This is a genomic window from Verrucosispora sp. WMMD1129 (assembly GCF_029581255.1).
GTDB classification, from domain to species: domain Bacteria; phylum Actinomycetota; class Actinomycetes; order Mycobacteriales; family Micromonosporaceae; genus Micromonospora; species Micromonospora sediminimaris.
Map to the genome: position 1 here is coordinate 3,147,068 of NZ_CP120741.1, position 55,596 is coordinate 3,202,663.

At 71.9% G+C, this 55,596-nt stretch carries 58 protein-coding genes and 3 tRNA genes (2 of these 61 only partly in view); 37 read left to right on the forward strand and 24 right to left on the reverse strand.

From position 1 onward, the window contains the following. The 8 genes in view from O7624_RS14605 to O7624_RS14640 are tightly spaced (at most 36 nt apart) and all read left to right on the forward strand, a layout consistent with a single transcriptional unit that may run on beyond the window. Positions 1-1,475 carry the 3' portion of a CpaF/VirB11 family protein gene (locus O7624_RS14605; RefSeq protein WP_093403877.1) on the forward strand. 58 nt of this gene lie to the left of the window's left edge, so only the last 1,475 of its 1,533 coding nucleotides appear in the window; its start codon lies beyond the left edge, outside the window; the stop codon is at positions 1,473-1,475. A 4-nt stretch (positions 1,476-1,479) separates the two neighbouring features. Then, positions 1,480-2,382 (forward strand): type II secretion system F family protein, encoded by a 903-nt coding sequence (locus tag O7624_RS14610; protein WP_282240402.1) that lies wholly within the window; start codon positions 1,480-1,482, stop codon positions 2,380-2,382. After that, positions 2,379-3,242 (forward strand): type II secretion system F family protein, encoded by an 864-nt coding sequence (locus O7624_RS14615; RefSeq protein WP_282240403.1) that lies wholly within the window; start codon positions 2,379-2,381, stop codon positions 3,240-3,242. Before O7624_RS14610 ends, O7624_RS14615 begins: the two co-directional genes overlap by 4 nt. A gap of 28 nt (positions 3,243-3,270) precedes the next feature. After that, entirely contained in the window at positions 3,271-3,474 is a 204-nt protein-coding gene (locus tag O7624_RS14620) for a hypothetical protein (protein WP_282240404.1), read from the forward strand. A gap of 36 nt (positions 3,475-3,510) precedes the next feature. After that, positions 3,511-3,924 carry a TadE family protein gene (locus O7624_RS14625; protein WP_282240634.1) on the forward strand — a complete coding sequence of 138 codons (414 nt, stop codon included), beginning with the start codon at positions 3,511-3,513 and terminating at the stop codon, positions 3,922-3,924. Continuing rightward, positions 3,906-4,373: a pilus assembly protein gene (locus O7624_RS14630; RefSeq protein ID WP_282240635.1), complete on the forward strand. Its 468-nt coding sequence runs from the start codon at positions 3,906-3,908 to the stop codon at positions 4,371-4,373. The genes O7624_RS14625 and O7624_RS14630 overlap by 19 nt, the downstream gene beginning before the upstream one ends. Next, positions 4,370-4,795: a pilus assembly protein TadG-related protein gene (locus O7624_RS14635; RefSeq protein ID WP_282240405.1), complete on the forward strand. Its 426-nt coding sequence runs from the start codon at positions 4,370-4,372 to the stop codon at positions 4,793-4,795. The genes O7624_RS14630 and O7624_RS14635 overlap by 4 nt, the downstream gene beginning before the upstream one ends. 15 nt (positions 4,796-4,810) lie before the next feature. Continuing rightward, positions 4,811-5,992 (forward strand): LysM peptidoglycan-binding domain-containing protein, encoded by a 1,182-nt coding sequence (locus tag O7624_RS14640; protein ID WP_282240406.1) that lies wholly within the window; start codon positions 4,811-4,813, stop codon positions 5,990-5,992. A gap of 102 nt (positions 5,993-6,094) precedes the next feature. Here the strand turns inward: O7624_RS14640 and O7624_RS14645 are convergent, their stop codons facing one another. Beyond that, a complete protein-coding gene (locus O7624_RS14645; protein WP_282240407.1) occupies positions 6,095-6,946 on the reverse strand; it encodes a Rieske (2Fe-2S) protein in 852 nt (283 codons plus the stop codon). 86 nt (positions 6,947-7,032) lie between these two features. On the opposite strand from O7624_RS14645, the gene O7624_RS14650 reads away from it, so the two are divergent. Next, a complete protein-coding gene (locus tag O7624_RS14650; RefSeq protein WP_282240408.1) occupies positions 7,033-7,797 on the forward strand; it encodes a crotonase/enoyl-CoA hydratase family protein in 765 nt (254 codons plus the stop codon). A 46-nt stretch (positions 7,798-7,843) separates the two neighbouring features. Here O7624_RS14650 and O7624_RS14655 read toward each other — a convergent pair whose 3' ends face one another. Next, on the reverse strand, positions 7,844-9,322 hold the full coding sequence (locus O7624_RS14655) for an FAD-dependent oxidoreductase (protein WP_282240409.1): 1,479 nt from the start codon (positions 9,320-9,322) through the stop codon (positions 7,844-7,846). Between the two features lie 128 nt (positions 9,323-9,450). On the opposite strand from O7624_RS14655, the gene O7624_RS14660 reads away from it, so the two are divergent. After that, entirely contained in the window at positions 9,451-10,263 is an 813-nt protein-coding gene (locus O7624_RS14660) for a hypothetical protein (protein WP_282240410.1), read from the forward strand. Here the strand turns inward: O7624_RS14660 and O7624_RS14665 are convergent. Next, positions 10,260-11,582: a deoxyribodipyrimidine photo-lyase gene (locus O7624_RS14665; RefSeq protein ID WP_282240411.1), complete on the reverse strand. Its 1,323-nt coding sequence runs from the start codon at positions 11,580-11,582 to the stop codon at positions 10,260-10,262. The genes O7624_RS14660 and O7624_RS14665 overlap by 4 nt on opposite strands. Beyond that, positions 11,579-12,490: a phytoene/squalene synthase family protein gene (locus O7624_RS14670; RefSeq protein WP_093403857.1), complete on the reverse strand. Its 912-nt coding sequence runs from the start codon at positions 12,488-12,490 to the stop codon at positions 11,579-11,581. The genes O7624_RS14665 and O7624_RS14670 overlap by 4 nt, the downstream gene beginning before the upstream one ends. Positions 12,491-12,555: 65 nt before the next feature. On the opposite strand from O7624_RS14670, the gene O7624_RS14675 reads away from it, so the two are divergent. The 8 genes from O7624_RS14675 to O7624_RS14710 all read left to right on the forward strand — a co-directional run bounded on the left by O7624_RS14675 (position 12,556) and on the right by O7624_RS14710 (position 18,168). Next, positions 12,556-13,710: a polyprenyl synthetase family protein gene (locus O7624_RS14675; protein ID WP_282240412.1), complete on the forward strand. Its 1,155-nt coding sequence runs from the start codon at positions 12,556-12,558 to the stop codon at positions 13,708-13,710. 30 nt (positions 13,711-13,740) lie between these two features. After that, complete coding sequence (crtI, locus tag O7624_RS14680) at positions 13,741-15,222, forward strand: phytoene desaturase family protein (RefSeq protein ID WP_282240413.1); 1,482 nt, start codon at positions 13,741-13,743, stop codon at positions 15,220-15,222. A gap of 55 nt (positions 15,223-15,277) precedes the next feature. Beyond that, on the forward strand, positions 15,278-15,868 hold the full coding sequence (gene idi, locus O7624_RS14685) for an isopentenyl-diphosphate Delta-isomerase (RefSeq protein ID WP_282240414.1): 591 nt from the start codon (positions 15,278-15,280) through the stop codon (positions 15,866-15,868). Continuing rightward, positions 15,858-16,796 (forward strand): MerR family transcriptional regulator, encoded by a 939-nt coding sequence (locus O7624_RS14690; protein WP_282240415.1) that lies wholly within the window; start codon positions 15,858-15,860, stop codon positions 16,794-16,796. Before idi ends, O7624_RS14690 begins: the two co-directional genes overlap by 11 nt. Before the next feature lie 78 nt (positions 16,797-16,874). Beyond that, positions 16,875-17,657: a polysaccharide deacetylase family protein gene (locus tag O7624_RS14695; RefSeq protein WP_282240416.1), complete on the forward strand. Its 783-nt coding sequence runs from the start codon at positions 16,875-16,877 to the stop codon at positions 17,655-17,657. 154 nt (positions 17,658-17,811) lie between these two features. Continuing rightward, positions 17,812-17,884 (forward strand) — tRNA-Glu (locus tag O7624_RS14700). A 33-nt stretch (positions 17,885-17,917) separates the two neighbouring features. Then, positions 17,918-17,991 (forward strand) — tRNA-Asp (locus O7624_RS14705). Between the two features lie 103 nt (positions 17,992-18,094). After that, positions 18,095-18,168 (forward strand) — tRNA-Phe (locus O7624_RS14710). Between the two features lie 85 nt (positions 18,169-18,253). Here the strand turns inward: O7624_RS14710 and O7624_RS14715 are convergent. Next, positions 18,254-18,580 carry a hypothetical protein gene (locus O7624_RS14715; RefSeq protein ID WP_093403849.1) on the reverse strand — a complete coding sequence of 109 codons (327 nt, stop codon included), beginning with the start codon at positions 18,578-18,580 and terminating at the stop codon, positions 18,254-18,256. A 79-nt stretch (positions 18,581-18,659) separates the two neighbouring features. On the opposite strand from O7624_RS14715, the gene O7624_RS14720 reads away from it, so the two are divergent. From O7624_RS14720 to O7624_RS14730, 3 genes are read left to right on the forward strand one after another with little or no spacing between them, the layout of a single operon-like run. Continuing rightward, positions 18,660-19,016: a hypothetical protein gene (locus O7624_RS14720; RefSeq protein ID WP_093403847.1), complete on the forward strand. Its 357-nt coding sequence runs from the start codon at positions 18,660-18,662 to the stop codon at positions 19,014-19,016. Then, positions 19,013-19,504 (forward strand): MerR family transcriptional regulator, encoded by a 492-nt coding sequence (locus O7624_RS14725; protein ID WP_282240417.1) that lies wholly within the window; start codon positions 19,013-19,015, stop codon positions 19,502-19,504. The genes O7624_RS14720 and O7624_RS14725 overlap by 4 nt, the downstream gene beginning before the upstream one ends. Then, complete coding sequence (locus tag O7624_RS14730) at positions 19,501-20,187, forward strand: cation transporter (RefSeq protein ID WP_282240418.1); 687 nt, start codon at positions 19,501-19,503, stop codon at positions 20,185-20,187. The genes O7624_RS14725 and O7624_RS14730 overlap by 4 nt, the downstream gene beginning before the upstream one ends. 371 nt (positions 20,188-20,558) lie before the next feature. Here the strand turns inward: O7624_RS14730 and O7624_RS14735 are convergent, their stop codons facing one another. Beyond that, positions 20,559-21,623 (reverse strand): hypothetical protein, encoded by a 1,065-nt coding sequence (locus tag O7624_RS14735; RefSeq protein WP_282240419.1) that lies wholly within the window; start codon positions 21,621-21,623, stop codon positions 20,559-20,561. A 196-nt stretch (positions 21,624-21,819) separates the two neighbouring features. On the opposite strand from O7624_RS14735, the gene O7624_RS14740 reads away from it, so the two are divergent. Continuing rightward, on the forward strand, positions 21,820-22,332 hold the full coding sequence (locus O7624_RS14740) for an SRPBCC family protein (RefSeq protein WP_093403841.1): 513 nt from the start codon (positions 21,820-21,822) through the stop codon (positions 22,330-22,332). A 34-nt stretch (positions 22,333-22,366) separates the two neighbouring features. On the opposite strand, the gene O7624_RS14745 is transcribed toward O7624_RS14740, so the two are convergent. Further along, positions 22,367-22,756, reverse strand: coding sequence for a hypothetical protein (locus tag O7624_RS14745; protein ID WP_093404173.1), 390 nt, complete (start codon positions 22,754-22,756; stop codon positions 22,367-22,369). A gap of 154 nt (positions 22,757-22,910) precedes the next feature. Between O7624_RS14745 and O7624_RS14750 the strand changes: the two genes are divergently transcribed. Next, positions 22,911-24,269 carry an ABC transporter substrate-binding protein gene (locus tag O7624_RS14750; RefSeq protein ID WP_282240420.1) on the forward strand — a complete coding sequence of 453 codons (1,359 nt, stop codon included), beginning with the start codon at positions 22,911-22,913 and terminating at the stop codon, positions 24,267-24,269. Positions 24,270-24,329: 60 nt separating this feature from the next. Here the strand turns inward: O7624_RS14750 and O7624_RS14755 are convergent, their stop codons facing one another. Then, a complete protein-coding gene (locus O7624_RS14755) occupies positions 24,330-25,073 on the reverse strand; it encodes an enoyl-CoA hydratase/isomerase family protein (RefSeq protein ID WP_282240421.1) in 744 nt (247 codons plus the stop codon). Next, a complete protein-coding gene (locus tag O7624_RS14760) occupies positions 25,070-26,011 on the reverse strand; it encodes a 3-hydroxyacyl-CoA dehydrogenase family protein (RefSeq protein ID WP_282240422.1) in 942 nt (313 codons plus the stop codon). The genes O7624_RS14755 and O7624_RS14760 overlap by 4 nt, the downstream gene beginning before the upstream one ends. Positions 26,012-26,204: 193 nt before the next feature. Here O7624_RS14760 and O7624_RS14765 point away from each other — a divergent pair, with 193 nt between their 5' ends. Next, positions 26,205-26,501, forward strand: a complete 297-nt coding sequence (locus O7624_RS14765; protein ID WP_093403834.1) for a hypothetical protein — start codon at positions 26,205-26,207, stop codon at positions 26,499-26,501. Positions 26,502-26,577: 76 nt separating this feature from the next. Here the strand turns inward: O7624_RS14765 and O7624_RS14770 are convergent, their stop codons facing one another. Beyond that, on the reverse strand, positions 26,578-27,357 hold the full coding sequence (locus O7624_RS14770; RefSeq protein WP_282240423.1) for a methyltransferase domain-containing protein: 780 nt from the start codon (positions 27,355-27,357) through the stop codon (positions 26,578-26,580). 54 nt (positions 27,358-27,411) lie between these two features. On the opposite strand from O7624_RS14770, the gene O7624_RS14775 reads away from it, so the two are divergent. Beyond that, positions 27,412-27,792, forward strand: a complete 381-nt coding sequence (locus O7624_RS14775; RefSeq protein ID WP_093403831.1) for a PPOX class F420-dependent oxidoreductase — start codon at positions 27,412-27,414, stop codon at positions 27,790-27,792. Positions 27,793-27,893: 101 nt separating this feature from the next. Here O7624_RS14775 and O7624_RS14780 read toward each other — a convergent pair whose 3' ends face one another. Next, positions 27,894-28,103, reverse strand: a complete 210-nt coding sequence (locus tag O7624_RS14780; RefSeq protein WP_007073996.1) for a BldC family transcriptional regulator — start codon at positions 28,101-28,103, stop codon at positions 27,894-27,896. Positions 28,104-28,355: 252 nt separating this feature from the next. Beyond that, positions 28,356-29,195 carry a hypothetical protein gene (locus O7624_RS14785; protein WP_093404172.1) on the reverse strand — a complete coding sequence of 280 codons (840 nt, stop codon included), beginning with the start codon at positions 29,193-29,195 and terminating at the stop codon, positions 28,356-28,358. A 272-nt stretch (positions 29,196-29,467) separates the two neighbouring features. Here O7624_RS14785 and O7624_RS14790 point away from each other — a divergent pair, with 272 nt between their 5' ends. Both O7624_RS14790 and O7624_RS14795 read left to right on the forward strand, forming a co-directional pair. Next, positions 29,468-30,550, forward strand: coding sequence for a Glu/Leu/Phe/Val dehydrogenase dimerization domain-containing protein (locus tag O7624_RS14790; protein WP_093403830.1), 1,083 nt, complete (start codon positions 29,468-29,470; stop codon positions 30,548-30,550). A 348-nt stretch (positions 30,551-30,898) separates the two neighbouring features. Further along, positions 30,899-31,111 carry a DUF3073 domain-containing protein gene (locus tag O7624_RS14795; protein WP_093403828.1) on the forward strand — a complete coding sequence of 71 codons (213 nt, stop codon included), beginning with the start codon at positions 30,899-30,901 and terminating at the stop codon, positions 31,109-31,111. Positions 31,112-31,257: 146 nt separating this feature from the next. On the opposite strand, the gene amcA is transcribed toward O7624_RS14795, so the two are convergent. From amcA to O7624_RS14820, 5 genes are all read right to left on the reverse strand, one after another. Further along, the gene (gene amcA, locus O7624_RS14800) at positions 31,258-31,494 is read right to left on the reverse strand and encodes a multiple cyclophane-containing RiPP AmcA (protein ID WP_093403827.1); all 237 of its coding nucleotides are present in this window, start codon (positions 31,492-31,494) and stop codon (positions 31,258-31,260) included. After that, positions 31,463-32,566 (reverse strand): cyclophane-forming radical SAM peptide maturase AmcB, encoded by a 1,104-nt coding sequence (gene amcB, locus O7624_RS14805; RefSeq protein WP_348774989.1) that lies wholly within the window; start codon positions 32,564-32,566, stop codon positions 31,463-31,465. The genes amcA and amcB overlap by 32 nt, the downstream gene beginning before the upstream one ends. Positions 32,567-32,743: 177 nt before the next feature. Further along, positions 32,744-33,898: a phosphoribosylformylglycinamidine cyclo-ligase gene (gene purM, locus O7624_RS14810; protein WP_093403824.1), complete on the reverse strand. Its 1,155-nt coding sequence runs from the start codon at positions 33,896-33,898 to the stop codon at positions 32,744-32,746. Between the two features lie 64 nt (positions 33,899-33,962). After that, positions 33,963-35,525, reverse strand: coding sequence for an amidophosphoribosyltransferase (gene purF, locus O7624_RS14815; protein WP_282240425.1), 1,563 nt, complete (start codon positions 35,523-35,525; stop codon positions 33,963-33,965). A 161-nt stretch (positions 35,526-35,686) separates the two neighbouring features. Next, a complete protein-coding gene (locus O7624_RS14820; RefSeq protein WP_282240426.1) occupies positions 35,687-36,049 on the reverse strand; it encodes a sterol carrier family protein in 363 nt (120 codons plus the stop codon). Positions 36,050-36,151: 102 nt separating this feature from the next. Here O7624_RS14820 and O7624_RS14825 point away from each other — a divergent pair, with 102 nt between their 5' ends. After that, positions 36,152-38,392 carry a carboxypeptidase-like regulatory domain-containing protein gene (locus O7624_RS14825; protein WP_282240427.1) on the forward strand — a complete coding sequence of 747 codons (2,241 nt, stop codon included), beginning with the start codon at positions 36,152-36,154 and terminating at the stop codon, positions 38,390-38,392. A 138-nt stretch (positions 38,393-38,530) separates the two neighbouring features. Here O7624_RS14825 and O7624_RS14830 read toward each other — a convergent pair whose 3' ends face one another. From O7624_RS14830 to purS, 4 genes are all read right to left on the reverse strand, one after another. After that, entirely contained in the window at positions 38,531-39,286 is a 756-nt protein-coding gene (locus O7624_RS14830) for a 2-phosphosulfolactate phosphatase (RefSeq protein WP_282240428.1), read from the reverse strand. 4 nt (positions 39,287-39,290) lie between these two features. Beyond that, positions 39,291-42,170 (reverse strand): phosphoribosylformylglycinamidine synthase subunit PurL, encoded by a 2,880-nt coding sequence (purL, locus tag O7624_RS14835; protein WP_282240429.1) that lies wholly within the window; start codon positions 42,168-42,170, stop codon positions 39,291-39,293. Between the two features lie 67 nt (positions 42,171-42,237). Then, a complete protein-coding gene (gene purQ, locus O7624_RS14840) occupies positions 42,238-42,921 on the reverse strand; it encodes a phosphoribosylformylglycinamidine synthase subunit PurQ (protein WP_282240430.1) in 684 nt (227 codons plus the stop codon). Next, positions 42,918-43,181 (reverse strand): phosphoribosylformylglycinamidine synthase subunit PurS, encoded by a 264-nt coding sequence (gene purS / locus O7624_RS14845; RefSeq protein ID WP_210830351.1) that lies wholly within the window; start codon positions 43,179-43,181, stop codon positions 42,918-42,920. Before purS ends, purQ begins: the two co-directional genes overlap by 4 nt. Before the next feature lie 447 nt (positions 43,182-43,628). Here purS and O7624_RS14850 point away from each other — a divergent pair, with 447 nt between their 5' ends. Then, complete coding sequence (locus O7624_RS14850) at positions 43,629-44,309, forward strand: trypsin-like serine protease (RefSeq protein WP_282240431.1); 681 nt, start codon at positions 43,629-43,631, stop codon at positions 44,307-44,309. A gap of 24 nt (positions 44,310-44,333) precedes the next feature. Next, entirely contained in the window at positions 44,334-44,897 is a 564-nt protein-coding gene (locus tag O7624_RS14855; protein WP_282240636.1) for a YbjQ family protein, read from the forward strand. A gap of 118 nt (positions 44,898-45,015) precedes the next feature. Here the strand turns inward: O7624_RS14855 and purB are convergent, their stop codons facing one another. Then, on the reverse strand, positions 45,016-46,440 hold the full coding sequence (gene purB / locus O7624_RS14860; protein WP_282240432.1) for an adenylosuccinate lyase: 1,425 nt from the start codon (positions 46,438-46,440) through the stop codon (positions 45,016-45,018). Between the two features lie 81 nt (positions 46,441-46,521). Beyond that, positions 46,522-47,466, reverse strand: a complete 945-nt coding sequence (locus tag O7624_RS14865) for a LysR family transcriptional regulator (RefSeq protein WP_282240433.1) — start codon at positions 47,464-47,466, stop codon at positions 46,522-46,524. A 151-nt stretch (positions 47,467-47,617) separates the two neighbouring features. Between O7624_RS14865 and O7624_RS14870 the strand changes: the two genes are divergently transcribed. Continuing rightward, positions 47,618-47,971 carry a DoxX family protein gene (locus O7624_RS14870; protein WP_282240434.1) on the forward strand — a complete coding sequence of 118 codons (354 nt, stop codon included), beginning with the start codon at positions 47,618-47,620 and terminating at the stop codon, positions 47,969-47,971. Between the two features lie 128 nt (positions 47,972-48,099). Here the strand turns inward: O7624_RS14870 and O7624_RS14875 are convergent, their stop codons facing one another. Next, on the reverse strand, positions 48,100-49,392 hold the full coding sequence (locus O7624_RS14875) for an acetyl-CoA C-acetyltransferase (RefSeq protein ID WP_282240435.1): 1,293 nt from the start codon (positions 49,390-49,392) through the stop codon (positions 48,100-48,102). Positions 49,393-49,446: 54 nt separating this feature from the next. Between O7624_RS14875 and O7624_RS14880 the strand changes: the two genes are divergently transcribed. The 6 genes from O7624_RS14880 to O7624_RS14905 all read left to right on the forward strand — a co-directional run. Then, positions 49,447-50,820, forward strand: a complete 1,374-nt coding sequence (locus O7624_RS14880) for a 3-oxoacyl-ACP reductase (protein WP_282240436.1) — start codon at positions 49,447-49,449, stop codon at positions 50,818-50,820. Positions 50,821-51,062: 242 nt separating this feature from the next. Then, positions 51,063-51,893, forward strand: coding sequence for a MaoC/PaaZ C-terminal domain-containing protein (locus O7624_RS14885; protein ID WP_282240637.1), 831 nt, complete (start codon positions 51,063-51,065; stop codon positions 51,891-51,893). An 84-nt stretch (positions 51,894-51,977) separates the two neighbouring features. Further along, positions 51,978-52,730, forward strand: a complete 753-nt coding sequence (locus O7624_RS14890) for an NUDIX domain-containing protein (protein WP_093403809.1) — start codon at positions 51,978-51,980, stop codon at positions 52,728-52,730. Continuing rightward, positions 52,727-53,701, forward strand: a complete 975-nt coding sequence (locus O7624_RS14895; protein ID WP_282240437.1) for a serine/threonine protein kinase — start codon at positions 52,727-52,729, stop codon at positions 53,699-53,701. The genes O7624_RS14890 and O7624_RS14895 overlap by 4 nt, the downstream gene beginning before the upstream one ends. Positions 53,702-53,711: 10 nt before the next feature. Further along, on the forward strand, positions 53,712-54,671 hold the full coding sequence (locus O7624_RS14900) for a hypothetical protein (RefSeq protein ID WP_093403806.1): 960 nt from the start codon (positions 53,712-53,714) through the stop codon (positions 54,669-54,671). A 119-nt stretch (positions 54,672-54,790) separates the two neighbouring features. Then, positions 54,791-55,596, forward strand: partial view of an adenylosuccinate synthetase gene (locus O7624_RS14905; RefSeq protein ID WP_282240638.1) — the 5' portion only. The gene runs 484 nt beyond the window's last position; only the first 806 of its 1,290 coding nucleotides appear in the window; it begins with the start codon at positions 54,791-54,793; the stop codon falls past the right edge of the window.

The following is a 55,596-nucleotide window of genomic DNA, read 5'->3' on the forward strand; positions in this document are numbered from 1 at the left end:
CCGCCCCGCCGCTGCCCCCGGTCAACGGTTGGCACCAACCACCGAACGGGTCGGTACCAGTCGCGACACCGCCAGCGGCGCCGCCGCCCCGGCCACGGGTGGATTTCCAGGTGGTGCGCGAGCTGCGCCGGCAGCTCAGCGAACGGCTCACCCGATGGCAGCGTGGCCGCGAGTTCAGTGTCGCCGAGGAGGACACCGAGCGCGCCCGGCTCGCGGTCGAGCTGGTCGCCGAGTACGCCGACGCGGTGCGCCGCGCCGGCACGCCGATGGCCGCGGGCGAGGAGCGGCTGCTGCTCGACCAGGTGACCGCCGAACTGGCCGGCCTCGGTCGACTTCAGACCCTGCTTGTCGACGACACCATCGAGGAGGTGCACATCCTCGGCTGTGACCAGGTGCGGATCACTCGGCACGGTGGTGGGGTCGACTGGGCCGACCCGATCGCGGACAGCGACGACGAGTTGGTGGAGATCCTCCAGGCGGCGGCCCGCCGGGCCGGCGCGACGGAACGCTCCCTGTCCACCTCGAAGCCCACCCTGGACCTGCAACTGCCCGACGGCAGCCGACTGGCCGCGGTGTTCCTGGTCAGTCACCGCCCGTACGCGGTGATCCGCAAGCACAACACCCTCGACGTGACCCTGGACGACCTGGCCGGTGGCCGGGGCGACCTGGACGAAATGATCGACCCGCTGCTGCGCGACTTCCTCCGGGCGTCGATGCGGGCCGGGTTGAACATCATGGTCGCCGGGCTGGCCGGCGCCGGTAAGACCACCGTGATCCGGGCGATGATGAGCGAGATCCCGCCGGACGAGCCGTACGTGCTGCTGGAGGAGAGTCGGGAGCTGCTACCGGCCCGCCGCGGCGATCGCCACCGGGCGGTGATGAGCTTCGAGGCCCGGGAGGGGCACGGCGAACGCGGGCCGGACGGTCGACCGGCCGGGGAGGTGAGCATCGCCGACCTGATCCCGGTCTCGCTGCGGATGGGCGTGCTGCGGATCATCGTCGGTGAGGTGCGGTCCCGGGAGATCGTGCCGATGCTCCAGGCGATGACCACCAGCCGGGGATCGATGTGCACGATCCACGCGCGTACCCCGGCCGGGGTGAGCGAGCGGATCATCGAGTTGGCGCTCGCCCACGGCCGCGAGATGACCGTCGACCAGGCCCGCCGGATGGCCGGCAACGCACTCGACCTGATCGTCTACGTCACCGTCGACGACGAGACCGGCATCGGCGGGCGCAAGCACCGCTTCGTCTCGCACGTCGAGGAGGTACTGGGCGTCGGTGAGAGCAGCCGGATCACCACCACGCAGGTCTTCGGTCCCGGCCCCGACGGCCGGGCAGTTCCCCGGCACCTGCCGGAACGGGTCCGGGACCAGTTGCTGCGGGTGGGCTACGACGCCCGGTTGCTGAGCCGCTGGATCGAGGCCGGCCAGGGCGCCTGGCGTCGGCCCCGGCAGACCCGACTCGGTCGGCGGTGAGTCGGTGCGTACGAACATCGAGCTGATCGCCCTGGTCTCGGGCGCGGCCTGTGTGGCCGGTCTGGTGCTGGCCGTCGTCGCGCTCGTCGGCACCCGCCGACCGCCCGGCCGGGCACCCGGCGCGGGCCCGGGGCTCGGGCGACTCTGGCGCGGCTCCGGCACCACCGCCCGTGAGCAGCGCGCACACCAGACGCTGCTGCTCGGCGCGCTGGTCGCCGGCGCGCTGGCCTTCCTGCTGACCGGCCTGCCCGTGGTCGGCCTGCTGGTCGCGGTGGCGGTGCCGGGCACCCCGTGGCTGTTCTCCGTCGGCCGGGCCGAGCAGCGGGCCATCGCCCGGATCGAGGCGGTCGGCGAATGGACCCGCCGGCTCAAGGACGTCTCCGCCACCGGGCAGGGACTCCAGCAGGCGATCATCGGCACGGTCACCACCGCGCCGGAGGAGATTCAGGAGGAGGTACGCCTGCTCGCCGCCCGGCTCCAGGCCGGCTGGCTGGCCCGCTCCGCCCTGCTGGCCTTCGCCGACGAGATCGGCGACCCGGTCTGTGACCAGGTGGTGGCGGCGCTCATCCTGCACCTCACCGACCGGGGTGAGCGCCTCGGCGACGTGCTCGGCTCGATCGCCTCGGCCGCCGCGGCCGAGGTCGCGACCCGACGGGAGATCGAGGCCAAGCGCACCCAACCCCGGTTCGCGGTCCGCTTCCTCACCGGGATGACGCTGGCCACCATCGCGTACGGACTACTCAACCGCGAATACGTCCAGCCCTATGACACCCCGTTCGGGCAGGTGGTGATGGCGGTGCTCGGTGCCGCCTTCGTGGCGCTGCTGGCCTGGGTGCGCTCGATGAGCCAACCGCCCCGACCGGCCCGCTTCCTGCCGGCCCCCGACCCGATCGAGGTGGTGGCGTGAACCTGCATCTCACCCTGGCGGTGGTGGCCGGTGCCACGCTCGGGTTGGGCGTGTTCCTGGTGGTCCGTGAACTGGTTCCGGCGACACCCGCGCTCGGGCCGGCGCTGCGCCGGCTGCACCAGCCGCCGGGGACCGTCCACACCGGCCCCGTCGACCGGCGTCTGGAGTGGCTCACCGGGCTGGCCCGCTGGCTGCGCCCGCCACACCGGCAACTGGCCCTGCTCGACCGCACCCCCGAGCAGTACGCCCTCTCCCTGCTGCTGTCCGCCCTGATCGGACTCTGCGCTCCGGCACTGCTCAGCGCCACCCTGCTCAGTGTCGGCGTCTCACTGCCGCTGGCCGTGCCGGTGCTGGGCAGCCTCGGCCTGGCGCTGCTCTGCGCGCTGGTGGCGCACCGCTCGGTGCTGGCCAAGGCCGACGCCGCGCGCGACGAGTTCCGCCAGGCGGTCTGCACCTACCTCGACCTGGTCGCGTTGCAGTTGTCCGCGGCGCACGGTCCGGTGCAGTCGCTGGAGCGGGCCGCCGCGATCTGCGAGGGCTGGGTCTTCGACCGGATATCCGAGGCGCTGCGGATGGCCCAGATGCAGATGCACTCGCCCTGGGACGAGCTACGCGATCTCGCCGACCGGATCGGCATCCCGGAGTTGGGCGACGTCGGCGCGATCATGCGTTCCTCCGGCAGTGAAGGCGCCCAGGTGCACGAGACCCTGCGCAGCCGGGCCGACTCACTGCGCGACCAGATCCGCACCGACAACCTGGCTCGGGCCGAGGGGGTTACCAGCCGGCTCGACATTCCCGGCGCGCTGCTGGTCTTCGTCCTGCTCGGCTTCGCCATCTATCCGTTCCTGGCCCGCCTCTAGGCCGACCCCTGAGTAAAGGAGCCCCCGAATGTCCGTCCTCACCTATCTACACGTCGCGCTGCGGGCGCGCCTGGCTGAGCTGCGCGGTGACCGTGGCGACAGCCCGGTGCCGACCGCTGTGATCATCTTCGGCCTGGTGGCCGTGGCGATGGCGGTGACCGCCGCCGCCCTCGGCGCGGCCAACGACTGGATGGACAACATCCCGAAGCACCAGGACCCGTCGGGCGGCTGAGCGGTGTTCCGTCGCCTCTGCGCCGGCTGGTGCCGGGTGGTCGCCGCCACCCGGCACCGAGTGCTGCCCGGCGACGGCGAGCGGGGCGGCAACCCGGTCGAGCTGGCGGTGGCGCTGCCGGCGGTCCTGCTGATGCTGTTCGCCTCGATCCAAGTCGCCGCCGTCTTCGTCGCCCGGTCGACCGCGCTCAACGCGGCCCAGAGCGGGGTCAACGCGGCGCGGCTCTTCGACGCGCCGGCCGGCGCAGGCGAGGAGCGCGCGGCCCGGTTTCTCCAGGCCGCCGGGGACTGGCTGGTCGACTGGGACGAGCCAGGGCCGAGTTGCCTCGTCACGCAGACCGATGTGACCTGCACGGTGACCGGCAAGGCCCTCTCGGTGGTGCCGGGGGTCACCTTCTCCGTCCGGCAGACGGCACACGGGACGGCGGAACGCTGGACGGAGCCGTCATGAGCCGGGGTTCCGTGTCGATCGAGGTGGCGGTGCTGGCACCGGCCTTCGTCGCGATGATGGTGCTCGGTGGGGTCGCCGGGCGTACCGCCGTGGCCAGCGCGGCGGTGGAGGCCGCCGCACACGACGCGGCCCGGGCCGCCTCGATCTCCCGGGACGCCTCCGCTGCCCGCGACGCGGCCCGGGAGGCTGCCCGTCAGCAGCTCGACTGGCGGGGTGTGGCCTGCACCAGCGCCCCGCAGGTGACCTTCGGCGGCTCGGTCGGCGGGCGCTCGGCCACCTTCGACCAGGCGTTCCGCAGCGCCGTCGGGCAGGAGGCCACGGTCACCGTCGAGATCGCCTGCACCGTCTCCTACGCCGACATCAGACTTCCGGCGTTGACGATGCCGAACGGGCAGCGGATCACCGCCTCGTTCACCTCGCCGCTGGACCGCTACCGGAGCCGGGAATGACCGCCGGTCGCGGTGACTCCGGTCGGGTGAGCATCTTCCTCGCCGTGGCCCTGATCGGGGTGCTCGCCATCATCGGCATGGCGTTCGACGGCGCCGGTCAGCTCCGAACCCTGCAACGCGCCGAGAACCTGGCCGCCGAGGCGGCCCGCGCCGGGGGGCAGGCCATCGACCGGGCGACCGCCATCGAGGGTGGGCCCAAGCGGATCGACCAGCCCCAAGCCCGCAACGCCGTCCGCGACTATCTCACCGCCGCCGGGACCAACGATTACACGGTGACCTTTCCGGTGATCGACGGCGAGACCCTGATCCGGGTACGCGTCCGGATCCGCTACGACCGGGCGATGCTCGGCCTGTTCGGCTTCTCCAACACCGTCACCGTCTCCGGTGAGGCGACCGCACGGGCGCTGACCGGGGCTCCCTAGGGAAGGAAGGTAGCCATGGCCGCATCGGGTGGCACCGCCGCACGGCGGGTCGGTCGGGTGCTGACCGGGTTCGGTGCGCTGATCGCGCTGATCGGCCTGCTGGTCGGTGGACCGATCGCGCTGCTGGCCTTCGCCGGCAACCCGCTCCCCGACCACGTGCCCACGCTCGCGGAGATCGGCACCACGCTGACCAGCCGCGACGACGGGCAACTCTTCCTGCGGGCGCTGGCCGTCGCCGGCTGGTTCGGCTGGGCCACCTTCGCCCTGTCGGTGCTCGTGGAGCTGGGCGCGCAGGCACTGGACCGGCCCGCACCCCGGCTGCCCGGCATGGGCCGGCAGCAGCGGGCCGCCGCCGCGCTGGTCGGATCGGTAGCGCTGATCCTCGCCGCCAGTCCGGCCGCCACGGCCGCCACCACGGCGTACGGCGCGACGGCGTACGGCGCGACGGCGTACGGCGGAGGCCCCGCTGCCGCCGTCGCGTTCACTCCGGCTCCCGCGATGGCGGCCCCGGCGGCAGCCGGACCGGCGACCACAGCCCCGGCGACCGGGGCCGGCACCTCGACGGACGCTTCCGTGTACCGGGTCGCCAAGGGCGATTACCTGGGCGGGGTCGCCGACCGTTATCTCGACGACTTCGACGACTACCACCGGTTGGCCGCCCTCAACAAGCTGCGTGACCCGGATCAGATCCACCCCGGCCAGCTCATCAAACTTCCTGCCGAGGCGCGTGACCAGGGTTCCCGGTCACACGCCACCGGCCGGCTGGTCGCACCGAAGCCCCGGCCCGCCCCCGGCTCGGAGCGCACCGAGCAGAACCGCCCAACGCCGGCCAAGCCTGGCGACTCGGTGGAACGGCCCGGTGAGGCTGTGGAACTGCCCGGTGACCCGACCAAGCGACCGGGATCGGCCACCACCGCACCGACCAGTCCCGAAGGGCGGCAGCCGGAGCCGGCCGAGACGCCTCAGGAGCAGGCACCGGTGGTGACAGTGGGTGCCGCCCGGGCCGGCGAGCCCGACCGGGTGAACCGTCCACTCGCCGTCTCCGCCGTGCTGGCCGTGGCCAGCATCGTCGGCGCGCAGATCGGTGCGGTGCTCGGCCTACGCCGCCGGCCGGCCATGTCCCGCGCCGGCACCCGCCACCACCCGCCCGCCACCATCCCTCGTGAGCTGCCCGTAGGCCGGCACCGCAAGGACTGACGCCCGAGCCGTCGTGAGGCGTGGCAGTCGAAGTAGCCGACACGCCGATCGCGGACTACCAGCACTGCCACAGATCCAGCCGCTCGGGATCTCGTTCCCGGGTCAGGGCAGTCGGGTCTCCAGACGGCCGTCGACGATCCGGGTCGGTAGGACCTGCTGGTCGTTGGGGGAAGGGCCGTGCACCACCTCGCCGCCGTTGAGCCGGAAGGTGCTGCCGTGCCACGGGCACACCACGCACGCGTGCCCATCGATCTCTTGTACCTCGCCCTCGCCGAGCGGGCCGCTCTGGTGCGGGCAACGCTCCAACATGACTGTCACGTCGTCGCCGTGCCGGTAGAGGATCACCGATACGTCGTCGAGCTTGCGGGTGACGAGTTCCCGCTGCGGCAGGCTGGTCATCTCCGCGACCGGATGCCAGCCCTCGCTGATCAGGTGCAGATCGGAGACGCTCACGTTCACCTGGGCACCCTGCTTGTAGGCCAGGTGCCCGCCAAGGTACGCCCCGGCACCGGCGGCGCTGAGGCCGAGCCAGCCGAGGGTACGCCCGAGTCCGTGCCGGCCCGACAGGCGCGCGGCCAGCGAGGCGCCGTAGAGCGTCAGCCCGACGGAGTTCGACGCGGCGTGCACCAGGCCGACCCGACGCTGATCACGGGAGAGCCCCGCCCAGTCGTTGAGCCCGGCGACCGCCGCCGGCAGGGCGCTCAGCGTGCCGACCGCGGTCAGGGTGGTCGCCGCCCTCCGCTGACCGGGCATCAGGTCCAGCACCGCCGCGCTGATCCACGCGCCGACCGGCAACTGCACCATCGCCGGGTGCAACGGGTGGCCCAGCCAGACCCCGTGCAACAGGTCGCGGACCCGCTGCGGGCGCAGCACACTCTGCACGGTCTGCTGCAACCGGTCACCGAACCGGTCGAGGCCGGCGGCTTGCTCGATCTTCGTCAACAACGCTCGCACGAGTAACGACTTCCCGTCGTACGCCGTTGCAAACCGGTCGCCGGGGACGAATGGCCAGCCGGGCGACGGCGGGGCATGCTGACCGGATGACGGTACGGGTGGAACGGAACGGCCCGGTGACGACGGTGATCCTGGACCGGCCGGCGGTCCGCAACGCGGTCGACGGGCCGACCGCCCGGGCGCTCGCCGACGCGTTCCGCGCCTTCGACGCGGATCCGGCGGCGGCGGTGGCGGTGCTCTGGGGCGCCGGCGGCACGTTCTGCTCGGGTGCCGACCTGACGGCCATCGGTACACCGAGCGGCAACCGGGTCGAGCCGGACGGGGACGGTCCGATGGGTCCGACGCGGATGATCCTGGGCAAGCCGGTGATCGCTGCGATCTCCGGGTACGCGGTGGCCGGCGGGCTGGAACTGGCGCTCTGGTGCGATCTGCGGATCGCCGAGTCCGACGCGGTGCTGGGCGTCTTCTGCCGACGGTGGGGAGTGCCGCTGATCGACGGTGGGACGGTCCGGCTGCCCCGGCTCATCGGCGAGAGCCGGGCCATGGACCTGATCCTCACCGGGCGTGCCGTGCCCGCCGAGGAGGCGTACGCGATGGGGTTGGTCAACCGCGTGGTCGGCCCGGGCGAGTCCCGGGCGGCGGCCGAGCAGTTGGCCGCCGAGATCGCCCGCCACCCACAGACCTGCCTGCGCAACGACCGCGCCTCGGTCCTTGCCGCCGCCGCCCAGCCCGAGCCCGACGCCCTGGCCACCGAACTGGCCTACGGCCTGCACTCCCTCGCCACCGACGCGGCGTCCGGCGCCGCCCGCTTCACCGCCGGCGCCGGCCGCCACGGCACCCCCGCCTCCTGACCTGCCGACCCTGCGGCGGGTAGCGGTGGAGACGTGCGTTGACGGGTCACTGTCCGAGATTGCGCAGCGCGTCGGAGATCGCCCGGTGGAAGGTCGGGTACGCGTAGATCATGTGCCGGAGTTGGCTCAACGGGACGGCCGCGTGCACGGCCACGACCAGGCCGGACAGCACCTCGCCGCCGGCCGGTCCGGCCGAGGTGGCCCCGATCAACACTCCCTGGTCAGCGTCGGCGATGAGCTTGATGAAGCCATCCTCGTCGGTCTTGTGGATCCAGCCACGGGTGGACGACGACAGCCGGGTGAAGCCGACCTGCACGTTGATTCCGCGATCACGGGCCTGCTGCTCGGTGAGGCCGACCGCACCGATCTCCGGATCGGTGAAGGTGACCCGGGGCAGCGCCCGGTAGTCGGCGCGGGGCACCGATCCCGCCGAACCGCTCGATCCGGTGGCGGCCAGCGAGCTGGCCACGCCGACCGCGCCGCCGACCACACTTGCCGTACCGCTCGGGTCCGCGCCGCCCTGCGACCGCCGCATGTGGTCGAGCACGTCGGCGACCACGATGGACGCCTGATACATCGCGATGTGGGTGAAGGCCCCCTCGCCGGTGACGTCGCCGACCGCCCAGATCCCCTCGGTGACGTGCAGCCGGTCATCCACCGGCAGGTACCGCCCACCCGCGTCGACGCCGACCGTGTCCAGCCCCAGCTCGTCCAGGTGGGCGCGGCGGCCGGTCACCACCAGCAGCCGCTCGGCGGTGAACTCCTCGCCCCCGGTGCCGCGCAGGGTGAAGCCGGCGGCACCGTGCTCGACCCGAGCGGCCTTGACCCCGGTGTGGATCTCCACCCCGTCGGCCCGCAACGCGGCAGCCGCCGCCTCGGACGACTCCGGCTCCTCGACGGCCAGTACCCGGTCGAGCGCCTCGACCACGGTGACCCGTACGCCGAAGCGGGCGAACACCTGAGCCAGTTCCAGCCCGATCGCCCCACCGCCAAGCACCAGCAGCGACCCCGGCAGTTCCTCGACCTCGATCGCCTCACGGTTGGTCCAGTACGGGGTATCCGCCAGCCCGTCCACCGGCGGCACCGAGGGTCGGGTACCGGTGCCCAGCACGATCCCGTGGCGGGCCTGGAAGACCTGGTCACCGACCCGCACCCGGCCCGGACCGTCGATCCGGCCACTGCCGCGTACGAAGCGCCCACCCTTGCCGGTGAACCGCTGCACCGCCACCCGGTCGTCCCAGTCGTCGGTGGCCTCTGCGCGGATCCGCTTCGCCACCTGCGCCCAGTCCGGGGTGACCTGCGCAGCGCCGCCGAGGCCGTCGACCCGGCGGGCCTCCGCGATGGCGTTCGCCGCCCGGATCATCATCTTGCTCGGGACACACCCCCAGTACGGGCACTCCCCGCCGACCAGGTTGCGTTCGACGCCGACCACTGTGAGCCCGGCCTCCGCGAGCCGACCGGCCACCTCCTCCCCGCCGACTCCGAGCCCGAGCACCACCACGTCCACCAGTTCCGGCTCCGCCATGCCGTCAGCATCGCGCACCGGCCCGCCCCCGGCCACCCGGCCACGCCGTCCTCTGACGGATACCGGACCCGACCTGTCGGCCAGCTGGGATGCGATCGAAAAGTGACCGAAAGTAATATCCCTGGCTTGTGGAGCACGAAGCGTCCGACGGTCCGACGGGGCGTTCCCCCGAGGCACCGGCCCGTTCCCGGGATCTCGCCAGCCTGACCGCCGACATTTTCACCGCCGCCGCCGGGTTCGTCGGCGTGGTGCAGGCGCTCCGCGCCGGTCCGCTCTGGGCACTGTGGGTCGCGCTCGGCACCCTTGCCCTCGCCGGCCTGCTGGCGTACCGGCTGCGGCAGCGGCGCTGGCGCGCGGCGGCGGTGAGCCTCACCGTCCTGCTGCTTCTCGGCGGGGGTGGTGCCCTGCTGGCACTGACGGGAGCTGGCGTCGAGCCACCGGCCGACCCGCCCGCCGGCGCCGCGCCGGACGACGCGTCCCCGACCACGGCCAGCCGGTCCCCCTCCAGTGACCCGACGTCCGGCCCACGCACCGGCGATTCCGCCGAGCCGGTCGTCGATGATGCCGGCACCGTCGTCTTCAGCGACGTGGTGCAACTCGACAAGCAAACCGGAGTCGACCTGGACGACGGTCGGGCCGAACGCAGGTACGTCCAGGACGCCACCGTCGATCTCTACCTGGACTGGGGGTATGTGCTCTACGGCAGCGCCCGGCACAGTCAGCTCCACGACGACAGCAACGCGGGGCCGGAGCAGGGGGCCCGCGATCGCTGCCGCACCTACCGGGTGGCCGGCCGGGACGGTGCCACGAGCACCTACATCGGCGGCGGCAACCAGCAGAAGTGCTTCACGACGTCGCAGGGCCGCCCAGGCTGGGTACAGGCGGTCAACAGCGTCGGCAACGGCGGGCTCCTGCTGAAGGTGACGGTCTGGGCCGACTAGCGCAACCAGACCGGGGGTTCGCCGGGTGGCTCCAGCGGCGGCGGGTAGTCGAGTGTGCGGCGCAGCGCGTCGGGCAGTCGCCACGGCTGGTGCACCGCCACGCCGGCCACCGACGCCAGCTCGGGCACCCACCGCCGCACGTACGCGCCGTCGGGGTCGTACCGCTCGGCCTGCCGGACCGGATTGAATCCCCGGTACGGCCTGGTGTCGTTGCCGGTGCCGGCGACCCACTGCCAGTTGCCCGAGTTGTCGGCGATGTCGCCGTCGAGCAGCCAGCGGAAGTAGACCGCCTGCCCGTCCCGCCAGTCCAGCCCGAGGGTCTTGGTGAGGTAGCCGGCGGTGATCAGCCGGGCCCGGTTGTGCAACCATCCCTGCGCCCGTAGCTGCCGCATGCCGGCGTCCACGACCGGCAGGCCGGTGCGCCCCTCGGTCCAGGCGGCGAGGGCCTGCTCGTCGTAGCGCCAGTGCTCGGTCGCCCGACGGCGGTACGCCTTGCGGGGCAGGTCGGGAAAGGCGGCGGTCACCTGGTGGTAGAAGTCGCGCCAGCAGAGCTGCCGGACGAACGGGGACTCCCGGTCGTCGATCGCGTTGGCCACGGTCAACGGTGACAGGCAGCCGAAGCGCAGGTAGGGACTGAGCCGGGAGGTGGCGTCGCCGGCCATGTCGTCGTGCCGGTCGCCGTAGCCCGGGACGTCGGGCAGCCACCGCGCCAACCGACGCCGCGCCTCGTCCTCTCCGCCGGTCACCACGTCCGGCGACTCTCCCGGCGGCAGCGCCGGGAGACGTCCGACCGGCACGCCGGCCGGCAACCTCACGGTCGCCGGTGCGGACAGTTCCTCCCGCCACGATCGCGCGCTCCACGCCCGGTGGTACGGACTGAACACCCGGTAGTGGTCACCGCCGCCCGGGGCCAGTTCCGCCGGCTCGACCACCGTCAGGCCGGGGAAGAACCTCAGATGCAGTCGGTGCCGGTCGCACTCGGCACGCAGGCGTTGTGCCCGGCGGGCCGCGAACCGGGAGACGTCGGCGGAGAGCGCGACAGCCTCGGCGCCCACCTCGCCGGCCAGCCGGACGGTCTCGGCCACCGGATCGCCGTGCCGCAGCACCAGGTCACCGCCGAGCGCACGCAGCGCCTCGCGGAGCGCGGCAAGACTCTGGTGCAGGAAGCGGGTGCGGTTCGGCGACAGTTCCGCGAGCGCGGGATCCAGCACATAGAGCGGCACCACGCGGTCGAAGGCGGCGCAGCTGGTCGCCAGTGCCGGGTGGTCGTGCACCCGCAGGTCGCGGGTGAACAACACGACGGCGGTACGCTCGCTCACCGCAGCCGCGGTCCGGGCACCGCCACCGGGCTGCCGGCCGGGGTCAGCAGGGCGCGGGTCGCCACCCCCAGCCGACGCCGCTGCGGGACGGTGGCGCGACGGGCGAAGACGTCGTAGTCCTGGGCGGCCACCTCGTCGAGGATCCCCCCGTAGAGCAGGTAGGCGGTGCGGATGCAGGCCTGTGAGGCGCCGTCGAGCAGCACCACGCCCGGCGCTGCGGCGAGGTAGTGCGCCTGGGCTCGGGTCACCTCGTACCGGATCAGTTCGCGAACGGGCCCGCTGGCTCGTCCGGCGGCGTGACAGGCCACCAGGTCGTCCCGGGTCACGCCGAAGGCGGCCAGGTCCTCGTCGGGCAGGTACGTCCGTCCCCGGGCCAGGTCCTCGCCGACGTCCCGGATGAAGTTGGTCAGCTGGAACGCGAAGCCGAGCTGCCGGGCGGGCTCGCGGGCCGCCACCGGATCCGAGCTGCCCAGGATGGGCAGCATCATCGTGCCGATGACCGCTGCCGATCCCTCCATGTAGTCCAGCAGGTGCTCGTAGGTGCGGTAGGAGGTGACGGTCAGATCCATCGCCATGCTCTTGAGGAACGAGGCGAAGTCCTCCCGGTCGAGGTCGAAGACGGCGATGGTGTGCAGCACCGCCGGAAGCAGCGGATCGGTCACCTGGGCGCCGTGCAGCCCGGCGACGAACCGTCCCCCCCAGTCGTCCAGCCGTGCCGCGCGCTCCGCCGGTGGCAGGGCGTCGGTCTGATCGACGATCTCGTCGGCGTAGCGGGTGAATCCATACAAAGCGTGCACATGCCGCCGTTTCCATGCGGGCAGCAGCCGGGTGGCGAGATAGTAGGTGCGGCCGTGGCGTCTGTGCAGCTCACGGCATCTGTCGTAGGCAGCGGCGAGATCCAGGTCCACCGGCCCCTCCTCTGATTCGACGCACCAATCGACGCAACTTGAGACCTTAGGGTACGCTCGTCGGCATGGCCAGCGACGGACCAACGGGTAACCTCCTTCGCGTGGTGCCTGAGCAGCCGATCGGTGGAGACGACCCGATCGCTGCCGTACTGGCCGCGTACACGCGCGACATCGTCACGGCCGTCGACAACACGCTGGCCGAGTTCCTGACCGCCGAGGTCGACGCGCTCGCCGCGATCGACCCGGCGATGGGCGGCTTCGCCGCCACCGCCCGCGACTGCGTCCTCTCCGGCGGAAAGCGGGTCCGGCCCACGTTCGCCTACTGGGGATGGCGTGGCGCGGTCGGCGGTGACACGCCGGTCACGCCGGTGCTGCCCGCACTGGCCACCTTGGAGGTGCTGCACACCTTCGCGCTGGTGCACGACGACGTGATGGACGCCTCGGCCACCCGGCGCGGCCGACCGACCGCCCACGTGGCGGTGGCCACCCAGCACGCCGCTTCGGGTCGCAACGGCGACTCCGGCCGCTTCGGCGAGGCCGTCGCCGTGCTCATAGGTGATCTCTGCATGGTCTGGGCCGACCAATTGCTGGCCCTCGCCGATCTGCCGGCGGACCGGCTGTTCCAGGTACGGCGCGGCTACGACCGGATGCGGGTGGAGACGGTCGCCGGGCAGTACCTCGACGTTCTCGGCGAGACCGAACCGCAGAGCTGGTCGGTGGATCGGGCGCTCCGGGTGGCCCGGTACAAGACCGCCAGCTACACCGTGCAACGGCCGCTGCTCTTCGGTGCCAGCCTTGCCGGCGTCGACGGCGACAGTGCGCTGGCCGCCGCGTACACCCGCTACGGCGTCGCCGTCGGCGAGGCCTTCCAGCTCTGCGACGATCTGCTCGGTGTCTTCGGTGACCCGACCACCACCGGCAAGCCGGCCGGCGACGACCTGCGTACCGGCAAGCCGACGGCGCTGCTCGTCCTGGCCCGGGAACTGGCCACCCCGACCCAGCTGCGGGCACTCGACAGCGCCGGCCGGCGCGCCGACGAGCCGGAGATCGCCCGGCTCGCCGAGGTCGTGGTCGACACCGGCGCCGTACGACGGATCGAGCGGATGATCGACGAGCGGGTCGAGGACGCGCTGGCCGCACTCGACGCGGTCGCCGTCGACGAGACCGCCCGTACCGCGCTTGTCGGCCTCGCGACCGCCGCCACGCACCGGAGGGCATGATGGGCTTCCTGCACAGAGAGGTGGTCGCCGGTGCGGACCGTTGACGGGCGTACTGATCGGGTGGTGGTTGTCGGGGCCGGGCTCGGCGGGCTGGCCTGCGCGCTGCACCTGGCGGGCAGCGGACGCCAGGTGACCGTGCTGGAACGCGAGCCGGTGCCGGGTGGGCGGGCCGGTCGGCTCAGCGTCGACGGCTACGAGTTCGACACCGGCCCCACGGTGCTCACCATGCCCGATCTCATCGCCGAGGCGCTCGCCGCGGTGGGCGAGGAGCTGACCGACTGGCTCGACCTGGTGCCGCTCGACCCGGCCTACCGTGCCTACTATCCGGACGGTTCCACGCTGGACGTGCTCACCGACACCGCCGCCATGGCGGCGGAGATCTCCCGGGTCTGCGGGCCCCGGGAGGCCGACGGCTACCTACGGTTCGTCGACTTCGCGCGCAACCTGTGGCGTCTGGAGCGGACCGACTTCATCGAACGCAATCTCGACGCGCCGACCGACCTGCTCACCGGCAACCTGCTAAAACTCGTCGCCACCGGCGCCTTCCGGCGGCTGCAAACCAAGATCGACCAGTTCTTCCGGGATCCGCGTACCCGACGGATCTTCTCCTTCCAGGCGATGTACGCCGGTCTCGCCCCGCACGACGCGCTGGCCATCTACGCGGTCATCGCGTACCTCGACTCGGTGGCCGGGGTCTTCTTCCCGCGCGGCGGCATCCACGCGGTCTCCCGAGGGTTGGCCGGTGCCGCCGAAAAGCACGGCGTACGCATCCGGTACGGGACCACCGTGACCCGGGTGGAGACCGCGAACGGGCGGGCCACCGGGGTGGTGACCGCCGACGGGGAGTTCGTCCCGGCCGACGCGGTGGTGCTCAACCCCGACCTCCCGGTCGCCTACCGCGACCTGCTGCCGCCGGTCCGGCAGCGCCGGCTCACCTACTCGCCCTCGTGTGTCGTGCTGCACGTCGGCTCGACCCAGGGCTACAGCCGAATCGCCCACCACAACATCCACTTCGGCCGAGCCTGGCAGGGCACCTTCGACGAGGTCATCCGGCGCGGAAACCTGATGTCCGACCCGTCCCTGCTGGTCACCAACCCGAGCCGGACGGATCCGGCGGTGGCACCGACCGGCCGGCACACCTACTACGTGCTGGCTCCGGTGCCGAACCTCGACCGGGCGCCCTTCGACTGGCGCGGCGACCTCACCGCCCGCTACACCGACCAGCTCATCGCCACGTTGGAGGAGCGCGGCTACGTCGGCTTCGGCGCGGGTGTCGAGGTGCTGCGGGCGATCACCCCGGCCGAGTGGGCCGAGCAGGGCATGGCGGCCGGTACGCCGTTCGCCTCCGCGCACACGCTGTTCCAGACGGGCCCGTTCCGACCGTCGAACCTGCACCGCTCACTGTCCAACGTGGTGTTCGTCGGCTCGGGCACCCAGCCCGGTGTCGGCGTACCGATGGTGCTCATCTCCGGCAAGCTCGCCGCCAGCCGGATCACCGGGGAGCCTCGGTGAGCACGAGGAACGAGGCAGCGCCGAGCCCTGAGCTCAGGAACGGAGAGTGGCGCTGATGCCGCAGTCCCGGGAGAGCCACCTCGTCGAACTGGTCGACGACACCGGGCAGCCCGTCGGGAAGGCCACGGTCGCCGCCGCCCATCAACCGCCCGGTCAGCTGCACCGGGCGTTCTCCGTACTGCTCGTGGCACCGGACGGCCGGGTGCTGCTTCAGCGGCGCGCCGCGACGAAGACCCGCTTCCCGTTGCGCTGGGCGAACTCCTGCTGCGGCCATCCCCAGCCGGGCGAGACCCTGGCCGAGGCCGCCAACCGGCGGCTGGCGGAGGAGTTGGGTGCCGGGCCGGTGCCGTTGAGCGAGATCGGCGTCTACGTCTACCGTGCCGAGGATCCGGCCACCGGGCGGGTCGAGGTCGAGTACGACCACGTCCTGCGCGGCGAGTTCCACCCCGACGGGTCACTACGGCCCGAGCCGACCGAGGTGGCGGAACTGCGCTGGGCCGAGCCGGCCCAGCTCGCCGCCGCGCTCCGCCAGGAGCCCGACGCCTACGCGCCGTGGCTGGGTGGCGTCCTGGATCGGCTGCTGCAACCCTCGGTACCGCCCGGGCAGCCGGCCGACGACGCGCCGGAGCGGCCGGGTGGCCGATGAGGCGCTGAGCGCGGGCGTGGTCGCCCAGCGCCTGGGGGTCGCGGTGACCACACTGCGCACCTGGCACCAGAGGTACGGCCTCGGGCCCAGCCAGCACATTCCGGGCCACCACCGGCGCTACACACCGGCAGATCTGGCTCGGCTCGAGGTGATGCGACGGCTCACCGCCGAAGGGGTGAGCCCTGCCGAGGCGGCCCGGTGGGCCCGTCAGGCACCCGACGCCCTCGCGCCTGTCGACATCTCCCGTGCCGTACGCCGACGGGACGGCGGTGGTACGACCATCCCGGTCGGCCGGGCCGGGCCGGCGGCCCGGGGACTGGCCCGCGCCGCGATGCGCCTGGACGCCGCGGCGATCAGTGAAACGATCGGCCGCGCCATCGCCGCCGACGGCGTGGTCGCGACCTGGGACCGGCTGCTGCGCCCGCTGCTCGTCGGTATCGGCGAGCGGCACGCCGCCACCGGTGCGCTGATCGAGGTCGAGCACCTGGTGACCCGATGCATCTCGGCGGCGTTCAGCGTGGCAGCGTCCGCCGGCCCCGCCCCCGGGACGCCCCGCGTCCTGCTCTCCTGCGCCGACGAGGAGCAGCACAGCCTGCCGCTGGAGGCGCTTGCCGCAGCGTTGGCCGAGGCCGGGGTCGGCTACCGGATGCTCGGTGCCCGGGTGCCGACGACGGCACTGCTCGCCGCCATCGACCGGACCGGTCCGGCCGCCGTGGTGCTCTGGTCGCAGACTCGGGCCACCGCCGACCCGGCCCAACTCACCGCACTGCTCACCGCGTCGAGCCGGCCGATGCTGGTGCTCGCGGCCGGGCCGGGCTGGCCGGCCCGGGCCCTGCCCACCGGGGTGGTCCACCCGACCGACCTGACCGAGGCGGTCTCCCTCACCGTCGCCCTGCACGATTCGCTGAACCGTCCGGCCGCCTCCTGACCCGCAGTGGGTCCCCCCGAGTCGGGTGAACTAGCGTCGGGGCGTCCGCGTACCCCGAACCCTTCTCGGGAGCGAACGATGCGTCACCGTGCCCTACTGGCGTCCCTCGCCGGCCTGGTCGTCCTGCTCGTCGCCGGCTGCGGCGGCGGCACCCCAACGCCCACCGCCCCGTCCAGTCCGCCGCCCTCGGCCGCTCTGCCGCCGGAGCCGGCCCCGTCGCCGACCCGCGCCGTGCCGCCGAAGCCGCGGCTGCGGCCGCTGCCGGTGAAACTGCCGGCCGGACTGATCCGCACCACCGGCACCGACAAGGTGGCCCTCACCTTCGACGACGGTCCGGACCCGGCCTGGACGCCGAAGGTGCTCGACCGGCTGAAGGCGGCCAAGGTGACCGCCACCTTCTGCGTGGTGGGTAGGCAGGTCCGCAAGCATCCGGGCCTGCTGCGGCGGATCGTCCGGGAGGGGCACCAGCTCTGCAACCACAGCTGGAACCACGATCTGGATCTCGCCCGGCGGCCGGTCTCCGAGATCCGCGCCGACCTGGTACGCACCAACCGGGAGATCCGGCGGGCGGTGCCGGACGCGAAGGTGCCGTTCTACCGGCAGCCCGGTGGCAGGTGGACCGCCGAGGTGGTGAAGGTCGCCAAGCAGCTCGACATGCGCTCGTTGCACTGGTCCGTCGACCCACAGGACTGGGCCAAGCCGACCGCGGCCACCATCGAGAAGCGGGTGAAGCGGTCGGCCCGCCCCGGAGCCGTGGTCCTGCTGCACGACGGGGGCGGTAACCGCTCGGCCACCCTCGCCGCCTGCACGAAGTTGATCGCCGGCCTGAAGCGTGACCACGGCGTCGCCAGGCTCACCTAGACCGGCTCCGAGCTGGCGTTTTTCGGGCCGTTGTGGCTGCCGCCATACCGGTTTGGTCGACCGGTACGCCATCACGTATGCTTTCGAAGCCTCCGGCGGGGCCGGATGGGAGCAAGTCCGCTCAACGTTGCGAGTGTGCAATGATGGCGGGGCCGCCCTCATCGTCTAGCGGCCCAGGACGCCGCCCTTTCAAGGCGGTAGCACGGGTTCGAATCCCGTTGGGGGCACGGTTCGGCTCAGGCCGGAGGCAACACCAGCAAGGTCCTGTGGAGCAGTTGGAGTGCTCGCCGCCCTGTCAAGGCGGAGGTCGCGGGTTCAAGTCCCGTCAGGACCGCAAGCGCTGACGCCGCGCAGCTCGCGCGGCGTTCTGCGTATCGGGGCATGCGACCCGTCCCAGCGGCGATCCCGCAGGTTGGGTAGCATGAGCCGAGCACCACGGCCAGGTAGCTCAGTTGGTACGAGCGTCCGACTGAAAATCGGAAGGTCGGCGGTTCGACCCCGCCCCTGGCCACATAGCCTTTCGCCGGGCTATTGCAACGCCGATCAGCGGAAACGCCGGTCGGCGTTTTGCTTTTGCGCCTCTCCGCTGGTTGATCTCAGCGCCGGAGCAGGACGAACCATCCCACCGCGCCCACGAGCAGAAGCAGTGCCAGTGCGAACAGAGCCCGTCCGGCCACGGCGGGCACGGGGGCGAGAAGCGGCACCTGCTGCACGAGCAGGCTCGCACCGAGCAGTGCGAGGAAGCCACCACGACGGAGGGGCTGGGACCGCTGGCTCTCGGTCAGCCGAGCAGCCCGTACCCAGACCACGGGAAACCGCCGCGTCACCGCGACCCGCACGCCGAGGACGACCACGGCAAGGCTGAGAAGCGCGCTGACGAGACGCAGTGCGACCCATACCGGGTCCGGGTCATCCACGGTCATCCGACCAAACAATCACGTGGGGTCAATGCCCGGCCCCGAGCTTGCATCCGGTACCTGGGTACAGGCTTACCGTCGAGGTATGAGTGACCAGGACATCACCACCGGAGCGGCGTGGGCGCCGGATGCGTGCACCCTGCCGACGGCGCAACGGCCGTTGCGGCTCGCCGAATTCGACCGGTTCTTCGGCGCGGCGGTACGAGCGGCGGAGCGGGTGTCGGCGCAGCATCTGCGGCTGCGACTCGACAACGCGACGCAGGTGGAGGAGACGGCCCGCGATCTGACCGCCCGCGAGTCGTCGTGCTGCTCGTTCTTCGCCTTCGACCTGTTCCGACCCGATCCGGCCTCGCTGACCTTGGACGTCCGCGTGCCAGCCGGGCATGTCGACGTGCTCGACGCTCTCGCCGACCGTGTCTCCGCCGTACGGCGACGCCGATGACGACGTACGGGCTGCGCAGTGGGGAGTTGGCCGACGCGGCCGGCGTCAACCGCCAGACCCTGCGCTACTACGAGCGCCGCGGCCTGCTCGCCGCACCGCAGCGGTCACCGGGTGGGCACCGGATCTATCCGGCCGAGTCGGTCACCCTGCTACGCATCATCAAGACGGCCCAGCGTCTGGGCTTCACTCTCGACGAGGTCACCGAACTGCTCGACGCCGGTCGCCACCGGCACGGCCGGCGGCCTGACAGCGGCCTGCAAGCCCGGGCCAGGAACAAGCTCGCCGAGGTCGAGCGGAAATTGGCGGACCTGGCCGTCATCCGCGACACCCTGCGGGCCGCCATCTCCGCCGGCTGTGACGACCTGATCGCCTGCGCCGACAGCCCGAGTTGCCCGCTGCCCTTCGTCGAACTCGCGGCAGGGGGCAACGACGGCCGGTGGTCGCCGACCAACCGGTTCTCCGGCATCCCGAACGGGACGTGGGCGTGAGCACGAGGGCACTGGCTCCCGAACGCCGGGCGGTGCTGTCCCGACGCAGCCTGTGGCTCGCCTACGCCACCGCTGGCTACAACCTTCTGGAGGGTCTGGTCGCCATCGCCGCCGGAGCGGCGGCCTCCTCCACCGCGCTGATCGGCTTCGGCCTGGACTCGTTCGTCGAGGTCTCCAGCGCCGCCGTGGTGATCTGGCAGTTCCGCTCCCGGATGCCCGAGGAGCGGGAACGGCTGGCGCTGCGGCTGATCGGCCTCTCCTTCTTCGCCCTGGCCGCCTGGGTGACCTTCGACGCTCTCCGCTCGCTGCTGGCCGGCGGTGACGCCGATGCCAGCCCGGTCGGAATCGGCCTGGCCGTGGCGTCGCTGATCGTCATGCCGTTGCTCGTCGCCGCCAAGCGGCGCACCGGCCGTGAACTCGGTTCCGCCACGGTCATGGCCGACTCCACCCAGACGTTGCTGTGCACGTACCTGTCTGCGGTGCTGCTCGTCGGTCTGCTGCTCAACGCCCTGTGGGGCTGGTCCTGGGCCGACCCGATCGCCGCCCTCGTCATCGCCGGGGTCGCGGTCAGGGAAGGCGTACAGGCGTGGCGCGGCGAGCACTGCGACGACTGCGCACCCGTTCCGGTCGCGGAGACCACCGGCCGAACCTCGGGCTGCGCCGACAACTGCTGCACCGACTGAGAGGTGTGACGACATGGCCTGGCTCGCGCTGCTGCTCTAACTGCTACCGCCGCTACGCAGGACGAGTCGGGCGTTTCCTGCCCGGGTTGGGTCGGCTCACCGGCTGAAAGCCGATCTCCTCCTGCTGTGGCGGCGCGGGTTGCGGTAAGGCGGGGTCTCCGGGGCGGTGGAGGGCGCGAGTTGCGGTGTCTCGTGCGGTGGCGGGTGGTCGGCTGGCCCTCGGGACGGTAGCGGACGCGGCTCTCGCGTCGCTTGGCTGCGCCGGGGTTGCGGCCCGACCAGTTGAGACCCTTCCGGCCTCAGCCGGCGGACCATCGGGCGTGTCGGACGATCCACCCCGGTGCTCGTCCGCGCTCGGCACGCCGACCGGCTCACCGGTCCTGCTGTCGGCTCTGCGCCACACCGCCCTGGATCGCTTCCCACACGCTGCGCCCGGCCCGTAGGAGCGTCTCTCCCGCCTGCTCGGCCAACTGCCGAGTGCCGGACGTCTCGCCGTGAGCGGGCGGGCCATGCTCCGGCGACGCGGGCCCATCCTGACTCCGGCCGCTCCCGCCACCCTGTTCACCTCGGCCCACGTCCCGGCCCCGGCTCGAATCCCGGTCCTCGGCCGGCTCCGGCTCCCGACCTTGGCCCTGATCCCGAGCCCGGCCCTCGACCCGAGCCTGGCCCCGATCCCGGTCGTCCGGCTCGCGTCCGGGCGCCCGGCCAGCGACCGCGCCGATGGCACCCACCTGCTGGCCCAGGTCATCCGTCGCACCGCTCGGCCGCCCAGCCACCGGACCCGGCCTGCCCGGCCGTGCAGCCACCGGACCCGGCCCGTCGGCGGCCGGGCTCGACGGGCCGGTGGAATTCTCCTGCTCGCCGAGGGGCCGGCCAGGTCGAGCGAGCGGTTGGCCCACCGTCCCAGCGGACCGGGCAGCGACAGGTGCAGCCCGGTCCGTCACCGGGCCAGGCCGCCCGACAGCGGGTTCGGCCCGGCCCACGGCCTGCCCGACGGCGGGTCCGGCAGCGGCAGCCACCTGTTCGCTCACGTCGGCAGCCGTTCCCGCCACCCGGTTCACGTCTTCCAACGCCGCGCTCGCGGTGCGGGCCAGCGCGTCGATCACCTGCGGGTTCCGATCGATGGTGGTCAGCGCGCGATCGAGGATCGTCACCAACTTCTCCAGACGCACCTTCAGCAGGGCCTGCGCCTCCACGCCCTCGATGTCGAGTTCGACGCCCTCGACGTGCACGCGGACGCCGGCGTCGAGTTGAAGCAGACCGGCGAGCCGGGCCCGCAGGGACAGGTCGGCGTCCAGCCGGTCCACGGAGAGCTGGATCGACTTGACCGAGACCTTCGGGACGTCGAGCAGCACGTCCGGCTCCGGCTCACCGCCACCGTTCGGACCGGTCGGCTGCCCGGCACTGGACACCGAGGGCTCTTCGCTGTCTGTCATGTCCCGCTCCGCCTCACCGTCGCGGACCGCCCGGCGACGTCCCGCCACGCATACCCGCTCTGCGGACGGCCATCCCGGCACGAAGGCGCATCGGCAGCACATGATCGATCGATATCGACGAGTACGACGATCATCAGGCGGGACGGACATCGGGGGAAGCTGCGCACCGGGGCATGAGCCGGTATGGTCCGGGCCTATGGGACAGGGGATGGCCGATCCTACCGACATCCAGCAGGACCTTGAGCGGTTCGCGCTCCGCAACACCCTGCGCGTGCCCGCCCCCGCCGAGCGGGCGTACGAGGTCTTCACCGGTCGGCTCGCCGACTGGTGGGTGATGGAGTACACCTGGTCGGGCCCGGAGATCCTGGCCGAGTTGGGCATGGAGCCACGCCCCGGCGGGATGCTCTACGAGGTCGGGCCATACGGCTTCCGCAACGACTGGGGGCGGGTGCTGACCTGGGATCCACCCCGCCGGCTGGTGTTCACCTGGCAGATCGGCGCGGATCGCGCACCGGTGCCCGACCCGGCGCAGGCCAGCGAGGTCGAGGTGCTCTTCACGCCCGCCGAATCCGGCACCCTCATCGAGGTGACGCACCGGCACTTCGACCGGCACGGCTCGGCGGCGGAGGGCTACCGACAAGCCCTGACCGCCGGTTGGCACGAGCTGCTTTCCCGCTACGCGACGACACTTATCCATTCGCCGGCATGAGCGCCGCGCCGGGCGCGTTGACCGACTCGAACGGTCAGGCGGCCCGATGCCGCAGCGTCGCCACGGTCGAGCCGGCCAGGGTGAGCAGGCACTCCGGCAGCAGCCCGTCGGCGGCCGCCGCGCCGAACAGCGCCCGCGCGGTGTCGAGGTCGGCGTTGGCGTACGCGCTGACGAAACGAGCCACCCACCGAGCGTCGTACCCGGCCTGGTCGATCCCGGGGAAGTCGAGCGCACAGGCCCCGGGCGGCACCGGATCCCCGACCATCGTCGCGGCCAGGCACCACGCCACGTCGTACGCCCCGGACAGGCCGGCCCGGTCCACCACCGCGTCGAAGGTCCCCACCACCGCCTCGGAGTCCCCGTCGAGGGCCGAGCTGAGGATGGCGGCGGCATCCTCGAACATCTGCTGTGGCGAGTCGGTCACGGACCGCACAGTACGGGTGCCGGTCAAGGAGCCCACTCCGGTTACTCTCCGCACATGGTGGAGGCGACCTGCGGATAGACCTGCCTCCACGGTCCCGCCGCCCGTCACGGCACGCTAGTCTGCGCAGCGGACCTTCGCCCGAGGAAGGACGACCATGCACATGTCGCGCGGCTCGCGGACGGCCATCCTGGCTGTCTGCGCCACGGTCCTGCTCGCCACCAGTGCCTGCGGGGAAGACCAGCCCGAGGAGGCGACCACCCAACAGGTGCGCCTCTACGGCACGGACGGCAACATGCTCAACTCGTACCCGGAGGAGTTGAAGGATCGCGCCGGCCTGGTCGACGGGATGAAGGGCACCACCCCGCTCACGCCGCTGCCGGACGACTTCAAGAACCGGCTACGGTCCGTGGACCCGAGGTTGACCGACTACCTCTACGCCGCCGAGGCGTACGACGCGGTGCTGATCAGCGCGCTCGCGGCGCAGCTGGCCGGGTCGACCGACCCTGCGGACATCGCCAAGCAGATCGTGGGCGTCACGAACAACGGCACCAGCTGCACCACGGCGAGTCAGTGCCTCCGGCTGGCCCGCCAGGGCACCGACATCGAGTACCGCAGCGTGTCGATCACCCGAGCCGGCTTCACGGACGCGGGCGAGCCGGCCACCGCCAGTTACGCCACCCTGCACTTCGACGGTCAACAGCTCAACGATGCCAAGACGGAGTTCGTCGGCGCCGGGGACGAGTCCACGGCCAGCAAGAAGGCACCGCCGAAGGCGAAGCGGCAGGACGCCGACTTCCCTGACCCGGAGAGCGGCGCGCCGCTGGTCCTGGGTGGTCTGCTGCCCAAGACCGGTGACCTGGCGCTGGCCAACCCGCCGTTGGCGGCCGGCGCGGCGCTGGCGCTCAAGGAGATCAACGCGGCCGGTGGGGTGCTCGGCGAGGACGTGGTCTGGATCGACGGTGACGACGGCACCAGCCCGGCCGTGGCCAAGGCGACCGTGGCCAGTCACGTCGATGCCGGCGTACACGTGATCATCGGTGCCGGTGGCTCGGGCATCTCCGCGGCCGTACTGCCCGACGTGGTGGACGCCGGTCTGATCCTCTTCTCCCCGTCGAACACCGCGGCGGACCTCACCGAGGCCGACGACAAGGGCCTCTACTTCCGCACCGCCCCGCCGGACAGCCTTCAGGGGCGGGCGCTGGCCGACGTGATCCTTCGGGACGGGCCGCGGAAGATCGCTATCGTGGCGCGTGAGGACTCCTACGGCAAGGGGCTCCAGGAGGTCGTCCGGGCCGAGCTGGAGCGGGCCGGTTTCGGCGGCGACAAGGTGAAGCTGCTCGGCTACGAGCCGGGAGAGGACGCCGAGGCCGCCCCGATCAACTTCGGCGAGGGCGCCAAGCAGATCAAGGAGTTCGGGGCCGACGCGGTGCTGATCATCGGCTTCAGCGAGTCGGCTGCGGTGATCCGGGCGCTCGCCGACGCCGAGGTGCCGCTGGCCGCGCTGGCCTCCTGATCCAGCCGACGCCGACGGCCGCACCGCGACGCGGTGCGGCCGTCGCTGCTTGCGGGTGCCTCAGCGTCCGCGCCGCCGTTCCAGGAACTCCGTCATCCGGCGCTGCTTCTCCTCGTCGGTGAAGAGCACCGCCTGGCTGACCAGGTCCAGCTGTGGATGCGCGGCGGCCGGGGCGTCGACGGCGAGCTTGGTCAACCGCAGCGCCAACGCCGAACCCTTGGCCATCTCGTCGATCAGCCCGTGGGCCGCCGGCAGCAGCTCGTCCGGCGTGGCCACCACCCGATTCACCAGGCCGATGCGCAGCGCCTCGGCAGCGTCCACCCGCCGGCCGGTGAACAACAGCTCCTTGGCCAGGGTCTCGCCCACCAGCGCCGGCAATCGGTGGGTGGCGCCGGCACCGGCCAGAATGCCGAGCCGCACCTCCGGCTGGCCGAAGACCGCCCGCTCGGAGCAGACCCGAAGATCGCAGGCGTACGCCAGCTCGGCGCCGCCGCCGAGGGCCGGGCCGTCGATCGCCGCCACGGTCGGCATCGGCAGCGCCCGGATCCGGGCGAAGGCCGCCGAGTTGATCGCGGCCAGTGCGTCCAGCCGGCCACGCTCCCGCAGTTGGGCGATGTCGGCCCCGCCGGCGAAGATCCCGTCGGTGCCGCCGGTCAGCAGCAGCATCCGGGGGCGTGCCTCCAACTCGGCGCAGACCTCGTGCAGGGCCGCGATCAGGTCGGCGTCGATGGCGTTGCGCTTCTCCGGCCGGTTCAGCGTGACCACCAGTCGGTCCGGCTGCTCCTCGACCCGCAGTCCGCTCATCGTGCCGCCTCCGGCGAGCCGGCACCGCCCGGGGTCGGCCCCTCCGAAGCGCCGCCGGGGGTCGCGAGAGGCTCGCTGCCGCCCGAGCGCACCCCATCGGTCCACCGGTAGAAGCCGTGCCCGGACTTCTTGCCCAGCCGACCGGCGGCGACCAGCTCCACCAGCAGCGGCGGCGGGGCGAACCGGTCGCCGTACGCGGCCTGCAACGTCCGCGCGATGTCCAGGCGCACGTCCAGACCGACCAGGTCGGTCAGTTCCAGCGGCCCGATCGGGTGTCGGTAGCCGAGCACCATCGCCTTGTCGATGTCGGCGGGGCTGGCGACCCCGTCAGCGACCATCCGGATCGCCTCCAGCCCGAGGGTCACGCCGAGCCGTGACGTGGCGAAGCCCGGCATGTCGCGTACGACGACCGGGTCCTTGCCCAGTCGACCGGCGAGCGTGACGGCCGCGTCCGTGGTCTCCGGGGAGGTGGCCGGCCCGACCACGATCTCCAGCAGCGCCATCGCCCAGACCGGGTTGAAGAAGTGCAACCCGCAGAAACGCTCCGGCCGGGTCAGCTCCGCCGCCAGGTCGGCGATCGGAATGCTTGAGGTGTTGCTGCCCAGCAGCGCCGGGTGCAGTGCCTCCGCCTCGGCGAGCACGGCACGCTTGAGATCGACCCGTTCCGGTACCGCCTCCACGACCACGTCCGGTGCCGGTGCGACCTCGGCGAGCCCTGCCCGCAGGGTGATCCGTTCCCGGTCGGCAGCGGCCTGCTCGGCGCTGAGTCTGCCCCGCCGCACGGCCCGCTCGCCGAGTTCGGTGAGCCGCCGCACCGCCGCGACACCACGCTCCCGGTCCACCTCGACAAGCTCCACGGTGTGACCGCTGCCGGCCGCCACGTACGCGATGCCGAGACCCATCGTGCCGGCACCCACCACCACGAACCGCTCAGTCATCGCGACACCACCGCACCGTGAGAATCGGTCCCCGGCTGACGCCTGCGACGCGCGGGGTCGCCGCCACGCCGGGTGTCAGCCCGTACGCTCCGCTCAGTCATGCTGCGACCCTATGCAGCGCCGGCACCGGTGCCATGCGTGGGGGCGGGCGGGATCGGGTAAGACCGCCGACAACCGAGGGAAGGACGAGCAGATGAGCCAGGCACCGGAGACCGTGGACGGCACGGGCGCCGAGGGGACCGTCGAGACGCGCGGCGACGAGCGCGTCGAACTGCTGCGTGCCGACACCAACAACGACGGCCGCACCGACGTGTGGGTGGTCGACACCGACGGGGACGGCAAGGCCGACCTGTTCCAGTTCGACACCGACGGGGACGGCAAGGTGGACGTCACGATGGTCGACATCGACGAGGACGGCCAGCCCGACGAGGTGGTCGACGGCGACGGCGGGCTCCCCCCGGAGCAGCTTCCGCCGACCGTTCAGGTTTGAGGTGTCGGGAAGGGCTCCCTGCTGCCGCCTCCGGCGGAGCAGGGAGCCCTTCCCAACATTTCCGCGGGTCGCCGGTTCAGCCGGTCAGTTTCAGGGTGGCGAGATAGTACGGGGCGTCGTGGTTGTCCACGTCGACCAACTTCCAAGGGGAGCCGTGCACCAGCTCGGCGAGCTCCTCCGGCGAACAGACCAGGTAGTCGAACCAGGGAGTACCCAGCTCGCGGTAGCGCAGGCGCAGCCGCAACTGCCCGCCGAGGCGCCCCCGCCGCCGGTTGTGCTCGTGGTACGTGGTGTGCACCGGATCCCGGGTGCCGTACGGGTCGGTGCCGTGGGCGATCACCTGTGCGCCGGGGCGGGCCAGCGCCGCCAGCGCGGCGAGGAAGGCGGGAGCCCGTTCCCGCCCCTCCATCAGGCCGAGGTTGTTGCCGAGCAGCAGGAAGGTGTCGTACCGCCGCCCGCTCGCGGCGTGCTCGTCGACTGTGGCGTGCACCAGGTCGCGTACGCCCCGGCGGCGGCACACCTGCAACGCGCCGGCCGAGGTGTCCAGGCCGGTGACCAGTACGCCCCGCTCCTGCAACAGCAGCGCGATCCGTCCGCCACCGACACCGACGTCAAGTGTCGCGCCGTGTACCCGGTCGACCGCACGGTGGTCGTGCGGCTGCCAGTCCTCTGGTCCGTCGAGATAGTGAGCGGCCGGTGCGCCGTTGATCAGCCCGTCGTCCCGCTCGATGATCTCGATGACCGGGCGGGGCAGGCGGCCACCGGCCAGCGGCCGGGGACCGATGCCCGTCGCCACGGCCAGCGCGTCGCGCAGCAGTTCCCCGAAGACGTCACCGATCCGTGGCTCCCCCGTCACATGCTTCACGCTATCTGGCCGGTCAGTTGGCCGCAGCGCCCGTATCCTGGCGGCGTGACCACGTTGGACCGCCTCTCTGCCGAGAAGTACATCCTCCTGACGACCTTCCGCAAGGACGGTCGTGCGGTGCCGACCCCGGTCTGGGCGGTGCGCGACGGCGACGCCCTGGCGGTGTGGTCGGCGGCCGACGCCGGCAAGGTGAAACGGATCCGCCGCAGTGGGGACGTCACGGTGGCCCCCTGCGACGTACGCGGCCGGCCGCACGGCGAGGCGGTACCCGCCCGGGCGAGCCTCTACGACCCCGGCGCGACCAACCGCATCCGCGGCCTCATCAAGCAGAAGTACCGGGTGATCGGCCGGCTGACCCTGCTCGGCAGCCGGCTGCGTCGGGGGGAGGGTGGCACGGTGGGCATCCGCGTCGAGCTGACCGGCTGACGGTCTCGCCCGGCGTTGCGGGACTTCGCCGGCCCGACCATGGCGAAGGGCGGCGGAACGAGTCCGCCGCCCTTCGTGAAGCTCTGTTATCAACCGTGCGGTCAGTCCCCCTGACGCTGCTGCGGAATCTGACCCTGCAGCAATGCCCTGACCTCAGACTCGCGGTATCGGCGGTGACCGCCGAGGGTCCGGATGGCGCTCAGCTTGCCAGCCTTCGCCCAACGGGTCACCGTCTTCGGGTCGACACGGAACATCGACGCCACCTCGGCCGGTGTGAGTAGCGGCTCTGGTTCGTGCGTTCGCGATGCCATCGGTCACTCCTCCACATGTATAGACATCGGCCGGGGTCCCGCCGGCCGACGCGTCTCCCATGGTCCGGCTAGTCCCCGATGTCCGACATGGGCCGAACGGCCGAACGTCCCTAGACGGACGGATGAACCATGCCCGATTTATACGACTTTTACACGCCAGAAAGTAACTTAATCGGACTCATGATCACGGTTCGTGATGCGTCAACTACGAAGGAGCCTCGCATTGCCGCCCAGAAAAGGGACATTGGTGACCTAATTGCAACGCTCCAGAAGTTGCACCGCGCGCCAGCGGGCGACCAACTTGTCGTACGCCGCCGAGGCCTCCTCCGCCTCGCCCCGGGACAGCCCGGCCAGCCCGGCCGCGACCAGTTCCGGCGAGTCGTCCTCGGCCAACGTCTCGTCGGAGAGCAGATCCACGAGCCCGCCGTAGTCGAGTTCAACCACCGAACGTGGGTGGAACTCCTCCAGCCAGCGGGCCGCCTCCTCCACCGCCTCGGTGATCGGCGCGTCGCCGACCGACTTGCGGAGCACCGCGAGCGCCCGGGACGAGCGGCGGCGGGCCTTGGAGATCTCGGTCCGGAAGCGCAGCGAGCGCCGGTCCGGCACGGTGACGTGGTTGCGCTCCTGCGCATCGAAGAGCACGAACCAGCGCAGCGGCACGCCCCAGGTCGCGATCTGCTCGTGCACGCGGGGGACGCCGTGTTCCAGCACCCGGGCACCGCTGCGCCAGTCCTCCACCACGGCCTTGGCCTGCCCGGCCAGCACCGGCGGCACGAAGGCGTCGGCCAGCACCGGCGGTACGCCGTCCCGTGCGCTCAACGCCGCCTCAGCCACCCGGATACGCAGGTTCCACGGGCACACCAGCAGCGTCTCGTCGGTCTCCAGCACGTACGCCTCGTCCGGCAGATCCGGCAGCCGCGTCCAACCGGCACCGAGCGCCTCGATCACCGAGGTGCGCTGCCGGCCGGGCCCTTCGACCGGCGCCACGGCCCGCCCCTGCTCGACGTAGCGCCGCCAGTAGGACTGGCGATCCCGGTCGAAGGCGGTCAGCGGCTCGTACACGCGCAGGTATGAAGCGAAGAGCGACGGCACGGCGCGATCCTCCCACGAACGGCAAGCCGAGCGTTGCTCGGCGTCATCGGCCGAGCCGGCGCGGCGCAGGAGCAACCCGGGCAAAGTCCGGCGCCACCCCGTACCCGCCACGGCGGTGGAGCCGGGACGGACCGCCCGCAGGGCGGGACGGCGGCCACTGGGGAGAGCGGCGCGACGCGCGCCGATACTAGGCTCGCAACACCGGCAGCATCCCCGCCGACGTTGACCAGGTCCGCGCCCCACAAGGGCGCCCGCCGACACAGGAGCCAGTCATGGGCGTATTCGCCACCACGGACGATCCGGAATCCACGGGTCACGAGCAGGTCGTGTTCTGCCAGGACAAGCAGACCGGCCTGAAGGCGATCATCGGCATCTACTCCACCGCGCTGGGTCCCGCGCTCGGTGGCACCCGGTTCTACCCGTACGACAGCGAGGAGGCCGCCCTCGCCGACGTGCTCGACCTCTCCCGCGGCATGGCGTACAAGAACGCTCTCGCGGGCTTGGACCTGGGCGGCGGCAAGGCGGTCATCTGGGGTGACCCCGAGCAGATCAAGAGCGAGGCGCTGCTGCGCGCCTACGGCCGCTTCGTGGAGTCCCTGAGCGGCCGGTACTACACCGCCTGCGACGTCGGCACCTACGTGCCGGACATGGACGTGATCGCCCGGGAGACCCGGTACGTCACCGGCCGGAGCGTCGAGCACGGCGGGGCGGGCGACTCCTCGATCCTCACCGCCTGGGGCGTGTTCCAGGGCATGCGGGCGGCGGCCGAGCACGTCTGGGGCGTACCGACGCTCAACGGTCGGCGGGTCGGTGTCGCCGGGCTGGGCAAGGTCGGCAAGTACCTCGTCGGTCACCTCCTGGAAGACGGGGCCGAGGTGGTCGCCACCGACGTCAGCGCGCGGGCGCTGGACTGGGCGCGCACCACGCACCCACAGGTCCACCTCGTCAACGACGTCTCCGCGCTGGTCGCCGCCGACATCGACGTGTACGCCCCGTGCGCCCTCGGCGGCGCCCTCGACGACGACACGGTGGCGGCGCTGCGAGCCAAGGTCGTCGCCGGGGCGGCAAACAACCAGCTCGCCCACTCCGGGGTGGAGAAGCTGCTCGCCGACCGGGGCATCCTCTACGCGCCCGACTACGTGGTGAACGCCGGTGGTGTGATCCAGGTCGCGGACGAGATCGAGGGCTTCGACTTCGAGCGGGCCAAGTTGCGCGCCACCCGGATCTACGACACCACGCGGGAGATCCTCCGTCTCGCCGACACCGACGGCGTACCGCCGGCCGTGGCGGCGGACCGGCTGGCCGAGCGGCGGATGGCCGAGATCGGCCGGCTGCGCACGATCCACCTCCGCTGACGACGCACCATCGGAGGCGGACCGGTGTCCGCCCCCGACGCCTCAATCCGAACTGCCGACAGGGCGGTGGACGCGAGACGACCGGCCACCGCCCTGTTGCCGGTCGCCCTAAGCTGAATTTGCGACCCGTTCGCGGAGATTTGCCCCGTGTCACGACCGATCTCGGCACCGCTCCTTACCGGGTACAATGGGTGACGTCCTGACAACCGCAACGCGCGGTCGTGGTCGTAGGTAACCCGAGGTGCCGAACGGTGGCATCCCCATGTACCGTAAGAGCCACGAGAGATGCCTGACGTCATCGGGGCCCGCCTTCGGGCTGCCCCGCATTCTGTGCGAGGGGGTCGAGCCATGGGGCGCGGCCGTGCTAAGGCCAAGCAGACAAAGGTGGCCCGGGAGCTGAAGTACCACTCCCCGAACACCGACCTCGCCGCCTTGCAGCGAGAACTCGGCGGCAGCGGCAAGTCGGACCGCAACTTCGACGACGACTACAAAGAGTACGTCGACGATGACGAGGACCACTCCGACGACGACCCGGACAACTGGGTCCGTCCGACCCGCTGACCCCCGGTCACATCTGAGCACGCGGTGACTGCCCGCGTGCTCACGCATGTGCCCGCTACGCAGCGGCGTGCAGCACCCGACGAGTCGAGGGCCCACCATGGCCGGACGATGCTCCGGCAGCGTGGCGGGCCCTCGGCACCGACAGGTCAGCGGGGACGGTTGTTCCAGTTGTAGAACGTCGGGATGTTCTCGAAGTGGTTCCAGGCGCAGACCGCGCTGGCCCCGTCGCCACCCGCCACCTCCGCCCGTAATTGACGCGCGACCTCGGCCTCGTGGAGCAGGGCGTTGAGTCCGACAGCGGCCTCCCGCACCCGGTCGGCGACCCGGTCGGGCTCGGCTCCCGTCACGGTCTCAGGCTCCCGGTGACTGGTGGTTTCGGGCATGCTCCAACACTCCCTCCAGTAGGCGGATCTTGCTGTTGCGGCAGTGCTCGGTCTCCGTACCGTCAAAACGCCCCAGCTCGAAGTAGCGGTTGGCCGCGTGGCCTCCGCCACAGAAACCGAAATACGGGCAGGAGGCGCGACACGCCTCCACACCGTCGATGAATTCGCCGACCCAGGGGGTCGCCCCCGCGTCGGCCAGGATGGTGTGCAACGGGGTGGTGAGCACGCTTCCGCTGGAGAAGTCGCCGTAGCGGGGATCGTGGAAACCGGCCAGCTCGGGTGAGAGCACCACGACCGAGCCGTCGTACGCCACTGTCGGTATCGGGTCGAGCCGGCTGGGCAGCAAATCGTCCGCCGTACCGTCCAGCACCGCTGCGGCGTACCGCAACGACCACTCCACCTCCCGCAGGTGGATCCGGGGATCCCGCCGCCAGGCCGCGACCAGCTCGGCCCAGAACCCGGTCACGGCCGGGGCGGCGTGGGCGTTGTCCCGGGTGTTGACTCCCTCGGTCTCCTCGATGTTGACGCCGAGCACCTCGCAACCGAGGTCGAGGAAGTAGTCGTACAGCTCGCTGGCCCGGCCGGGCGACGGATCGTTGACCACCGCGAGCGCCGAGAACGGCAGCCCGTGCCGACGCAGCGCGGCCACCCCGCGGACGATCCGGTCGTACGCCGGTCGACCGGCCCGGGTTACCCGCTCACCGTTGCGTTCCCGCGGCCCGTCCACACTCACGCTCACCCGCATCCGGTGCCGGGCGAAGAACTCGCACCAGGCATCGTCGATCAGGGTGGCGTTGGTCTGGACGTGGTGCTCCACCTCGGGCCCGAAGGGCGCCATCAGCGCCGCCAGCCGCTCCCGACCGGTGGCCAGCGGCTCCCCACCGTGCCAGACCACGGAGAACCGGTCGGTGGCCGCCCACCGGTTCACCGAGGCGGCCACCGCCTCGGCCACCGCGACCGGCATCTGCCGGTCCGCCGCCCGAAACGGCAGGTAGCAGTACGCGCAGTCGAGATTGCAGAGGGTGGTGGGCTGCATCACGACGTACGACGGGACGGTGGCCAGGCCCCGCATCCCGCCCAATGACCGTCCCCGCCCAGCCATCGCCCTCCTCCGTAGCGGTCTTGGGCTGCCGGGCGCGACCCGGCAGGGGCACGCCCCCACAGCTCTCGAGGGTGCCCTTCAGGCTAGGCCGCGACGGCCACTCGGGTGAAGCCCTGATCAGGTGGTCGGACGATCAGCGCAAAGTGATCATCCTCGGGTGTGCTGGCCGACCATCCGCACCTCACCGGTGCCCTCGATGATCTCGCCGACCTGCCAGGCGTCGACGCCCCGACCGGTGAGCGTGGCCAGCGCCCGGTCGGCGTCCTCCGCCGACACGATGGCGAACATGCCGACGCCCATGTTGAAGGTCGCCTCCATCTCCGGATCCTCGATCCGACCCTTGGACTGGACCAGGTCGAAGACCGGCTGCGGCTTCCAGGTCGAGCGGTTCACCACGGCGTCCACGTGCTCCGGCAGGATCCGCACCAGGTTGCCGGGGATCCCGCCGCCGGTGACATGGGCCAGGGCCCGAACCTCGGCCTCCGCGATCAGCTTGAGGCAGTCCTGTGCGTAGATCTTGGTGGGAGTGAGCAGTTCCTCGCCGAGGGTGCGCTGGCGACCGAAGTCGTCGATCACCACGTCGAGGCGCATCCGACCGGCGCCCAGCAGCACGTGCCGGACCAGGGAGTATCCGTTCGAGTGCAGGCCGGACGAGCGCATCGCGATCACCACGTCGCCCACCTCGACCCGCTCGGAGCTGAGGATCTCGCTCTCCTCCACCACCCCGACGCCGGTGGCGGAGATGTCGTACTCGTCGGGGCGCAGCACGCCCGGGTGCTCGGCGGTCTCGCCACCCAGCAGCGCGCAACCCGCGTACCGGCAGCCGTCGGCGATGCCGGCGCCGATCTCGGCGACCTTGTCCGGTACCACCTCGCCGGTGGCGATGTAGTCCAGCAGGAACAGCGGCTCCGCGCCGCAGGCGACCAGGTCGTCGACGACCATCGCGACCAGGTCGATGCCGACCGTGTCGTGGATGTTCATCTGCTGGGCGATCACCAGCTTGGTGCCGACGCCGTCGGTGGAGGAGGCCAGGATCGGGTGCTTGTACTTCGTGGTGTCCAGCCGGAACAGGCCGGCGAAGCCGCCGAGGTCACCCATCACCTCCGGCCGGCGGGTCTGCTTCACCTTCGACTTGAGCAGTTCCACGGCACGGTCACCCGCCTCGATGGACACGCCGGCGTCCGCGTACGAGACCGCGCGTTTGCGCGCCGGGCGGCCGGAACCGGCCGTCCAGGGCTGACGGTCCCCGCCAGCGCCGCTCGGGCTGCTTCCTGCGCCGCTGCGCTCGGACACGTGCGTCACGGTTCTCCCCTTTGTGGTTCTCGGCTGTCGCGTCGACGGTGACCGGCACGGCAGCCGGGCGGTGCTACGGGCGGTTTGTGGTCGCCGACGGTTTGAGGTCGCCGAAGCTGTTGTCGAGTGGCGGGACGAGTTGCTCGGCGGATCCGATCTCGTCGGCCGTGTGGTTGGCGACCCGACGGCCGATCCCTTCGAGCACGTGCTTGCCGATCAGGTTGCCGACGGGCAGTTCGATCGGGTACTCCCCGTCGAAGCAGGCCCGGCAGAGTCGGGTCTTCGGCTGCTCGGTCGCGGCGATCAGGCCGGACAACGAGACGTAACCCAGCGTGTCCGCGCCGATCGAGCGCCGGATGCCGTCGTTGTCGAGGCCGTTGGCGAGCAGTTCGGCGCGGGTGGCGAAGTCGATGCCGTAGAAACACGGCCAGGAGACCGGCGGCGAGGAGATGCGTACGTGCACCTCCACCGCACCGGCCTCGCGCAGCATCCGCACGATCGCGCGCTGGGTGTTGCCGCGGACGATGGAGTCGTCGACCACGACCAGGCGCTTGCCCCGCACGTTCTCCCGCAGCGGGTTGAGCTTGAGCCGGATGCCGAGCTGACGCAGCGTCTGCGACGGCTGGATGAAGGTACGCCCGACGTACGGGTTCTTCACCAGTCCGGCACCGTAGGTGATGCCGGACTGCTCGGCGTAGCCGATCGCTGCCGGCGTGCCCGACTCGGGCACCGGGATCACCAGGTCAGCGTCGACCGGGTGCTCCTTGGCCAGTTGTCGCCCGATCTGGACCCGGGCGGCATGCACGTTGCGGCCGGCGATGGTGGCGTCCGGCCGGGCAATGTAGACGTACTCGAAGAGGCAGCCCTTGGGCTCGGGGGCGGCGAACCTGGTGGACCGCAGCCCCTCCGCGTCGATCGCGATCAGCTCGCCCGGCTCGACCTCGCGGACCACGCTGGCACCGACGATGTCCAGCGCGGCGGTCTCACTGGCCACCACCCAGCCGCGCTCCAGCCTGCCCAGCACCAGCGGACGCACACCGTGCGGGTCGCGCGCGGCGTAGAGAGTCGTTTCGTCCATGAAGACGAAGCTGAACGCGCCTCGCAGCTGCGGCAGGACCTCCAGCGCGGCGGCCTCGACAGACAGATCCGGCCGGCTGGCCAGCAGCATGGTGACCAACGAGGTGTCGTTCGTCGAACCGTCGGCGCCGAGGCCACGCTCGGCCACCTCACGCTGCAACTCGGCCGTGTTGACCAGGTTTCCGTTGTGCGCCAGCGCGATGGTGGTGCCCGAACTGGTCGCCCGGATGGTCGGTTGGGCGTTCTCCCACGTCGACGCGCCGGTCGTGGAGTAACGCGCGTGCCCGATCGCGACATGACCGCGCAGGCTGGCCAGCGTCGGCTCGTCGAAGACCTGGGCCACCAGGCCGAGATCCTTGTAGACCACCACGCCGGAGCCGTCGCTGACCGCTATGCCGGCCGCCTCCTGACCTCGGTGCTGCAACGCGTACAGCCCGAAGTAGGTCAGGTTGGCAACCTCCTCCCCCGGGGCCCAGACGCCGAAGACACCGCACGCGTCCTGGGGGCCGGGTCGCTGGGGATCAAGGTCGTGGCTCAGCCGGCCGTCGCCTCGGGGCACCTGCCGCTCCCTCTTGCTGGTCTGGACTGGCCTGGCGGAACCACGGGGGTTGCTCCGCACCTCTCGGCCGGGACCACACTGTCGTCGCCTGACAGTGTACGCGAATCCATGTCGCCACATACAGTCACACTGTCACCGCTATGCGTCATCCGGCCCAGCCGTCACCCCAGTTCGAGCGGCAGATACGCAGACAGGTCAGCGCGAGCCCCGCTCGCCTTGACGCGACCCTCCGTAACCGCCTGCGTCCAATCGAGTCGCCCCGTGGCCAACCCGAGCCAGGTTTCCGGATCCATCTCCACCGTGTTCGGGGGAGTACCGCGGGTGTGTCGCGGCCCCGGAACGCACTGAACTGCACCGTAAGGTGGGACTCGCACCTCCACCGATCGGCCGGGGGCGCGGTCCGCGAGGAGGGTCAACAGGGCCCTGACCGCCTCGCGGAGCACCGGCCGTTCGGGTGTACGCCCCTCATCGAGCGCCGACAACGCCGCCGCTATCGAGGCGGACTTAATGTACGGAGAGGACACGACGGGACGATACGGCGTGATCGCGCCGGCCGTCACGCTGGCCCTGGGTCGCGCCGATCCGGCCCGACAAGGCATAGTTGCCGACGGCGTATTCGTACCGTGATGTTCCCCCGCCCGGCACCCGCCGGTCAGGGGAGGTCAGTCCGGAAGGCGGTGGACGTGTCAACACACCGACGAGCCTGGCACAAGCGGGCCGGTGTGGTCGTGGCGCTGATGATCGGTGCCCTGCTCGCCGTCCCAGCCACACCCGCCTTCGCCGCCCCCAACGTGAACAACGTGTCGGCTTCCCCTAGCAGAGTCGAGGCTGGCAAGACCACCACGGTTAGCTACTCACTGAGTTTCGAGGAAGACGCGGGGCCTGCAGACGTCACCGTCAGCTCGAATAACGGGAAGCTGGCCTGCGTCGACGGCTGCGAGCGGCGACGGGTCGACTCGAACGGCCAGTTCCAGGCGACTTTCCGCCTTGCCAACGACGCCTCCAACGGTACGGCCACCATCACCGTCAAGGCTGTTGACGCCCAGGGGTTGGTCCGAGGAGAACAAGAAGCCTCGACCAACGTCACGATGGTTGCAGCGCCGCCGCCGACGACGCAGGCGCCGCAGACGGTGCGGTCGATCTCCGGCAAGGTCGTCGACCAGGGCGGCGACGCGGTGGCAGGCGCGTACGTCCTGCTGAAGGACAGTGCCGGCAAGCAGCGGGACACCACCACCAACGGCGACGGTAACTTCCGGTTCACCGGCAGCAGCGACAACCCGATCGCGCCCGGGCGGATCGACATCGGCGCGAGCGCCGAGAACAAGAACGCCGTGGCGAGCTTCACCGCCAACGCCGGGCAGAGCATCACCGGACGGCGGATCACCCTCCCGATCGCGGCGTCGGAGAGCCCGAGCGCCAGCCCGTCGGCAAGCGAGTCGGCGGTGCCGACCGAGGACCCGTTCGAGGAGGAGCTCGGCGAGGAGGAGGAAACCGCTGCCGAGAGCGCTGCCGCCCAGGCGCCGGCCTCCAACGAGGATTCCGGTGGATTCGGCAACTGGCTGCTCATCCTGCTGGGCGGTCTCTTCGTGGCCGTCGGTGTCGGCACGATCGTGCTGCTCTGGATGAAGCGCAAGGAGAACGAGGACGTCGAGCCCGACGGCGATGTTCCCGCCGGCGCTCCGGCCGGCGCGGTCCCGGCGGCCCGCGGCTCGTTCGCCGGTGCGGACGACCAGACCCGGGTGGTGAACCGGGTCGGTGCCGCACCGGACCCGACCATGGTCGGCGGCGCCGGGTTGGCGAATGCGCCGACGATGATGCACCAGCCGGTCGTCGACGACGTTCCGCCGGACCCCTACGGCGCACCGCCGCAGCCCTACGGTGCCGCGAGCGGTCCCGGTGGCTGGTCCGGTGGTGGCGGTTACGGCGACGAGCCGGCCGGCTACGGCGCTCCGGGCTACGGCAACGCCCCCTCATCGGGCGGGGGCTACGGCAACGCCCCGTCCTCCGGCAGCGGTTACGGCAACAGTCCGTCCTCCGGCAGTGGCTACGGCAGCCGTGACTACGGTGCCGGCAACGCCGGCCCGGACTACCCGCCGGCAGGTGGCGGCTACGGCGAGCGGTACGACGAGCCGACCGGCCGCTACCAGGGCGAGGAAACGGCCTATCCGGCCCCCGCCGACCCGTACGCCACCGGGATGTACCAGCCGGAGGCCGGCCCGGGCTACGGCCAGTCCGAGCCGGGCGGTTACGGGCAGAGTGAGGCCGGCGGTTACGGGCGAGGCGAGGCCGGTGGCGACTACGGTCGCAACGACCCTGCCGGTGGCTACGGCCAGAGCGACCCGACGCGCGGTTACGGCCCGGGCGAGCCCGGTGGCTACGGCCAGAGCGACGCGACCCGCGGCTACGGCGAAGGTGAGCCGGGCGGCGGATACGGTCAGGGCGACCCGAACCGTGGCTACCCTCCGGGACAGTCGGGCGGCGGCTACGGCGCGGCGCCCGGTGGCGGGTACGACCAGCCGGCCGGGGGCTACGGCCAGGACGCCGGGCACCAGCGCGGTGGCTACGACAACACCAGCTACGACAGCGGTTACGACCAGGGCGGCTACGGCGGCCCGGCCGGCGGCGGATACGGCCAGGACGCGCCGCCACGCGGCGGTTACGACCAGGGTGGCTACGGTGGTGGCCCGGCCGGTGGCGGGTACGGTCAGGAACCCCCACGGCAGCGCGGCGGTTACGACAACGGCTACGACCAGGGCGGTTACGGCCAGGGCGGCGGCTACGGCGACCCGGCGCAGGCCGGCCGCGGCCGACCCGAGGGCGCGCCCCAGGACCGTGGCGGTCGCCGCCTGGACTGGCTGGACGACTAGATCCGATCGCGGTCCCCGGTCGAGCCGAGGGCTCTCGGTCCATGCGGCGGCCGGCAAGGCCCGAGCAGCCTCGCGGTTCTGGGCTCGGCCGGCGGGTGTGGATCGGCGGTCCGGCCCGACGCCGTGCACCGCCAGCGGTCAGGCGGCGGAGAAGACGCCTTGGCGGAGCAGTGGAATGACGTCGGAGGTGTCGACGCGTACCGCGATCTCGACATCCTCGGCGAAGCCACCTTCGATCAACTCTCGACCGGAGACACAGCCGCGGATCGCCGCCGGTACGTCCGGGGTGCTGGCCAACGCGGCCAGTGCCATTGCCGCCTCCACCGAGAGCCCGCCCGGCGCACCGGAGAGGGCGTCCAGCACGCTGGCCGCACCCAACTGGTCCTCCACCGAGGGGCGCAACGATCCGTCCGGCCATCGTTCACCGGCGGCCACCACGCCGATCGGGGCGGTCGTCGAGCCGTACCCCTGGCTGCTCAGCCAACGCCCGACGGTGCGCGCGTTGCGCAGGTTGGCCGCGACCACCGGTAGCCCGGTGGCGCTGGCGGCGGCGCTGATGGCCGAACCGTTGGGCGACGGCAGCACCAGGTCGGGCACCACCGGAGCCCGACTCAGCGCAGCCGGTGACAGCGACCACGGGTGTTCGTGGGTGACCTGCCGGCGGCCGGTCGCGGCGACCGCGCCGACCCGGCGTGCGTAGGTGGCGGCCTGCTCGCCCCAGGGGAACGGATGCACCCGCATCCCCCGCCCCACCGCCACCTCGACGGTGGTGGTGAACGACAGCACGTCCACCACCACCAGTGCCGCGCAGACCCGGCCGAGTTCGGCCGCACCCGCCAGACCCCAGTCGAATCGGACCCCCGACCCGGGTTGGGCGAATACGGCCGCGGCCAACGCCTCAGCGCTCGTCGGGCGCGGGGGGCTGCTCGGTGTCACCGTGTTGCGGAGCGTCCGCCCCGGGTTCCTCGTGGTCGCCCATCGGGGCGGCCGGATCGGCGGCCTCGCCCGACGGCGGGGCCGCCGCGGCACGATCGCCACGCACCGGCGGGGTGGCCCGCTCGGCCGGTCGGTCGGCCGGCTCGCCTGTCGCATCCGTCGCGCCCGGCGCCTGCTCGGCCGGCACCGGCGCGGCTCCGGTCGATGCCGGCACAGCTTCGGACTGCGCCGGGGCGGTCCGCTCAGCCGCCTCCGTCCCAGTCGGCTGCCGGCCGGTGGTCTGGCTCGGGGACTGCGCAGGACCGGTCATCGTCGCGTCGGCCTGCGCACCGTCGATGTCGGCAGCCGCATCGTCCTCGGCGGGCCCGTCGAGGACGACCTCGGCAGTTGCCGGGGCGGTCACCTCGAATGGCTGCACGCCGCCGAACAGAGCCGGCAGGGTGCCGGTGTACGCCGCGCGCAGCTCGTCCAGGCCGATCCGGAACTGGCCGTGCACCTCAAGCGCACCGGCCGTCGGGTCGGTGACGCCGATCAGCTCCCACGGCACGCCGTGCTCGCCGCAGAGCGCGGTGAACGCCTTCTCGTGCCCGCGCGGCACCGACACGAGCACCCGGCCGGCGGACTCGCTGAACAGGAAGACGAACGGCATCGAGGTGCCCTCGAAGCGCTCCGGCACGGCGATCCGGGCCCCGACGCCGTGCCGCAGGCAGGACTCCACAAGGCTCTGCGCGAGCCCACCGTCGGAGAGGTCGTGCGCGGAGCTGAGGTGACCGACCCGGGCCGCGTCGGCCAGCAGGCCGGCGAGCTGCTTCTCGCGCGCCAGGTCGACGTGCGGGGGTACGCCACCGAGGTGCTGGTGGGTGACCCAGGCCCACTCCGAGCCGGAGAGCTCCACGTGCGTCTCGCCGAGCAGGAAGAGCTGGTCGTGATCGGCGCCGGGACGCGGGACGAAGCCCGACGCAACCCGGTCGGCCACGTTCTCCAGCACGCCGAGCACGCCGACGACAGGCGTCGGGTGAATGGCCGCCGCACCGGTCTGGTTGTAGAAGCTGACGTTGCCACCGGTCACCGGGATGCCCAGCTCGGCGCAGCCGTCGGCCAGGCCGCGTACCGCCTCGGCGAACTGCCACATCACGCCCGGGTCCTCGGGCGAGCCGAAGTTCAGGCAGTCGGTGACCGCGATCGGCGTCGCGCCGGTCACCGACACGTTCCGGTACGCCTCGGCCAGCGCCAGCTTGGCACCCTGGTACGGGTCGAGCCGCGCGTACCGGCCGTTGCCGTCCACGGACAGCGCCACGCCCAGCCCGGTGCGTTCGTCGATCCGGATCACACCCGAGTCCTCCGGCTGGGCGAGCACGGTGTTGCCCAGCACGTAGCGGTCGTACTGCTCGGTGACCCAGGTCTTGTCGCAGAGGTTGGGCGAGGCGATCATGCGCAGCACGGTGTCGCGCAGGGTGTCCGGGTCGCTCGGCCGGGGCAGCGTCTCCGCCCGGTCGGCCTGGAGCAGAATCAGGTCCGCCGGCTCGCGCATCGGCCGGGCGTAGACCGGTCCGTCGTCCACAAGCGATCCCGGCGGTACGTCCACCACCAGGTGATCCCGCCAGGTGATGTGCAGCCGGCCCGGGGCACCGTCCGACTCGGGCGCGGTGACCTCGCCGATGGCGGTGGCCCAGACGCCCCACTTCTCGGCGGTCTTGAGCACCGCCTCCAGCTTCTCCGGCGTGACGACCAGCAGCATCCGCTCCTGGGACTCGCTGGCCAGGATCTCGTGCGGCTCCATCGAGGGCTCGCGCAGCGGCACCCGCTCCAGCCACACCCGCATGCCGGTGCCGGCGGAGGCGGCCGTCTCGGTCAGGGCACAGGTCAGGCCGGCGCCGCCGAGATCCTGGATGCCGACGACCAGCTCGGCGTCGTACAGCTCCAGGCACGCCTCGATCAGCAGCTTCTCCATGAAGGGGTCGCCCACCTGCACTGACGGGCGGCGCTGCTCGCTGCCCTCGGTGAAGGTGGCGCTGGCCAGCACGGAGACGCCGCCGATGCCGTCCCGGCCGGTCTTGGCCCCCATCAGCACCACCACGTTGCCGGGGCCGTTGGCGTCCTTCTTCTGCAGCCGGTCGACCGGCAGCACGCCCAGGCAGAGCGCGTTGACCAGGGGGTTGCCCTGGTAGCAGGGGTCGAAGACCACCTCGCCACCGATGTTGGGCAGGCCGAGGCAGTTGCCGTAGCCGCCGACACCGGCGACCACGCCGGGCAGCACCCGGGCGGTGTCCGGGTGGTCCGCGGCGCCGAAGCGCAGTGGGTCCATCACCGCCACCGGGCGGGCGCCCATCGCCAGGATGTCCCGGACGATGCCGCCGACACCGGTCGCCGCGCCCTGGTACGGCTCGACGAAGCTCGGATGGTTGTGCGACTCGACCTTGAAGGTCACCGCGAGTTCGTCGGAGATCCGCACCACACCGGCGTTCTCCCCGATGCCGGCGAGCAGCCGGTCGCTCGGCGGGGCCTTCTCGCCGAACTGCCGCAGATGCACCTTGCTGGACTTGTAGGAGCAGTGCTCGCTCCACATGATCGAGTACATCGCCAGCTCGGACTGGGTCGGCCGGCGGCCCAGGATGTGCCGGATGCGGTCGTACTCGTCGTCGGCGAGCCCCAGCTCGGCGTACGGCTGGAGCTCCTCCGGAGTGCCCGCGGCACGCGGCACGGTGTCCACCCCGTCGGTCCACTCGGTGGCCTCGGACGCGGCGGCGTGCCGGGCCGGGGTGGCCGGCGGAGCGGCGGCCGGCTGCGGCTGCGCCGGGACCGCCTCCGGGTTGTCCCGCACCGGGTCCGGATGCGTGGTCATGACGTCTCCTTGTTGCGCTCGCCGCCCGACGGGCGGGTGAGCCGACCGATGATCCCGCCGCGGACGGTCACGCCGGCGTCCCCACCAGGTGCTTCAGCACGGAGGTGAAGAAGCCGAGACCGTCGAGGGAGGGGCCGGTGAGCGCCTCCACCGCGTGCTCGGGATGCGGCATGATGCCGACCACGTTGCCGGCCTGGTTGGTGATCGCGGCGATGTCCCGCTGCGATCCATTGGGGTTGCCACCGACGTAACGGGCGACGACCCGGCCCTGGGCCTCAAGCTCGTCCAGCGTTGCCGGGTCGGCGACGTAGCAACCCTCGCCGTTCTTGACCGGGATCAGCACCTCCTGGCCCGGCTGGAACGTGTTCGTCCAGGCGGTCCCGGTCGTCTCGATGCGCAGGATCTGGTCGCGGTTGCGGAAGTGCAGGTGCTGGTTGCGGGTGAGCGCCCCGGGCAGCAGGTGCGCCTCGCAGAGGATCTGGAAGCCGTTGCAGATGCCCAGCACGGGCAGGCCCGCGCCGGCGCCGTCGATGATCTTCTCCATCACCGGCGCGAACCGGGCGATGGCCCCACAGCGCAGGTAGTCGCCGTAGGAGAAGCCACCGGGCAGGACGACCGCGTCCACCCCGTGCAGCTCCGCCTCACCGTGCCAGAGACGGACCGGTTCGGCGCCGGCGATCCGTACGGCCCGGGCCGCGTCCCCGTCGTCCAGCGAGCCGGGGAACGTCACCACACCGACCCGGGCGGTCACGGCCGGGCTTCCGCGGGTTCGTCGGTCTCGACCAGACGGACCGTGAAGTCCTCGATGACCGGGTTGGCGAGCAACTTGTCGGCGATCTCCCGAGCCCGGTCCAGGTCCGGTTCACCGGTAAAGTCGATCTCGATCCGCCTGCCGATCCGTACCGAGGCGACGTCGTTGACGCCGAGCCGGGGCAGCGCGTTTGCGACGGCCTGGCCCTGAGGATCGAGGATCTCGGGCTTGAGCATGACGTCGACGACGACGCGAGGCACTGGGCACTCCTGACTGTGTACGCAGTTGGGTGCCGACCCACAACGGGCGAGCGCAGCCAGCCTACCTGGCAGATGCCGCGCCAGACGCACCGGCCGGACGCCGTCCCGGTGCCGCCCGGACCCTACCCGCACGGACCTGTCGGGACCGATACGGGTTCGTTGCGATCCCGATACGGCTTCGTTGCCGACCCTTGCCGATCATCCCCGGCCGGACGAGCCCCCGGCGGCAGAGCAGCTGGGAGCCGCCGCCGGTCGCGAACGGTCCGGCGACGGGAAATCCAACTGTTACATCACCTTGTTTCAATGAACCTCTTGTGAAACACCTCACCGGGCCCTACGGTACATCGTCAGACGTCGATGTAACGACGTCGCGGCGGCGGATCACCCCCGTCCGTCACCGCAGGCCGGCCCGGTGAACCCGGGTCCTGGGAACCCCGAAGGAGTCCCATGCGCATCCGATCCCTGATCGCGGTCCTCGCCACCGCCATGGCCGCGGTGATGGGCGCCAGTTCCGGCGCCGTCGCCTCACCCGTCGCTCCCTACATCATCGGCGGCGGCACCGTCTCCTCGGCGCCGTGGGCCGCCGCTGTCTTCAGCAACGGCTCGTTCACCTGCTCCGGCACGATCATCGCCCCGCAGTGGGTGCTCACCGCGCGGCACTGCCTCGGCGGCTCGATGTCGGTCCGGGTGGGCAGCGTCTACCGCTCCTCCGGCGGTGTCACCCGCACGGTCAGCGCCACCTACGGCCGGTACGACCTGGCACTGATGCGCCTGTCCAGCTCGGTGAGCACCAGCTACGTCACGCTGGCCTCCAGCAACCCGCCGGTCAACTCGACCAACTCGATCTACGGCTGGGGCATGACCTGCTACAGCGGCTGCTCGGCGTCGAGCCAGCTCAAGACCGCGAGCGTCCGGGTCACCAGCACGAACGTGAGTGACGCGTACGGCGGGCAGGCGATCCGGAGCACCCGGATCAACGGCAACGCCTGGCGGGGCGACTCGGGCGGCCCACAGTTCTACAACGGTCAGCAGGTCGGCGTCGCCTCCACCGCCGACGGCCAGAGCATCCAGAACTACGGCAGCGTCGCGTACAACCGTGCCTGGATCCGGTCCGTTTCCGGCGTCTGACGGTTAGCGCCCGTGGCGGCGCGGATGGTGGGCCCTGCGCCCGCCGTCCGCGCCGCGCGGTTTTTCAGCATCCGAGTAGGTGAACAGGGCTCACGATGGGCCGCACCCAGGCCTGCCAGCATCGGAAACGTGCTGGTCGTGACGACGGATCAACTTCCCGGCTACGAGATCCGCCAGATCCTCGGCGAGGTGGTCTCCTCCATGGCCAGAACCCGCAACCCGTACCGCGAGGGAGTGAAGAACCTGCGCGGTGGCGCGTACGACCCGATGGCGCCGGACAACCTCACCCGCTGGCGTACCGACTCGGTCGCCCGCCTCGGCGAGGAGGCCCGGCGGCTCGGCGCAAACGCCGTGGTGGGGATGCGGTTCGACAGCCGCGACTGCGGCGAGATGTGGATGGAGATCTGCGCCTACGGCACCGCCGTGATCGTGGTGCCGAAGGTCCCCGACGTCATGCCCCCCGACCAGCCCCTGGTGGCCGCCGAGACGGCCCAGGAACCAGCCTTCGCCGAGGAACCCGGCAAGATCGCCGAACCACCCAGCGCCCCCACCCTCGGCACTGCCCCCGAAACCCCCACCCGCGACTGACCCCACCCAGCACCCACCGGCTCCGGCCCGCACCGGCTCCCGTGATCAAGAAGTTTTGGTCGGGGATCCGGTGGATCCCCGACCAAAACTTCTTGATCAACGCCGTCTTTGGATGGGGTTAGAGGATGGGGGGTGGGGAGTAGGTGGCGGCTTGGGGGTGGGATTCGACGATTCTGGTGATTCTTGCGGTGACTGCCTGGATCTGGGTGGGGGCGGCGCCTACGAAGGCGGCGCGGTCGGCGACCAGAGCGTCGATCTCGGGGCGGGTCAGGGCGAGGCGGGTGTCGGCGGCCAGGCGGTCGAAGAGGTCGTTGTCCGGGGTGCCCTTTTCCCGCATGGCCAGGGCGACCGCGACCGCGTGCTCCTTGATCGCCTCGTGGGCGGTTTCCCGGCCGACGCCCCGGCGGACGGCCGCCACCAGGATCTTGGTGGTGGCCAGGAACGGCAGGAACCGCTCCAGTTCCCGGTTGATCACCGCCGGGTACGCGCCGAACTCGTCAAGCACGGTGAGGAACGTCTGGAACAGCCCGTCGGCGGCGAAGAAGGCGTCCGGCAGGGCCACCCGGCGCACCACCGAGCAGGAGACGTCCCCCTCGTTCCACTGGTCACCGGCCAGCTCGCCGACCATCGACAGGTAACCCCGGATGATCACCGCGAAGCCGTTGACCCGCTCCGACGAGCGGGTGTTCATCTTGTGCGGCATCGCGCTGGAGCCGACCTGGCCCGGTTTGAAGCCCTCGGTGGCCAGCTCCTGACCGACCATCAGCCGGATCGTGGTGGCCAACGACGACGGCGCGGCAGCCACCTGCGCCAACGCGGAGAGCACGTCGAAGTCGAGCGAACGCGGGTAGACCTGGCCGACGCTGCCCAGCACCCGGCCGAAGCCCAGGTGCTCGGCGACCCGCCGCTCCAGCTCGGCGACCTTCTCGGCGTCGCCGTCGAAGAGGTCGAGCTGGTCGGCGGCGGTGCCGACCGGCCCCTTGATCCCCCGCAGCGGATACCGGGCGATCAGGTCCTCCAACCGCTCGTAGGCGATCAGCAGCTCCTCGGCGGCCGACGCGAAGCGCTTGCCCAGCGTGGTCGCCTGAGCCGCCACGTTGTGCGATCGGCCGGCCATCACCACGTCGGCGTACTCGTGGGCGTGCCAGGCGAGCCGGGCCAGCGTCGCCACCACCCGATCCCGGATCAGCTCCAGTGAGCGGCGCACCTGGAGCTGCTCGACGTTCTCGGTGAGGTCCCGGGAGGTCATCCCCTTGTGCACGTGCTCGTGCCCGGCGAGCGCGCTGAACTCCTCGATCCGGGCCTTCACGTCGTGTCGGGTGACCCGCTCCCGCGCCGCGATCGAGGCCAGGTCGACATCGTCAAGCACCCGCTCGTACGCCTCGACCACCCCGTCCGGCACCGGCACGCCCAGGTCCCGCTGGGCCCGGAGCACAGCGAGCCAGAGCCGTCGTTCCAGCCGGATCTTCTCCTCCGGCGACCAGAGGGTGACCAGCTCGGGCGAGGCGTACCGGTTGGCGAGCACGTTAGGGATCGTCGTCACGGACCCATTCTCCGGTACCCGCGGAGCGCCGGACGTCACGGCCTCTCCCAGTTGCGTCTGCCACGGTCGCAACGGCGGCCGTCAGGCGTGGCAACCGCCCGCCGGCACACGAACGTCGGCATCGGGACCGGTGGGCTGGCGGGTGATCGCCAGACAGCAGCGTACGAACGCCTGGACCACGGCGTCGTTGTGGGCCGCGGATGGCCAGGCGACGGCCACCTGGCTCGGACTCAATCCGGTGACCGGGCGGTAGACGACGCCCGGCCGAGCGTAGAACCGGGCTGAGGAGGCCGGGGCGAACGCGATGCCGTAACCGTTGGCGATGGCGTTCAGCCAGTCGTCCGGCTGGTCCACTACTGCGCCGATCCGCACCGGACGGCCCACGCGCTCGTCGACACCGAGCCAGAAGTCCCGCCACCGGCCGGACTCCGGTGCGGCCGCCACGAATGGCTCGTCCCACAGCTCGCCACACCGAATCTCGTTCCTGCCCGCCAGCGGGTGCGTCGTGGGCAACGCCACCCACCGCGGCTCGGTGAACAGCATCGCCACCCGCAGGCGGTGCTGATCAGGGCACGGTAGCCGGAGCAGACCCACATCCGTGTCGCCGGTGAGCAGCCCAGCCGTCGGGTTGGACCAGGCCGCCTGGCGCATGACGACCTCCCAGCCAGGCTGCTCGCGCCGGAACGTCTCGACGATGCGGGGAGTTGCCTCGTTGGCGGCGCTGGCGAGAAATCCGATCCGCAGCACGCGCGCCGATCGGCTTGCCGCCGCCCTGACCTCGCTCAGTGCATCGTCCCAGTTAGCCAGCAGCGCGGGCATCCGCGCCGCCAGCACCCGGCCCGGATCGGTGAGCTGCATGCCGTCCCGGGAGCGGACGAACAGCTCGACGTCGAGGAGGGCTTCCAGGCGCTGGATCTGCTTGCTGAGCGCCGGTTGCGAGACGAAGAGCCGGCGGGCGGCGCGGGTCAGGTTGCCCTCTTCGGCCACGGCGCTGAAGTACCGCAGCAGCCGCAGGTCAACGTCCATGCCGCCAAGCTATCGAAACAGGTATTGGACTCGCTCGTCGCCGCCGGCAGAGGCTGACAACCGACAAGCACGACAACCGTCGAGCACCCGACGAGGGAAAGAGGAGATCCATGACTGTTTCGACCATGGCCTACGGAAATGCGGGCGGCGCATGATGTCGAACGCGTACCTGGCGGTCACCGCTTTGACCATCGCGGCCAACGTCGCCATCGGCGTCGCCGATCTCCGTCGGGCCGAATTCGTCCTACACAACTCCGCCCGGGTCGGTGTGGCACCGTCGCTGCTACCGCTGCTCGCCGCGCTCAAGATCGCCGGAGCCGCGGGTCTGATCGCCGGACTTCTCGGCGTCCGGCCTCTCGGACTGGCAGCCGCCGCCGGCCTCGTCCTGTTCTTCGTGGGTGCGGTCGCGTCGCATGTTCGCGCCCGGGTCTACGACAACATCGCCTTCCCGCTGAGCTACCTCGCGTTGGCCGTCGCGACCTTCGTCCTGGACGTGCTGCGGTAGCGACCGGGCACAGCGACGGCGGGTACGGGTGGCCAGGGTAGGAGGACGGCCGGCCCAGGCTGACGGATGCGCCCTTACCCACCCGGCGCAGCGTGTCGCCCGACCCGATTCGGGTACCGGGCCAGCGCTCAGCGTTCCAGGATCGCGGTGACGCCCTGGCCACCGGCGGCGCAGATGGAGATGAGGCCGCGTCCGCTGCCCTTTGCGGCGAGCAGCTTGGCCAGGGTGGCGACGATTCGGCCACCGGTGGCGGCGAACGGGTGACCGGCGGCCAGCGAGGAGCCGTTCACGTTGAGCTTGTCGGTGTCGATGGCGCCCAGCGGGGCGTCCAGACCGAGCCGGTTCTTGCAGAACTCCGGCGACTCCCAGGCCGCCAGGGTCGCCAGCACCTGCGAGGCGAACGCCTCGTGGATCTCGTAGTAGTCGAAGTCCTGAAGGGTGAGCCCGGCCCGGTCGAGCAGCCGGGGCACGGCGTACGCGGGTGCCATCAGCAGCCCCTCCTCGCCGTGCACGAAGTCCACCGCGCCCGTCTCGGACCAGGAGAACCAGGCCAGCACCGGCAGGTTGTGCTCGCGCGCCCACTCCTCGCTGGCCAGCAGCACGGTTGAGGCGCCGTCGGTGAGCGGCGAGGAGTTGCCGGCGGTCATGGTGGCCTGTTCGGCGTCCGGCCCCTTGGCACCGAAGACCGGCCGCAGCGTGCCCAGCTTCTCCAGGGTGGTGTCGGGGCGGAGGTTCTGATCGCGGGTCAGCCCCAGGTAGGGGGTCATCAGGTCGTCGAAGAAGCCCTTGTCGTACGCGGCGGCGAGCCGCTGGTGCGACCGCAGGGCCAACTCGTCCTGCGCCTGCCGGTCGATGTTCCAACGCAGCGCGGTCTGCGCGGCGTGCTCACCCATGGACAGGCCGGTGCGCGGCTCGGCGTTGCGGGGGATCTCCGGCTTGAACGGCTGGGCCGGGCGCAGTTTCGCGGCGATCCGCAGCCGCTCACCGAGGGTGCGGGCGGAGTTGAGCTTGAGCAGCGTGCGACGCATGTCCTCGTTGACCGCGAGCGGCGCGTCGGAGGTGGTGTCGACGCCACCGGCGATTCCGACGTCGAGCTGACCGAGGGCGATCTTGTTGGCGACCAGGATGACGGCCTCCAGGCCGGTGCCGCACGCCTGCTGGATGTCGTATGCCGGGGTGCGCGGGTCCAGCTTCGAGCCGAGCACCACCTCGCGGGTGAGGTTGAAGTCCTTCGCGTGCTTGAGCACCGCACCGGCGACGACCTCGCCGACCCGCTGCCCGGCCAGACCGAACCGGGCGATCAGCCCGTCCAGGGCCGCGCCGAGCATGTCGGAGTTGGAGGCGCTGGCGTAGCGCGAGTTGGAGCGGGCGAAGGGGATCCGGTTGCCGCCGATGATCGCGACCCGTCGAACGTTCTGCACGATCCGCCTCCTCGAAAGTGTTGCCCGCACCTTACTCACCAGTAGGCTACGCCTATGACCGACAGGTATGCGAGCTTCGTCCAGTCGGGCACCGGGCGGGCGCTGGTCAAGCGCCTCGGGCTGCCCGATCCGCCGCGACTGCGCCGGCACGCACCCGGCGAGCCGATTCTGCCCGGGCTGGTCCTGCTCGGCGCCGCCACCGGCGGGCGGCTCAGCGAGCCGGTCGGCAAGGCCCTGGCCGCCGCCGGGCTCGCCCTGCGCGATCCGGCCACCGCCGTGCCCGATCCGGCAACCGGTCGTACGCCGGAGAGCGCCGCCCTCGTCTTCGACGCTACCGGCATCACCGAGTCGTCCCAACTTCGCCAGCTCTACGACTTCTTCCACCCGCAGGCCCGGGCGGTTCAGCCCAGCGGCCGGGTGATCGTGCTGGGCACACCGCCGGCCGAGTGCGGCACGCCCCGCGAGGCGACCGCCCAGCGGGCGCTGGAGGGGCTGACCCGCAGCATCGGCAAGGAGTTCGGCAGAGGGGTCACCGCGCAACTGGTGTACGTCACGCGGGACGCCGACCCGGGCACCTGGACCAGCCTGGAGGCGACCCTGCGGTTCCTGCTGTCGGGCCGTTCCGCGTACGTCTCGGGGCAGGTGATCCGGGTCGGTGCCGGCCAGGCCACCGCGCCGGCCGACTGGGACCGCCCGCTCGACGGGCAGGTGGTGCTGGTCACCGGCGCGGCGCGGGGCATCGGCGCGGCGTTGGCCCGGGTGCTGGCCCGCGACGGCGCCACAGTGGTGGCGCTGGACGTGCCGGCCGCCGGGGACGAGCTGGCCACGGTGGCCAACGAGATCGGCGGTAGCGCCGTGCAGCTGGATCTGACCACCCCCGACGCGCCGGCCCGGCTCGCCGAGCACCTGGCCAGCCGGTACGGGCGGGTGGACGTGGTGGTGCACAACGCCGGCATCACCCGGGACAAGACGCTCGGCCGGATGGATGCCGACCGGTGGGACCAGGTCATCGACGTCAACCTGTCCAGCCAGGAACGCATCAACGACCTGCTGCTGGAGCGCGGGCTGATCCCGGCCGGCGGGCGGATCATCGGCGTCTCCTCGATCGCCGGGATCGCCGGCAACCGCGGCCAGACCAATTACGCCACCAGCAAGGCCGGGGTCATCGGTCTGGTCGACTCGCTCGCCCCGGCGCTGCGGGAACGGCAGATCAGCGTCAACGCGGTCGCGCCCGGGTTCATCGAGACCCGGCTGACCGCCCGGATCCCGCTGGTGCTGCGGGAGGCGGGCCGCCGGATGAACAGCCTCTCGCAGGGCGGGCTGCCGGTCGACGTCGCGGAGACCATCGGCTGGCTGGCCTGGCCGGCGTCCGGTGCGGTCACCGGCAACGTGGTCCGGGTCTGCGGCCAGAGCCTGCTGGGGGCGTGATGGCCAGGCGTGGACGTGGCGAGGAGCCCGGAGACGACCTGTCGGTCGGTGAGCTGATCGACGGGCCGACCGAGATCCTGACGCCGGAGATCCGGGCCGCCGCGCTGGCCGGCGGGGCAGACCTGGAACAGACCCGGGACCTCTCCGGGCCGGGCGCGGCGGTGACCGGTGCCCGGCGATCGACCGACACCGCCGTCGGCCCCCGCGAACCCGCGGCGCGGGCCCGGGTGGAACTGCCTCGGATGCCGACGGCGGGTCCGTTGTACCGGCGGGCGCTGCTGAACGCGGTGCCGGGGCTGGGCGGCCGGCAAGCCACCGGGGTGCCGGCGGTCGAGCTGGCCGTCGCCGGGGTGGCGGTCGATCCGGAGCGGCTGGCCGACTACGACCGGGTCTGCGGGTTCCGCCTCGCCGATCGGCTGCCCGCGACCTTTCCGCACGTCATGGGCTTTCCGCTGACACTTCGGCTGATCACCGCGCCCGAGTTCCCGATCCCGCTGACCGGGGTGGTGCACGTCGGTAACCGGATCACGCTGCGGCGGCCGGTCACCATCAACGAGCGGCTGGACTTCACCACCTGGGCGGAGAACCTGCGTCCGCACGACCGGGGACGGCAGGTGGACGTGGTGCTCGTCGGGTCGGTCGACGGCGAGGAGGTGTGGCGCGGCGTCTCGACGTACCTCGGCCGGCAGCGCACCCCGGACGGCGGTGAGCGGCGCGACCACGGCGAGCGGCCACCGCCGCCGGCCGCCACCGCCCGCTGGTCGGTCACTCCCCGGGTGGGTACGGACTACGCGCGGGTCTCCGGCGACCACAACCCGATCCACACCTCGCGGCTGGGGGCGCGGCTGCTCGGTTTCCCCCGGCCCATCGCACACGGCATGTGGAGCAAGGCGCGGTGTCTCGCGGCGTTGGAGAGCCGGCTGCCCGAGGCGTACACGGTGGACGTGGCGTTCAAGCTTCCGGTGCCGCTGCCCGGCACGGTCGCCTTCAGCGCCACGGCGCTCGACCCGGGCTGGGATTTCGGTCTGTACGACAGGCGTGGTCGCCCACACCTGGCGGGCACCATCCGCTGAGCGGGGCCGGGCACTTGCCCGGCCCTCTCTTTTCCGCTAGGTTGTTCTCAACTAGAGATGTTCTCGAAGTGAGAGTGATCGAGCGTGAACGAGCAGGATTTCCTCGCCGCCTACGACCCGCGGGCCTATCCGGCGGTCGCGGTGACCGTCGACATCGTCGCTCTGACCATCCGCGACGGCGCGCTGCACCTGCTGCTGATCCGCCGAGGCGAGCAGCCGTACGCAGGTCTCTGGGCCCTGCCCGGCGGATTCGTCCGGCCGGACGAGGACCTGGCCGCCGCCGCCCGTCGGGAGCTGGCCGAGGAGACCGGTCTCGACGGCGAGCCACTCCGCCGCGTCCACGTCGAGCAACTGGCCTCCTACGGCGCACCCGACCGCGATCCCCGGATGCGGATCGTCTCGATCGCCCATCTGGCCTTCGCCCCCGACCTGCCGGACGCGACGGCCGGCACCGACGCCGACGAGGCGGCCTGGGCGCCGGTCGCCGAGTTGGCCAACCGGCAGCTCGCCTTCGACCACGGTCAGATCGTCGCCGACGGGCTGGAGCGGGCGCGCTCCAAACTGGAATACACCCCGCTGGCCACCCGCTTCCTCGCACCCGAGTTCACCATCGGGGAGCTGCGGGCGGTCTACGAGACGGTCTGGGGCCATCAGCTGCACGCCGGCAACTTCCACCGCAAGGTGCTCTCGGTGCCCGGCTTCGTGGAGAGCACCGGCGAAAGCACCGAGCGCGGTGGCACCCGAGGCGGCCCGCGGGCCCGGCTCTACCGGGCCGGTGACGCTCGGCTGCTGCATCCGGCGCTGCTGCGTCCGGCACGCGAGGAGACGGTGCGATGACCACCGACGAGGCGATCCGCCTGGTCACCGCCGCCCGTGACGACGACGAGCTGTTCGGTGGCGACGCGCCGGAGCGGCGCTACCGGGAACTCGTCGGTGCTCTGCACCCGGACCGGCTCGGTTGGGTCGGTCCGGGGATCCGGGCCGCTGCCATCGACGCCTTCCTCCGGGTGACCACCCGCTGGCGGGCCCGGCGGGCCACCGTGTTGCACGGCTACCGGTGCGGGCGGCCCGCGTACTCCGGCGACCTCGCCGACCTGTACGACGTCGGTGCCGACCGGCTGCTCAAGCTGCCCCGCGACGCGGCCGACAACGATCTGATGGTCCGCGAGCAACGCGCCCTGCGCACGCTTGCCGAGCAGGGTGACCCGCGCTGGCTGCCGTACGTGCCCCGGCTGGTCGACAGCTTCACCCACCGCGACGCCGGCACCGGGGCGGACCGCCGGATCACCGTGCTCGGCACCGCGCCCAACCTGCACAGCCTGGTCGAGGTGCGGCGGGCCTATCCGGACGGGCTGGACGCCCGGGACGTGGCGTGGATGTGGCGTCGACTCCTGGTCGCCCTCGGCCTGGCGCACCGGGCGGGCCTGGTGCACGGTGCGGTGCTGCCGTCCCACGTCCTCATCGACCCCGACGCGCACGGCCTGGTGCTTGTCGACTGGTGCTTCTCCACCGAGCCGGGCGGCACCGTGCCAGCGATCGTGCCCGAGCACGAGTCCTGGTATCCGCCGGAGGTGCCCAACCGTCAGCCGTGCGGGCCGGGCACCGACATCTTCATGGCCACCCACTGCATGACCTGGCTGCTGGACCGCCGGCCCCCGCGTCAGTTGCTCGACTTCGCCCGGGGCTGCCGGCAGGGGCTCCTGCGCGCCCGCCCCGACGACGCCTGGCTGCTGCTGCGCGAACTGGACGAGGTGCTGCACCGCCTCTACGGGCCGCGCACCTTCCGCCCCTTCACCCTCAACCCCTAAGGAGGCTGCCATGGGCAGCGGAGCATGGTCCACCGATGTGTACGACGCCGCCGACCGCTACCGCCGGGCCACCGGCGCCAGCGCCTTCTCCTACAGCGACAGCGGAGCCCGGGTGGTGCACCCGGCGCTGGACCCGCGCGGCGCGGTACGGGAGAGCCGGGACAGCGCGGAGCACCCCCAGTCGACCCCCGTCGCGGTCCTGTTCGACGTGACCGGCTCGATGGGGCACGTGCCCCGCGTCCTCCAGGCCAAGCTGCCGCAGTTGCTGGGTCTGCTGCTGCGCCAGGGCTACGCCCGCGACCCGCAGATCATGTTCGGCGCGATCGGGGACGCCACCTGTGACCGGGTGCCGTTGCAGGTGGGGCAGTTCGAGTCCGACAACCGGATGGACGACGACCTCGGCCGAATCGTGCTGGAGGGCGGCGGTGGCGGCCAGATGCGGGAGTCGTACGAGCTGGCGCTGTACTTCATGGCCCGGCGCACGATCACCGACAGCTGGGAGAAGCGCGGCCGGCGCGGCTACCTGTTCGTCATCGGCGACGAGTTGGCGTACCCGCAGGTGAAGGCCGGCGAGGTGAGCCGGCTCGTCGAGGACGACCTGCGCGAGGACGTGCCGTTGCGGCAGATCGTCGACGAGGTCACCCGCCGCTGGGACACCTACTACCTGCTACCCGCCGGCAGCCACTACTCGGGCAACCGCCGGGTGCTCGACTTCTGGCGCGACCTGCTCGGCCAGAACGCCCTGGAGTTGGACGATCTCGCTGCGGTCTGCGAGACCATCGCGCTCACCGTCGGCCTCGGTGAGCAGGCGATCGACCTCGACCAGGGTCTACGGGACCTGGACCGCGCCGGCTCGTCCGCCACCGGCACGGTGTCGAAGGCCCTCGCCCGGTTGGACGGGAGAGCCCGCGCCGAGGTGTCGGAGCTGCCGGCCAGCCGCACCACCGGCCGGGGAGTGGTCCGGCTGTGATCCGGCCGGCGGCGGGCGTGGTTCCGGGCGGCGCGGTGACCGGCGGGCCGGCGGACGCCGTGGCGGGCCGGCGATCGACGGGCGGACCGGCGGCGAGGGGGCCGCGCGGCCAGCACGTGATCGTGGTCGACCTCGGATACGGCGACGCGGGGAAGGGCACCGTCGTGGACTGGCTCTGCGCGACCCGGCCGGTGCGGACGGTGGTGCGGTTCAACGGGGGTGCGCAGGCGGCACACAACGTCGTCCTGCGCGACGGCCGGCACCACACGTTCGCCCAGTTCGGGGCCGGCACCTTCCGCGCCGGGGTGGGCACTCACCTGTCCCGCCACGTGGTGGTGGATCCGCTGGCGTTGGCCGCCGAGGCCGACCACCTCGCCGCCGTCGGGGTGCCCGACGCGCTCGACCGGCTGACCGTGGACGGGGAGGCGCTGCTGGCCACCCCGTACCACCGGGCCGCCAACCGGGCCCGGGAGCTGGCCCGCGGAGCCGACCGGCACGGTTCCTGCGGGCTGGGGGTGGGCGAGGCCGTCGCGTACGGTCTCGCCCACCCCGACCAGGCACCCCGGGTGGCGGACTGCCGCAGCCCGGAGCTGCTGCGCCGCCGGCTGACCGCGCTGCGGGACCGGCTCACCGCCGAACTCGGCCCGCTGGACGCCCCTCCGGTCGCCGACTGTCTGCCGGCGTACCGGGCCTTCGCCGAGCGGGTGGCGATCGTGGACCGGAGTTGGCTCGCCGCAGAGTTACGCGCCGGGACGTGCGTGTTCGAGGGCGCGCAGGGAGTGCTGCTGGACGAGTGGCACGGCTTCCACCCGTACACGACGTGGAGCACCACCACCGCCGCCAACGCCGAGGCGCTGCTGGCCGAGGCCGGGCTGGCCGGATCCGCGACCCGGATCGGCGTGCTGCGGACGGTCACCACCCGACA

Coding starts and splice junctions, on each gene's coding strand:
- O7624_RS14620 (WP_282240404.1), top strand. CDS start 3,271: ATGTCCGTCCTCACCTATCTACACGTCGCGCTGCGGGCGCGCCTGGCT.
- O7624_RS14635 (WP_282240405.1), top strand. CDS start 4,370: ATGACCGCCGGTCGCGGTGACTCCGGTCGGGTGAGCATCTTCCTCGCC.
- O7624_RS14640 (WP_282240406.1), top strand. CDS start 4,811: ATGGCCGCATCGGGTGGCACCGCCGCACGGCGGGTCGGTCGGGTGCTG.
- O7624_RS14650 (WP_282240408.1), top strand. CDS start 7,033: ATGACGGTACGGGTGGAACGGAACGGCCCGGTGACGACGGTGATCCTG.
- O7624_RS14655 (WP_282240409.1), bottom strand. CDS start 9,322: ATGGCGGAGCCGGAACTGGTGGACGTGGTGGTGCTCGGGCTCGGAGTC.
- O7624_RS14675 (WP_282240412.1), top strand. CDS start 12,556: ATGGCCAGCGACGGACCAACGGGTAACCTCCTTCGCGTGGTGCCTGAG.
- idi (WP_282240414.1), top strand. CDS start 15,278: ATGCCGCAGTCCCGGGAGAGCCACCTCGTCGAACTGGTCGACGACACC.
- O7624_RS14695 (WP_282240416.1), top strand. CDS start 16,875: ATGCGTCACCGTGCCCTACTGGCGTCCCTCGCCGGCCTGGTCGTCCTG.
- O7624_RS14715 (WP_093403849.1), bottom strand. CDS start 18,580: ATGACCGTGGATGACCCGGACCCGGTATGGGTCGCACTGCGTCTCGTC.
- O7624_RS14720 (WP_093403847.1), top strand. CDS start 18,660: ATGAGTGACCAGGACATCACCACCGGAGCGGCGTGGGCGCCGGATGCG.
- O7624_RS14725 (WP_282240417.1), top strand. CDS start 19,013: ATGACGACGTACGGGCTGCGCAGTGGGGAGTTGGCCGACGCGGCCGGC.
- O7624_RS14735 (WP_282240419.1), bottom strand. CDS start 21,623: ATGACAGACAGCGAAGAGCCCTCGGTGTCCAGTGCCGGGCAGCCGACC.
- O7624_RS14740 (WP_093403841.1), top strand. CDS start 21,820: ATGGGACAGGGGATGGCCGATCCTACCGACATCCAGCAGGACCTTGAG.
- O7624_RS14750 (WP_282240420.1), top strand. CDS start 22,911: ATGCACATGTCGCGCGGCTCGCGGACGGCCATCCTGGCTGTCTGCGCC.
- O7624_RS14755 (WP_282240421.1), bottom strand. CDS start 25,073: ATGAGCGGACTGCGGGTCGAGGAGCAGCCGGACCGACTGGTGGTCACG.
- O7624_RS14760 (WP_282240422.1), bottom strand. CDS start 26,011: ATGACTGAGCGGTTCGTGGTGGTGGGTGCCGGCACGATGGGTCTCGGC.
- O7624_RS14765 (WP_093403834.1), top strand. CDS start 26,205: ATGAGCCAGGCACCGGAGACCGTGGACGGCACGGGCGCCGAGGGGACC.
- O7624_RS14780 (WP_007073996.1), bottom strand. CDS start 28,103: ATGGCATCGCGAACGCACGAACCAGAGCCGCTACTCACACCGGCCGAG.
- O7624_RS14790 (WP_093403830.1), top strand. CDS start 29,468: ATGGGCGTATTCGCCACCACGGACGATCCGGAATCCACGGGTCACGAG.
- O7624_RS14795 (WP_093403828.1), top strand. CDS start 30,899: ATGGGGCGCGGCCGTGCTAAGGCCAAGCAGACAAAGGTGGCCCGGGAG.
- amcA (WP_093403827.1), bottom strand. CDS start 31,494: ATGCCCGAAACCACCAGTCACCGGGAGCCTGAGACCGTGACGGGAGCC.
- amcB (WP_348774989.1), bottom strand. CDS start 32,566: ATGCGGGGCCTGGCCACCGTCCCGTCGTACGTCGTGATGCAGCCCACC.
- O7624_RS14825 (WP_282240427.1), top strand. CDS start 36,152: ATGTTCCCCCGCCCGGCACCCGCCGGTCAGGGGAGGTCAGTCCGGAAG.
- purL (WP_282240429.1), bottom strand. CDS start 42,170: ATGACCACGCATCCGGACCCGGTGCGGGACAACCCGGAGGCGGTCCCG.
- O7624_RS14850 (WP_282240431.1), top strand. CDS start 43,629: ATGCGCATCCGATCCCTGATCGCGGTCCTCGCCACCGCCATGGCCGCG.
- O7624_RS14855 (WP_282240636.1), top strand. CDS start 44,334: ATGGTGGGCCCTGCGCCCGCCGTCCGCGCCGCGCGGTTTTTCAGCATC.
- O7624_RS14865 (WP_282240433.1), bottom strand. CDS start 47,466: ATGGACGTTGACCTGCGGCTGCTGCGGTACTTCAGCGCCGTGGCCGAA.
- O7624_RS14870 (WP_282240434.1), top strand. CDS start 47,618: ATGATGTCGAACGCGTACCTGGCGGTCACCGCTTTGACCATCGCGGCC.
- O7624_RS14880 (WP_282240436.1), top strand. CDS start 49,447: ATGACCGACAGGTATGCGAGCTTCGTCCAGTCGGGCACCGGGCGGGCG.
- O7624_RS14885 (WP_282240637.1), top strand. CDS start 51,063: ATGCCGACGGCGGGTCCGTTGTACCGGCGGGCGCTGCTGAACGCGGTG.
- O7624_RS14895 (WP_282240437.1), top strand. CDS start 52,727: ATGACCACCGACGAGGCGATCCGCCTGGTCACCGCCGCCCGTGACGAC.
- O7624_RS14900 (WP_093403806.1), top strand. CDS start 53,712: ATGGGCAGCGGAGCATGGTCCACCGATGTGTACGACGCCGCCGACCGC.